The sequence below is a fragment of the Paenibacillus diazotrophicus genome (assembly GCF_042610465.1).
On the sequence record NZ_JBGJZN010000001.1, the window covers coordinates 2,191,517 to 2,249,187 of the forward strand.

Consider the following 57,671-nt stretch of genomic DNA (forward strand, 5'->3'; position numbering starts at 1 on the left):
CTAAAGCTTGCGATCAACCGGACGACCTACGATGGAGGGGCACGGATATACCCTCATGTCTTTAGAGGAGGTAATTTTCTTGTGGTGTACTGGATGGGCGGTGACAACGCGGAGCCTTTCCAATATGACAAGGCCATTAAGACAGCGCTAAGCAGCCTAGACAGTCACAAGGAGTAGGCCGTCTATCTAGGTCTTACACGGAGTGCGGACACCGGGAGTGATTTTTGTTATAATGTCGTAGAGTTAAGCAGTATCTATTCATATACCAGAAGGGGACGTTCACTTTGTCAAAAATTATTAAGACCCTAACCATTGCCGGAAGTGACTCCAGCGGAGGCGCCGGCATTCAGGCAGACCTCAAAACCTTTGAAGAATATGGCACCTACGGCTTCAGCGCTTTAACCACCATTGTCACAATGGACCCGGATAACGGCTGGCATCACAATGTCTACCCGATTGATGTAGCCATTGTCGCCGAGCAGCTGAAAACAATATTCGCAGGCGGTCCTGTCAACGCTATGAAGACCGGAATGCTGGGCAGTGTTGATATTGTGCAGGTCGCGGAAAAAGCGATCAAGGACAACCGTCAGACCAACGTAGTTATTGATCCGGTTATGGTCTGCAAGGGCGAAGATGAAGTTCTTAACCCGGAAAGCGCCAATGCTATCCGAGATCTGCTGCTGCCTCTGGCTACGGTGGCAACACCCAATCTGTTCGAAGCCGGGGTTCTTTCGGGGCTGGGCAAGCTTACTTCTATCGACGAAATGAAAGAAGCGGCACGCCTGATTCACAGGCTCGGCACGAAGAATGTTGTCGTTAAGGGCGGCAAAGCACTCGGCGGCGATCTGGCAATCGATGTGTTCTTCGACGGCTCGGAATATACCGTACTGGAAACAGCCAAAATCGAACCGGCGTACAACCATGGTGCAGGCTGCACCTTTGCAGCTGCGATTACAGGCGGCTTGGCTAGCGGATTGTCTGTACACGATGCTGTCTCAAAAGCCAAGGATTTCGTCTCCGCAGCTATCCGGAACGGATATGCGTTCAATTCATATGTCGGCCCAGTCTTTCACGGGGGCTACCGGTTGGAGCATTAACATTAAGACAAGCTTTCACTATACAAGGAATGGCGGAACACAAGGGTATACCCTTAAAGTTCCGCCATTTTTTTGAGATAGGTCCAACCATTCTTGCCAGAGTCTGAATCGATTGGCTACTTCATTGATTACCCCTTGTTCACTGGAATCGGCAGACTTGGAGAGCATGCCATTGAATGAGGGTCCAAAGATCGAACCCCCAAAACCAAATATGAACATTCAGCAATAAAAAAGAGGATAGAATGTGTTCAAAGCTGATAGCGCAAGAATAACTATCTGTCTATCCTCGCTTTTCCCCGCTTATCTTCTTACTTGCCAGTGTTCTCGTCGACAATATGCTTCACGAATTGCAGGATCTTATCCTTTGGCTCATCTCCGCCCAGCACTCCAATTTCAATCGACTCAGTGTTATGGTTGATCGGCAGGGAAGACACAAACTTCGAGTCCGTTATATCCACGGCGTAGAGCTCGTCCACGGTACTCTCCCCTAATTTCTCCCATTTCAGACGGGGATCATCTTTGGCGATCTTGCCGTCTGCCAGAATCGGCTCCAGATTCTGAAAACCATCCTGGCCGCCGATCCATTGGAGCGTGGCTTCATCCAGAATCAGAATATCCGGTGAGTTCGCAGCCAGCTCAACGACCGCTTTTTGCATATAGTTCATATCCAGTGTATCTGAACCCTCACCAGTCTTGGGAAGGTATACAATGCTGGTGTCCACCCGTTTCCATTCGGGATACTCATCAATGATCGCCTGATTCAGAGCGTCCATCTTGCCGTCCTTGTCCTTCACACCAAAATTACCGATGAACATAATCTCCGCATCCACCGGCGGCAGGGAAGCCAGGTACTTTCGGTGCTGCCAATTGTTATACAGCGCGTTGCCGGCGACGATAAGCACAATTACAGCGACTATCGATATAATGACATGTGTTTTGTAGAGCCGCATAAAGCGTTCCCATTTCCGCGCTCCGCCAGCAAGACTGCCGTATTTGGCCAGCCGCTGATCTTCAGCCTCCTGAATCTCCTGCTGGTCTCTCGAATCAAGAATAAATTTGATGGCTTGAAATTCCTCTTCATACGCGGCAATTTCCGCGTCAGTGTTCAATGAGCGCCGCCGTCTAAGCAGCAGATCGAACCTTTTGTTCAATTCCTCTCTGGTTACGGTCTCAGGCAGCCCTAACCTTTCATAGGCTTGTTTCAGTTTCTCGTTCACAATCAAGTCTCCTTTGGGTTGATGCCGGTCCTGCATTTCGCCGCTGCCGGAACAGTCTGGAATAGCTGTATCTTCTACTTCTCTATTTTATCAGACATGCACCTACTTTCTCCAGTCGACATCCCTCCTCTTTAAAGTAGAGTAGTTATTTTGTTAACTCTCTAATTCACTAGATAACAAGCCATCAAAAAAAACCTTCCTGCGCGCTGCTCGGAGAACAGGCACAGAAAGGGAAATCTGCGAATCGTATTCTGCCATAAATCCATGATTAAGAAGTATAAGACCGTCCAAGCCCCAGTTCCGTTAACAGCTGGCGGTAAGCAATCGAGGTGCGGTCCGCTGGAATATGTGCTTCTACCTGCAGATCAAGCGGCAGATCCTCCGGAGTCTGTGACTCCACCATTTCAGCGTCTTCTGCGAAGACCTGCAGATTGAAGTTGATTGTATCCTGGACCGGTGCGCTTTTGTCGAAGTTTCTGGAGATCGGACAGAAGAGACGAGTATATCGTGCGGATACCGGGGAAGCACAATTTAGTATTTTGAGTCTGCCTTCATCTGGAAAATAGACGGTAAGCGAAGCCGCAAACGGGGCGAACACGCGGAATTCGCGCAGCCACATGAAGCCTTCCGGAGCCGGGTTTTCCTGGCCTTTCCCGTAATTGCTGACAGTACTCCAGTATTCTGCTACCAGTTCGTTGCTTTCGCGTCTAACCTTATACTGGGGAACCTCAGTATTGTTGCGGTCGCCGAAGGTTGCCGTATGCACATAAGCGAAATGCGAGACATCGAGGAATCCTTCCATCTGGCGGCCGGATGAACCGGCAATATCGAAGCTCGGCGGCAAAATATTAATATAGTCCGGGTCCTCCCAACCAGGGAAGGCCGGAATTTGCTCAGGTGCTGAGCCCAGACAGGTCCAGATCAAACCGTAGCGTTCAACAGCCGGATACACGATCAGCTTCAGCTTGGGTGAGATTTTGGAGCTGGGATGGGCTGGAACGGCGGTACACTTCCCTTCGCAGTTGTAACGGAATCCATGGTACGGGCAGACAATTTCACCATTCTCCACCCAGCCCTTGCTCAGAGGTGCCCCCCGGTGAAAACACAGGTCACGGGCAATCACCACCTTGCCTTCACTGCGGTAGCAGACCAGCTTCATATCCAGCAGCTTCACCGCCAGCGGTTTGTCCTGCACCTCATCTGCAATCGCGACCGGGTACCAATATTCAGCGAGTACACGCCAGTCCTCCGGGGAGAACGTGCAGTCACGGGGAAGTTCGAGTTCTTGGACCAGCTTCTTATTTTCCTCTATCATGTTCGTTCCACCTCTCCACTCCCAATAAACACCGTTAAGATAAAATATTATATGTTAGTTTATATAACTTATTGTGTATATTTTAATCTTTTTCCTCTAAAAAAATCAATTCTAAATCGTTCCTTTTTGTATTTTTGACTAAAAATAAGCTATACATGTTATGCATTATGACATTAAACATGTCTAATCAGCCTCAACACATGTTACTTTTCAAGAATTAACCCAAAAAAATCCTGCCAGCAGCGAAAGGAAATGAAGCGAATGGGCTCGATCCAATGGACTGTAGCTTCCGCACCACAGTGGTTTCCTTTCGTTCTTGCTGCCGTAGACGCATGTCTGATTCTGCTTGTATGGGCTGTGTTCAAGAAAACCGATTAGCAAACCCCGTTTTGTATGCGCCTACTTTTCGTAACATATTAGCTTTATTCAAAAGTTTTTGTCCTTTCCTTTCTTTTGGTTCATAGGATGCCTATAATTAAAGGAAACAAGGTCCATGAGGTGTGCAGATGAACGAAGACAGAGAAGACAAATACGACAATATCGATGAGCTGATGGCAGTATTTCAGCAGTTCTCCAAAATCAACTGGCAGAACAAGAACCCGACGATGCTGAAGCCCAGTGAAATCCGTGTACTGATCACGATCAAATTAGGAACCGAGAAATCCGGCAAGCCGGTACTTACCATCTCCGACATCAGTAAAATGCATAAGGTTACCTCCCCCACCATCACCCAAATGGTGAACAGCCTGCTGGCACAGGGATATGTAGTCCGTACCAGCGATGCTCAGGATAAACGGGTCAGCGGTATCGCTTTGACAGACAAAGGCGAACGTTGTGCTGATGCCGCTGTTGATAGAATCCGCGATACATTCAAGGGGATGATTGACTATCTCGGCAAGGAACGCAGCGAAACGCTTATCGAGCTTCTGAACGGGGTCTACCACTATTTTGAAGATATCCACGGACAGCTGTAAGACGGATGAATTATATTTTCGGCACACAAAAAAACAGCAAGTAAAGGGCAAGCCCTATACTTACTGTTCCGGGTTACTGCTGATCCGGCCGGTCCGGAAGCTGCAGCAGATAACTGTTCGACATGTTCAGGAGCCGCTCCGCAGCTTCGAACTGCGCTTCCGTGGAGCCGCCTTTGGTCACCGAATTATCGCTTAGATTGTAGTTGCTTCCATCCTCATAATCATTCCCCGTCAGATAAATACTTGTGTTATTCACGAAAGATCCTGTAGGCAGGAAATGTCTGAACGGGATCAGGTTGGAAGTAGAGTTCAGCAGATCTTCACCGAAATGCAGCTGATTCTGCAGCGGCACACCCAGCAAGTTAGACACTGTAGGCAGAATATCAATGTGTCCGCCTGTCCGGTCAATGACCTGAGGCAGTGAGCCGCTTGGGGAGTGGACAATGAACGGAATATTGAACATATCCGTATAACCATACTCATGCCCGATCATTTCTTTCATCAGATCCTTCTCATCATTGCCAAGCGTATACATCGGCACACCCTGATGATCCCCGTAGAATACAATCAGACTGTCATCCCACAATCCACTGGTCTTCAGCTCCTCCAGAAATTGCCCCATTGCATAGTCCGCATAATTCTGAGCCTGAATATAATCGCCAAGCAGCGTACCTTGATAGCGCTCCGGCAGCTTCATCTTGAACTTCTCTTCCGGGAGCCGGAATGGATGATGTGCACTCATAGAAATGACCATAGCATAGAAAGGCTGGTCCTTGGCATCTAATGCGACAAGCTCCGGTACTGTTTTGGCAAATAGCACTTCATCCGAAGACCCGAACGCGATATGGTCATCATCACCAAAGAACGACTGGTCATAATATTTGTCAAAGCCTATCGCTTTGTACAAGTCCTTGCGATTCCAGAAGTCCACACTGTTGGTATGGAAAGTAGCGGTAAAATAACCGTTCGCACTCAGCAGCTTCGGCAAGCTGGGCACGGATTTTCTCATATAAGGCGATGATGTTGCAGGTTCGTTCTTCGGCACATAAAATGAAGAGTTGACCACGAACTCGGCATCCGAGGTTGTACCCTGGCCTGCATTGGAGTAAAAATTATTAAAATACGTGTTGCTGTGTGCCAGCTTGTTGATGTTCGGAGTGATCTCCTGACCATCGATGGTCAGCCCGATCAGGAAGTTCTGGAACGATTCCATCTGTACTACAATCAGGTTTTTACCCTTATCGGCACCCTGGTATTTCGGGGACTGGGGAGTCTGGACGCCTTTGATCGCATCCACCGCCTGCTGGGTAATCTCCTTGCTGTCAATAAGTTCTTCCTTCTCCGTGCTGTCCGCAAACAGCGTATACACCTCGTAATTCAGAATCCCCATACTTTCCGCTTTTTTGATCTCATTCATGCTCGCATGGTTAGGCAAGATATTGAAGACACACAAGCCGAGCGATACAGCGGTCACGGTAAGCAGAACAGGACGACTGAGCCGGTACGCCCCTCTTTCCTTCCACTTGGCAATATATTTGGGACGGAACATAAAGAGCAGGAAGAAGACGATGTCCACAAAAATAAACAGATAATACGGCGTGATCAGTGAATAGGTGCTCTCTCCGACCTTCGTAACTTTGTCTGCTTGCTGCAGCGCATGGTAGGTGGCAATTACGCCATAATACTTGTAATACATCAGGACGGAAAAATAAATAACGGTAATAAATAAATTAGCTATCATATAATACAAGATCTTTCGTTTGGAAGACAGCCATTCAATCAGACTAAACACAATAATGAAAAAAGGAATTTCGGTGAAAACCATACTCCAGTTCGGACCGTCGCTGAACACGACAAACCAGGCCACGGCACTTTTAAGCAACAGCACGAAACTGAACAAAAGAATAGGCCGATTTAGAATGCTGTTCAATGATTTCTTCATGAAATAATTCATTTCCTTTCAAAAAAATTAATCGCCTTTGATCCGGTAATGGATAACCCGCTTTTGCAGTCTGCCGATAACAACTGCGTCCATAAAGCCTACGAAGATACGGTTAAAAGCACCATAACGGTACCCTCCGTCTTTTCCTCCTTGATGGCTCACCGACACCTCAATTACAGAATAGCCATTCATCTTCGCCAGTGTGGGTAAATACCGGTGCATCCCGCTGTATAAATGAAAGCTGTCCGCCACTTCGCGTCTCATCAGCTTCATGGGGCACTGTGCATCATACAGGCTGTCGCCAGTGAGGAAATTCCGCAGCCCGTTTACGAGCCGGAGCAGCGTCCTGTGAAGCAGCGGACCCTTGCGGTCCATCCGTTTGCCGTTCACGAAATCTACCCGCTCTATAAACGGCATTAACCGGAAAATGTCACGGGGATCGGTCTGCATATCCGCATCGAGCAGGGCGATCAGCTCTCCGCCGGACGCTTTCATTCCCGCCCAGATCGCTGCGGTCTGGCCGCAGTTTTTCTCGAAATGGATGACCTTCACTGCTGAATCGGACCGGGCGATCTCCTCCAGAATACCAACGCTGCGATCCCTGCTGCCATCGTTGACAAACACAATCTCATAGCTCTCCGTCCGGCTCTCCATGGCACTCTTAATGCTCTCGTAGAGCTGACGGATACTGTTCTCTTTATTATATAGTGCTGCGACTACAGATAGTCTGATCAAACCGAACCACCCCGGTATTTGAATCTTATTTTCCTTGACCACATTGACCTCTCCGCCGACTGTATCAATACCACTACTGCATTAAATCACAAAGTACTTAGGTTATCAACCTATTTTTGTATAGAGCGGGTGGCCTGCGTTAATCCAAGCTTTTTCACCAGCGGCTTGATCGACAGCCCTTGAACCAGCAATGAGAATAAGACCACACTGAACGTCAGTACTAATATATCCTGCCTGCCTTCAAAGGACATGGGCAGACTCAAGGCAAGCGCAATGGACAAGCTTCCCTTGAGTCCGCCCCAATTCAGCACACTTTTCCAGGAGCCCGGGAAATTCTTCATAAAAGCAAGGCTGGTGTACAGCGCTACCGTTCTACCCAACAGTACTATTACTATCGCAGCAAGAATAAGCCACCACTTATCGGAGAAGTTGATATTCTTGATCTCCAGACCAATCATCAGGAAGATCAGAGAATTCGCTACGAGGGTAATCACGTCCCAAAAGGAGTTAATGTTCGTCTTCGTAGTCTCGGACATGCCGACTCTCGCCCCATAATTGCCAAAGATCAGTCCGCTGACCGCTACAGCAATAACCCCCGATACATTAAAATGCTCAGAAATGAAGTAGCTTCCAAAAAACAGCAGCATGGAAAAGCCAATCTCCAGCGGGAAATCATCATAAAGGCGGATCAGCTGTGAGAATACATAACCCATAATCGCACCAACCAGAATGCCCCCCAGCGCAAACTTCAGAAAGAGCAGAATTCCGCTGCCAATCCCAGCCCAGCCCATCTCCATATAGGACAGCAGGTATACAGAGGAAATCTGGAACAGCACAACAGCAATACCGTCGTTAAATAATGACTCCCCTTCGATGATGGTCACGATATGCTTGGGAACGCCCAGTGATTTGAAAATGGATATCACACTTATGGGATCCGTTGCGCTCATCAACGCCGCAAAAGTGAAGGAGACGATCAAAGGAAGACCCAAGCCCCAATAAACTGCCAGACCGATTAACAGAAATGACAACAGAGTTCCGCCAAAAGCCAAAGCCAGCACCGGCTTGCGCTGTTCCATCAGATGGGAAAAGGGTAGCTTAAGGGTGGCATCTCCCAGGAGAATAGGCAAGAATAATGAGATAATAATCGCCTGAAACACATGAGACTGTGTAATAAAAACTTCTGCCTCCTCCAGTACTGGAACACGAACCAATCCCAGGAGAAGTCCTACCATAACCAGCGCAATGGAATACGGTTGATTGACCTTTTTCGCCACCGCTATAACGCCTATCGAAATGGCTAGCAGAATCAGGACCTGGATAAACGTTTCATCGAAGTGATTCATACGACACCCCATTTTTCAAAATGATGAGACTTAGGCTAAGTATCTAAGATTATACTTCTATTCTTCCTTAGTAGCATGCTGGCACTTATCCTCAGAGGTTGACTGCTTCGTCACGCCCTCCTCCAGTACCGGCTTCAGGTCATCAAGCACGCTTCCCTTCCATAAGGGCACACCGGACCGGTAGGCCGCCCGGCCATTCAGATGACCGGCTACGGGGGATGTGATGAAGACAAATACAATCGCCAGCAGCAGCTTGATACTGACTATATCTATATAGAAGAAAAAAAACAGAAAGGCTCCCAGGAGCACACATAATACACCTAACGTTGCGCTCTTGGTCGCGGCATGGGACCGTAGATAAACATCCGGCAGACGGACCAGCCCGAACGCCCCAAGCCCGCAAAATATAGCGCCGAGCAGCACCAGGATCGCAATCAGCAGCTCACCGGTCAAGTTCATCACCTCCCTGTTCGATAACTGCATCTCTTTCAATATACCTTGCTAATGCCGTAGTTCCAATAAAGGTCAGAATTCCGATCACAAGAACAATTTCGATATAATCCTCCGTCTTCTGCTGGATGCTCAGCACTGTGATCACCGCCAGCAGATTGATGCCGATCGTGTCGAGTGCAGTAATCCGGTCTGAGCGCGTAGGTCCCTGAATCAGCCGGTACAAACAGGCCAGCATGGCTAATGACAGGATAATTAGCGCAAGATTAAGCAGTACAGCAATCATAGCCGGGTCACCTCCATAATTGCCTTTTCAAAGGTTCCCTTGATCTGGAGGGAGAGCTGTCCGGCATCTTCAATATCCATTGCGTGAATATAGAGGGTCCGGCCGCTGCCCGAGACTTCCAGTGTAAGCGTCCCTGGTGTCAGACATATAAGGCATGACAGCAGAGTGACTTCAAAGTCGGAGTGAAGTGCAGTCTCATAAGCGAAGATCCCCGGGCGGATCGTCAGTCTTGGCCGGAGGATTTGCCCGATAACCACGAAGCTGGATAACACCAGTTCCCGCAAGAAAAGCACCAGCAGCTTCACAATGGACCACACCCGTTTCAAATAGAGCGGATCAGGCAGGAATTTATGCAGCACCATCAGAATTCCGCACCCCAGCAGATAACCAATGACAAAGCTTGAGCCTGACCCGTCACCCGTCAGCATCATCCACAGAAATGCAGTCATCAGGTTCAATAAGATTTGGATAGCCATCTTCATCTACTCCTTCAGTACAGCTTCAATATAAAGCCGTGGGGAACTAAGGACTTCCCCTGCCTGTGATACATACGTACTTACCCTCTCTGCTCCAAGGCCCATCATAATGACCAGAACCAGGAGTCCAGCGGCTACTGCCGTCCCGCCTTTAAGATTCACCTTAGGCAGTTCCTGGTCCGGGGGGTTACCCCAGAAAGCCAGCTTGAACACCTTGATCAGTGAATACAGCACAAGCAGACTGGAGGCAAGCCCGATTAAGCTTAACGTCAGCATTCCCGAATCCAGCCCTCCGCGGATGATCAGCACTTTGCCGGGAAACCCGCTGAAGGGAGGAATACCGGCAAGCGTCAAAGACAGCGCGAAAAAAATCCAGCCCATTACAGGGTAACGTTTGATCAGCCCCCCCATGCCCTTAAGCCGGTCTGTGCCCGCAGCAGCAATGATTAATCCTCCAAGAATGAACATGAGGCCTTTGCCCAACATATCATGCAGCAGATAAAAGATGGTTCCGTCGAGCGCATCCGGTGTTCCTGCAGATAGACCGAAGGCAACAAAGCCCACACTGATAATCACGTTGTAATTCAGGATGCGGGGAATGTCATTGTATGCAACAGCGCCTATCGCACCCAGAATCATCGTGGCCGCCGCCATCCAGGCGATCCAGCTGTGTGTGAAGTCAGGATCACCGGCAAAGACGAGCGTGAATGTCCGTATAATCGCGTATAGCCCCACTTTGGTCAAAAGCGCTCCGAACAAGGCACGAACCGCTGAAGGCGGTGCACTGTAAGAGCCGGGAAGCCAGAAGAAAAGGAATAGCCCGGCTTTGAGAGCGAAGACAGTCAGGAACAGCACAGCGATCACATTCAGGACGCCGCTTTGTCCTGTCTCGGCTATGCGCTGGGATAGATGGGCCATATTCAGTGTGCCCACTGCCGCATACAGATAGGCGACTGCCGCTACAAAGAGCGTTGAAGACACAATATTAATCAACAGATATTTTGATGTCTCCCTAAGCTGATGCTTCGTTCCTCCGAGTGAGATCAGCGCATAAGACGAGATGAGCATGACTTCAAAAAAGACAAACAAATTGAACATATCGCCTGTCAGAAAAGAACCGTATACGCCTACTAGAAGAAATTGAAAAAATGAATAATAATAGAACCTTTCACGAGCTGCACCAATGCTGGTGAATGAATAGAGCAGGATCCCCAGGCTCACGGCTGAAGCTGTCAGTACAAGCAGTGCTGCCAACATATCTCCAACCAGGACAATACCGTAAGGCGGAGCCCAGCCGCCCATATGCAAGGTCAGTATACCTTGCTCATGGATACGGGATACCAGCATCCAGGACAGTACAAGATTCAGAATGCCGCTGAATGTGCTTATGAACCGCTGCAGCAGCACCTGTTCTTTCAGAAACATCAAGATAACGGCGGTGCACAAGGGAATCAGGATCGGCATAACCAAGAGATTATTCATGACCCCTCCTCCTGGACAGAGTCCATATCATCCGTCCCGTGTGCCTGATAGGCACGATAGGCTAGGACGAAGAAGAACGCTGTAACCCCGAAGCTGATCACAATGGAGGTCAGAATCAGCGCCTGCGGTAATGGATCTACATAGGCATCCGCCTCACCGCCCAGTACAGGTGCAGCTCCTTTTTTTAGCCCGGCCATAGTTAGAAGAAGCAGATGGACGCCATGGGTAAGCAAGGAAGTACCGAGTACAATCCGCAGCAGGGTTCTAGATAAAATCAGATACACGCCGACCGTAAATAAAATACCGACTGCAACAGCCATCATCCATTCCATATCACTCATCCCCCCTTATGGTAAAAATAATATTCATCGTCAAGCCGATGACCGCCAGATAGACTCCGAGATCGAACAGTACAGCTGTCGCAAGCTCTGTATCTCCAAGCAGCGGCAGATCAAAATGGCCAAAGGAATGGCTCAGGAATGGCGCTCCAAAGGCAAAAGAACCGGCCGCTGTCAGAATAGCGATCAGCAGCCCCACCGCTGTGAGAATGCGGTAATTGACCGGAAGAAACTTACGGACAGGTTCGATTCCCAGAGAAATTGACATGAGAATCAAACCGGCAGATGTCATCAGAGCACCAATAAATCCGCCGCCCGGGTGATTATGTCCGGCAAAAAATAAATACAGTGAGAAGACAAGAATGATCAACACAATTCCCTTGGACATCGTCCGCAGAATCACATCATTGCTGCGCAGCGGGAACAAATAAGCTGCCGGTTTGCCTTTCTCCGCCGGTGTCAAAGTTCCTGGTTCCATTCTCAGATGGACGAGTCCATAAATTCCAAGAGATGCAATGCCAAGAACCATAATCTCGAACAGAGTGTCGAAACCTCTGAAATCTACCAGAATGACATTAACCACATTTTTGCCGCCGGCCTGGGAATAGCTTTCTTTCAGGAAAAATTCCGAGATTGGAGCAAAGGGGCTGCTTCCCATCGCGGCCAGTGCGATCAGTGTCATCGTTAAGCCAACTCCAACAGCGATGATGAGATTCAGCCATTTGAAAGAAGCTTTCTCCTTTTCTTGCTTCAGCTTCGGCAAATATTTGAAACACAGCAGGAACAGGATTACCGATACCGTTTCTATGATCATTTGGGTTAAAGCAAGATCAGGCGCACGGAAGATCACAAACAGTAAGGTCACCATATAGCCGACTGCACCTGTGAACAGAATGGCGTTGACTCTTGACTTGGCAAAAGGGACTGCGATGGCGGCAGCCAGCATGACTGCAACTACTGCTATTTCGTATATTGAGATCGGAGCATAATCTGACATTCCCAGGGTGATCCCCTGCGCTCCTATCAGTGTACTTCCGAGGGCAATAATGAAAAATCCGAAGATATACAGCAGATAATTCCGGTTGCTCCCGGTCATATATAGATTGGTGAAGCGGGCGGATCCGCCTTCCAGAGTGCGGAGTCCAAGATCATACATGCGGTTAAGCGAATCCCGCCCGTTCCACTCCCGATCCAGTATCCGCAATCTGCTGTAGCCTCTATACAAAAGCATACCGGCAGCAATTACACCCAGGGTCATGAAGATTTCCGGTGTCCAGCCATGCCAGAAATGAATAGGGACATGGAATCCCTCCTCCGTTGGCAAAATCCCGTATTGAATTGAAGCGGTTGCGGGTTCGATCAAGGATGAACTCAACAGGTCCGGGAAGATAGCAAAGATGACTGTCAAGGAAACAAGCAGTACCGGGGCGAACAAAAGCCCCGGCGGAGCTTCATGCGGCACTTTATCCAGCTTCTCCGGCTGCAGCTTGCCGGTGAATGTTCTGAAGACCAGGATCATGCTGTACACAAAAGTAAATACGCTCGCGATCCAGGCAATGACAGGAATAAGCACAAGCCAGGACGGAGTGCTCCATAGATCCAGCTCACGGATATTCACCACGGCGGTGAAGAACATCTCCTTACTCAGGAATCCGCTGAACGGCGGAAGCCCGGCCATGGAAAAGGCCCCGATAAGCGCCACAGAAAAGGTGACTGGCATGAGGGACATTAAGCCTCCCAGCTTGCGCAGATCCCTTGTATTCGTCTCATGGTCTACGATGCCAACCACCATAAACAAGGTTCCCTTGAACACGGCATGGTTGATCAGATGAAAGACAGCTGCCGCAGTAGCCATTGCATAGAATACCGATTCCTCTGTACCTGGGAAAAAGGCTGCGGCAGAGCCCAATCCCAGCAGGCACATGATTAAGCCCAGCTGGCTGACTGTAGAGAAGGCAAGCATCGCCTTCAGATCGGTTTGCTTGATCGCTTTGAACGAGCCATACAAAAGAGTAACAAGTCCACATATGGAGACCAGCCAGAACCATTCCGGCTGCCCGGCAAATACAGGCGTAAGCCGCGCTACCAGATACAGGCCTGCTTTGACCATTGTTGCCGAATGGAGATAGGCACTGACCGGAGTAGGTGCCTCCATCGCATCAGGAAGCCAGATATGAAACGGAAATTGAGCCGATTTGGTGAAAGCGCCCAGAAGAATCAGTGCCATGGCCGGAAGGAACATCGGTTCCACTGACAGCCGGCTGGCTTGCAGGATAATCTCCCGGATGCTGTAGGTTCCGCTCATCACATACAGCAGGTTGAACCCGGCAAACATCGCCAGTCCCCCGAACACGGTAATCAGCATCGACTTGAGCGCTCCATAGCGCGATCGTTCCCGGCGGTGCCAGAAAGCAATCAACAGGAAAGACGTAATACTGGTCAACTCCCAGAACCCGTAGAGCACCATCAGGTTGTCAGATAGGACTACGCCCAGCATCGCTCCCATGAACATCAGCAAATACATATAGAAGTTGCGGATAGATTCCATCCGGCTGTTCAGATAATAGATAGAATATAGAATTACAAGAGCCCCCATCCCTGTAATCAGCAGGGCGAACAGAAGACTTAGGCCATCGAGTACCAGGGTAATATCAATCCCGAGCGAAGGCATCCAGGATATCGTAGTAACCGTATTTTCACCAGCTTGAACATCCGGTATCTTCATCAGAAAGTATACAAAAAGAACCGTTGGAACAGGCATCACCGCCCACCCGGTATGAAGCCGCGGGATACGCTTAACGAGCGGGACCAGAACAGCCAGCAGAAATGGAATCAAGATAGCAGCATGCAGCACAGCTTAGCACTCCCCCTCTTTACATCAGTAATCTATTTGCCCGGCTTTACCCAGACTCCTTGCACAATCCGTAAATACTCCGCTTCGCCGTTCTCTATCTTTTTGAACAAGCCGGTATTGAAATCAGTGTCCAGTTCGCGAAAGAACACACCTTTCAAAAATTCTGTTTCTTCCCCATCAGGCTCTTCCGCAAGCTCATACGTTTCGCCCTGTTTCACCAAATAAGCGTTAAAGCCTTGTTCATGGGACTGTTCCAAGAGATCGGGATAGCGCTGTACAGCTACAATATGGAGATCAATGGGGCCAACCAGCTCAACCAGGTCATTGATAAAATTCCCCCGTGTAATCTCCTGCCATAACGTCTGGCCGGACTTCCCAATAATAATCTGTGTAACTCCCCGCTCCCGGGCAGTGCTCACAATGACTTCAGCTGGTTTCTTCCCCAGGCATTTCCGGACCAGAAATTCTCCCCCGGCTTCCTTGGTAAGCTTCTCCCACCCGGAGAGATATTGTTCTTTCTCATGGTTGTACTCATTATCCTTGGACGAATCCACAGTGAGTACACATAGGGGAGCGCCGAGCAGCTTGGATAACTGGCTTCCTCTTTGAATCAGCCGCTGTCCGTGCGGACCGTAATGGACACACACCATAATACTTTCGCCGTTCTGTCTAAGGGTCATATGCAATGCCTCCTGCCTTAAATTTCCATAAAAGAACGCAAAAAGAGCCCGCTGTTGGCAGGCTCCTCCGGGTACATCTATATACAATTAAATTGATTATATAGGTTACCGGGTTGATTGTAAAGGAACAAGCGGGGCAGCTCCCAGCTTTGCGATCAGAATTCGCTGTGTATCCACTCCAATAATATCCCCCTTTCCCGGAAAATTATGACTTCCCCTACAGCCCTCATTTCCCCCTTGTCCATGAGCGGTAGGCTGCAGGAGTCTGCTGCTCATGTTTTTTGAAGATTTTGATGAAATATCCGGCATCGCAAAAGCTGAGATGATCACTGATCTGATTAATAGACAGCTCTGTTGTCTCCAGAAGCTGCTTGGCCCACATGATTTTGAGCCGGGAGACATAGACTGAGAAGTTCTCTCCGCTCTCTTTTACGAATAAACGGCTGAAATAACTGGGGCTAATATGGCAGAGCTGTGCCATTGACTCCAGCGTGAAATTCTCGTGCTTGTGGCTGTAAATATAATCAAAGGCCGGCTGCAAGGCTTTATTGGAACAGCTGACCAAAGGTTCGGCTGAAGCAGGTGGTAATATATCTCCACTTTCGATCGGTGCACGTACACCTGTCAGCTCCCTATGCCCCGCTTGAACGTTTGAATACATCGAATCTGCCAGCACCTTACTGGGCATAATATCAACCGTCGGTGCTGCCAGTGACTGCTGGTACAAATCCATAATTTCATTTTTGCGGCTGGCTTCTTCAACTATATAATTGCACAGATGGGACAACATATCAGCAATCAGCTTCACTTGTGCATATGACATAACGGGCAGCTGCTCATATTCCGGTCTTAAATCTGCGAACGTGCTTGCGCTCTCGGGGGTACCCGGGCGGGATACAATCTGCTCCAGACGTGAATGATTGCTCTCCGCAAGCCTGACCTGCCCCGCCATCACAGCTCCAACATACTGATTGTCAACCGTTATGGGAATGGCTATATCAAGAATGTTGAAATGACATAAATACACATAAGGCTCGTTCAGCCGGACCGCTTCGAGGCCACCGCGCGCATCACATTTCTGGCAGTAAGAGGATAGCTCTGCATCCTGTCGCACCGTTTGACAGAAGGATTGGCAACGGCTGTGCCGGGTCACTGGAACCCCTTTATAATCGACTGTGATTATTGCCATTTGTGTAACAAGAGACAATGAATCCTGTAGCGCATGCCACTTTTCAAGATCAATAATCGACTTCAGGTCATATTTCGACTGTAACATCATCCGGTCTCCATCTCTGGCAGAATAACGCCTGTTCTATTCTTGAATTATATCGAACTCTGGCATCATAGAACAAGATAATTATATTTTCATCAAAAATAACAAGAATTTACGATCTGAAAACGCTTAAACTCGCTTGATTACTTCCATGCATCTGTCACGACCCGTGTCTATAATGAAGGTATATTAAGCGTACGCTTCCGGAGCCAGTTTTGTACGAAGCTGTTCAAGGATGCGTTGCTAACAAAACTTTAGGAGGAACAAGTCATGAGAAAAGTGTTCATCAGCCCCACCAAATATATCCAGGGTGAAGACGAGCTGCTTAACCTGGGGTATTTTGTAAAAACCTTCGGAGACTCGGCCCTGCTGATCGCTCACCCGGATGATGTGAAGCGTGTCCAAGCCAAGCTGGATGCCACCAGCAGCAAGTTCGGCATTACCCTGATCACGGGGAATTTCCATGGGGAGTGCTCCCGTCAGGAAGTGGCCAGATTGCAGGCGCTTGCCCGTGAACATGCTTGTTCCTGTACCATTGGCCTCGGCGGAGGCAAAGCGATTGATACGGCAAAATGCGTAGCCGAAGGGGATGCCTTAATCATCGTTCCCACCATTGCCGCAACTGACGCTCCTACCAGCCATTCGGCTGTCCTGTATACGCCGGAAGGCGCTTTTGATGACTATGCATATTTCAAACAAAGTCCTTCCGTGGTCATGATCGATACAACCATTATCGCACAGGCCCCTTCGAGATTCCTGGTATCAGGGATGGGAGACGCTTTATCCACATATTTTGAAGCCAGAGCTACTTCGAGATCCTTCTCCAACGTCAATGCCGGCCTTCCCTGCGGTGTACGTGAAGGTGTGAGCACAGAGGCCAAAGGAACCAAAGCCGCGCTCGCGCTGGCCCGTGTATGCTATGAAACTCTGCTGGAGGACGGTGTCCAGGCTAAGCTTGCTTGTGATCAGAACGTGGTTACCCCTGCCCTGGAAAATATTATCGAGACCAATATCCTGCTGTCCGGCCTAGGCTTTGAGAGCAGCGGCCTTGCGGCAGCGCATGCTATCCACAATGGTCTGACGGTGCTGGAAGGCAGTCATCATTATTACCATGGTGAGAAAGTAGCCTTCAGTACATTGGCCCAATTAGTGCTGGAGAATGCAGAGAGCTCCGAAATCCAGGAAGTACTCGGATTCTGCGTTTCAGTAGGTCTTCCTGTATGCCTTGCCGACATCGGCGTGGAATCCATTACTAAGGAAGAACTGCTGGAAGTAGCCCGCAAGGCTTGTATCCCAGAAGAGTCGATCCACTCCATGCCATTCCCGGTCACACCGGAAGCGGTAGCGGCAGCGATCACCGTAGCCGATCAGTTAGGCCAGGCCTTCAAGAAAGGCAAGGTGTAAGCGCCACATGAAAAAGATAATCAATCAGCCGGAAACTTTAGTCCGCGAAATGGCAAATGGTTTGGTGATGGCCCATCCAGAGCTGGCTTTTGACAGCAAATATAAGATCATTGCCAAAAAATCGCTCAACGAACAGAAGGTCACCCTGATAAGCGGCGGCGGCAGCGGACATGAGCCTGCCCATGCGGGGTTTGTGGGTCAAGGCATGCTGGATGCCGCAGTCTGCGGGGATGTATTCGCCTCTCCGTCCCAGATCCAGGTATATCAAGCTATCCGCAATACTGCTGGCAGCAAAGGCACCCTCCTGATCATCAAAAATTACAGCGGCGATATTATGAACTTCAGGAATGCAGCACAGCTGGCGATTGAAGACGGGATTCAGGTCGACTACGTGAAGGTCGAAGATGACATTGCGGTGGAGGACAGCCTGTATACTGTTGGCAGAAGAGGTGTGGCAGGGACCGTGTTTGTGCATAAAATCGCGGGAGCCGCAGCGGAGGCCGGCCTGTCCCTGGAGGAAGTGAAGCGGACGGCCCAGCATGCAGCGGATCGGGTCCGCAGTATTGGATTTGCTTTTACCTCCTGTACTGTTCCAGCCAAAGGCACCCCTACCTTCCAACTGGCAGAGGATGAAATGGAATATGGTGTCGGCATCCATGGTGAACCGGGTATCCGCAAGGAAAAGGTCGTGAGCGCTGACGAGCTTGCCGGACGCATGGTCTCCTCTCTGCTGGCAAATCTGCAGCTTGAGGGTAAGACCGGCCAGGAAACCGCCGTTCTTATCAATGGCTTCGGAGCCACACCGCTGCAGGAATTGTACGTTCTGAACAACGCGGTAATGCGCGAACTGTCAGAACGCGGTATTGTTGTCCGCCGCACGCTCGTCGGCAACTTTATGACCAGCATTGATATGGCTGGCGCTTCTGTGACCCTGATGCATCTTGATGATGAGCTGAACCAGTGGCTGGCCGCAGCCTGTGATACACCGGCCTTAAGAATTACAGGCGCCTCTGAACCTGTTCTATATACAGATCCTCTGGAACGGCACACCGATGCCAGAGAAGTTAGCTATACCAATGAGACTAATCCTGAATATGCAGCCATTAAGGACGAACGCTTGTCACTGTCCAACGTCATCTATCTCATCGACCAGATGAGCGAGATCATTATCGAGAACGAGGTACCCTTCTGCGAATTGGATGCTCACGCAGGAGACGGCGATTTCGGTATGAGCGTGGCGAAGGGCTTCAAGCAGTTGAAGAAGGAGTGGCCGGATCTCCTGGAGAATCACTCCCAAGACATTGGCACCTTCCTTAAAGGCTGTTCCCTGATTATTATGGAACATTGCGGGGGTGCTTCCGGTCCGATCTGGGGCTCCGCGTTCCGTGCGGCAGGTAAATCTGCAGACAGCATGACCTCCTTGTCCATTCACGAAGTCGCTAAGATGCTCGCCGCTACGGTCCAGGGCATTCAGGATACGGGCGAACGTTCTTTCGGACGGGGAGCCGTCGTCGGCGACAAAACCCTGATTGACGCTCTGGTACCTTGCGCTGAATCGTGGCAGAGCAGCGCCGAGCAAGGTGATACGCTACATGCCGCTTTCACCAAAGCCGCCGCGGCCGCCGTTCAGGGCGCCAAGAGCACGGAGGCCATCGTGGCCCGGATGGGCAGAGCCGGCACCGTCGGTGAACGCAGCATCGGCTACCCGGATGCCGGGGCTTACGCACTAGGTGTAATCTTCACAGCACTGGCAGAAAGTATGAAATAAACCGCAGCCGTTATTAGCAAACAGCGCGGCCGTCCACTCGGGACGGCCGCGCTGTTGTTTTATTTTTATATATGATCGCTGTTCTGCAGGTTTTTATGAGAGACTCCGCTTTTGAACGCCGCTGCAGCAACGGCTTCGCGGATTCTTTCCACTACCCGCGGATCAAAGGCATCCGGGATAATATATTCCTCATGAAGATCCGCTGGATCTATCACCGAGGAAATCGCCTCAGCCGCCGCCAGCTTCATCTCGTCATTAATGTCGGTTGCTTCACAATCCAGCGCCCCTCTAAAAATACCCGGGAAGCATAGCACATTATTAATCTGATTCGGATAGTCCGAACGGCCTGTCGCCATTACTCTTACATGCGGCGCAGCGATAGCAGGATCAATCTCCGGCATGGGATTCGCCATCGCAAACACGATGGAATCTTCAGCCATATTCATCACATCTTCCAGCTTCAGCACATCCGGTGCCGAAACACCCACAAAGACATCCGCACCCTTTATTACATCCGACAGCTGGCCGCTCTCCAGGTTCGGATTCGTCAGCTGGGCGAATTCGCTCCAATGTGCACGGTTATATTGAACGGTCCGGTTGATGGCCCCTTCCCGGTCCACACCGATCAGATTCACGGCTCCGGCCTGCAGCAGCATTTTGGATACGGAGATACCGGCTGCGCCAATACCGTTTACCACAATTTTGACATCCTTGATCTGCTTCCCGCATACCTTCAGCGCATTCAGCAACCCGGCAAGCACAACAATGGCCGTACCGTGCTGGTCATCATGAAACACAGGGATATCCAGCTCATTTCGCAGTCTCTGTTCGATCTCAAAACAACGGGGTGAGGATATATCCTCAAGATTAATGCCGCCGAAGGTAGGGGCAAGTGCTTTTACAATAGTAATAATCTCTTCCGTATCTTTCGAATCCAGGCAGATGGGGACGGCATCCACATTGGCGAACTGCTTGAACAGCGCCGCTTTGCCCTCCATAACGGGCATGGCCGCTCGCGGGCCTATATCTCCAAGACCGAGCACTGCGGTTCCATCGGATATCACGGCTACAGTGTTTTTCTTCGTCGTCAGTTTATACGCCTGGGCCTGATCCGCAGCAATTGCCTGACAAACCTTTGCTACTCCTGGTGTATATACTTTGGATAAGTCCTCTTTCGTCAGGATCGGATTCTTTAAGGTTGTTTCGAGTTTGCCGCCTTTGTGCAGGAACATGATTTCTTCCAATAATTCCACAATATCTCCCCCTTCGACTGATCCACTGCTTGTTCAGACTATTTATGAGCCTCTGTATGTATACCAAATAGTATCGGTAATACTCGCCAGATTCGCAAGATAATCGCTCTAATCATATGAGTGTTAACAGCTTAACTTCTTAACTCTACAACGCTCACTCGTTCTTTTCGCTGAAGTAGATCACACTCTTAGCCACTTTCGCTTTTTTTCGACAAAAAGACTGTGAACACTTCAAGCTTCGTTAACGTCTGGCAAATTCTCTTTGAACGGATACCCGTAAAAAGTTTGAAATCCCCTATTTTTTTTCACAAGCCAAAGGAAGTATCCCGGAATGTCCAAAAACGCGAACAGCGATTCTCCATTATCTGAAGAATCGCTGCTAGGACTGGCTATTCATGGAATATACAGCTTTAGTGTTTCATGCCAAAACGCCGGTACCTCATGACTTTTCTGTACATGGATTTATCCTTCAACTGATTGAAGATATAAGGGTCCGGATTCATGTTCACTTCAATAATCCATGGCGTCAGGGAGCGGTCCAGCCCGACATCCACACCGATATGGCGGATACGGGGATAGGTTTTCTGCATATGAGCGGCCATACGGGTTCCCAGTCTATTCAATTCGTCTGTCAGTTGTCCGAGCCGGTTAGAAGTCATATGAGTGGAGAGCAGCGTTTCGATCGCCATCGGTTTGCCTCCGCTGTGATAGTTGGTAACAATTTTGTGCGGATGCCCCAGTCTTCCAATGATTCCGGTAGCTTCCCAGACCCCCTTAGGACTAAGCTGCACCATTACCCGGATATCGAAACGGCGCCGGTTATGCTTCAGCAGATGAATGCCTTTTTGAATCAAATAGCTTCTTCCGCCTGTCTTCTTCGCCAGACTCTTGTGAAAAGCTTCAAAGGTATCAAAATGACGAATCTTCTCCTCATACTGGTACGTGAAGCCCTGCCGCTCCCCGCGCTCCGCCCGGATGACCCCATTCCCATAGGTTCCCCGTTCCGGCTTCACATAGATCATGCCGTAGCTGTAAATCATCTGCTCCAGATTACTTCTATTAAATCTTCGTGTATCGGGGATAAAAGGCTTGATCGAAGCATTGCGGAGCAGCAATTTGGTCTTAATCCATTTGCTCTGTACTGCGTTCACCGGTTTTGCCTTCACACTCGCACTCTCCTGTCTGAGAGAGAGGATTCTCCCTCGCTGATTTGCATGGTCACTGCATTGTATGCAGGATCAGCACTAGCTGAATGAAGCAAATATCCCGTACGGGAAGATTAACTTTACAGTGTTCTTTGCCCGGTCATGCAGTGCATATGGAGCATACCTTAATTCAGACGCCCTTAGTGTCAATACGTGCACGGAGATGAACCTATGTCAGCAATTACAGGCTTAAAGACCAGCGGTCCCGCGATCGATGTCCTTATCCCAGCCATTGAAAAAGATCTGGCGACCCTTCCCTATGTGATCGACAGTCTTCGCCGCTATGTACGCCATCCTATCAGCCATATCTACATTGTCTCGCCGAACAGCAACAGGATCAGAAGTCTGTGTGCCCGCAAAAACTGTATTTTTGTCGATGAGACCACCGTTCTGCCTTTTACCAAAAAGGATATTCATTATTCCTCCTCCCGCTGGAACCGTTCCGGCTGGCTGTATCAGCAGCTGCTGAAGATGAACGGAGATCATATCTGCAGGGAGAACTTTTTTCTGGTTATTGATGCCGACACGGTGTTAATCCGTCCCCACCGTTTCCGTTCCGGGGGTAAAAGCATCTTTTACTGCCGCAGCTGGAGCCAGCCGGAATATTTCCGCACTTACCGGAAGCTGCTGGGTGTTCCCGCACCCTCTCCCAAATCCTTCGTGACCCATTACATGCTGTTTGAGAGGGCAAAGCTGGCGGGACTTAAAAGAAAAATCGAAGCCAGACATGGGTTATCCTGGCATACCGCCATTCTCCGCAGCATCGACAGGAAGAAGCAGTTCGGCTTCTCCGAATTCGAAACCTATGCCAATTATGTATACGGCATGGACAGCAGCTCCGTACTGCTCAAGAAGGCCAATAATAAATCCCTGACAACAGCTGTGGCCGATCTGGGCAACGCCCGGCTCCAGAACCTGGCCCGAACCTTCCGCTCGCTTTCCTTCCATCAGCGAAAGGGGTATTCCATTCCAGCCAAACGCTAAGGAGGCAGACAGTCTTGCATACCATTTTTTTGTGCGGAGGCTCCGGACAGCGGCTGTGGCCCCTGTCCGGCCGCATCCGTTCCAAGATGTTTCTGGATCTGCTCCCTGCTCCGGATGGAGGTACAGAGTCCATGATCGGGCGGGTATGCCGACAGCTTGAGCAAGCCGGACTGGGGCAATCAGCCTTGTTCGTGACGCATAAAGATCAGCTTGCTCTGACGCAGCGGCATACCCGGGGGAGATACCCGGTAATTGGGGAGCCGTATAAGCGCGGTACATTCACGGCTGCCGCGCTGGGGGCCCTCTATTTATATTCCACAGGAAAAGCTAAACCGGAAGACACCCTGTGTGTGGCTCCGGCCGATATGTATGCAGATGACGGATTCTTCCGGCTATTTCATCAATTTACCGATATCTTGGCTGAATCCCAGGCTGAACTTGTGTTGCTTGGGACAAGACCCGCCCATCCCTCAGACCAGTATGGCTATATTGTCCCGGGGAAGGCTGTGGCCAAGCGGTATTCTCCGGTGGTCTCTTTTGAAGAAAAGCCGGATACCTCCGTAGCTAAGGAGCTGATCCGGCACAATGCCCTATGGAACTGTGGTATTTTTGCTTTTCAGTTAGGCTTCATGTTATCCCATTTGCAGCAGATGGGGCTGCCCACGGAACCGGCTGCATTTACAGACCTCTATCCCGGACTCCCTGTCCGCAGCTTTGACAAGGAGATAGCTGAGCACAGCAATAAATCCGTTGTACTCAAGCATGAAGGGGAATGGCTTGATCTGGGGAGCTGGGGATCGCTCAGCGGACAACTGGCTCAGACGGTTATTGGAGCGGGCGGAATGTGGGGGGAATGCCGGAATACGCATATTGTTAACGAACTGGACATTCCGTTGCATGTAATCGGCGTATCCGGAGTTGTTGCTGTCAGTGGTCCCGAGGGGATTCTGATCGCCCGGAAAGAGGAAGCAAACGCAATAAAGGAGATCATCCAGGATGTTACAGCTGAATCCAGATATGGCGAAACCGAATGGGGAAGCTATACCGTACTCGACCGCACCCCATGCGGTAAAGGCCTGGTTATCACACTAAAGCTATCCCTTCTGCCAGGCCAGACGATGTCCGAACAGCTCTGCGGCCATTCCGGCACATGCTGGCTGATCCTCTCCGGTGAAGGAGAATTCCTCCTGAATGGTTTGGCTACAGAAGCACAGCCGGGCGGAATATTGACAATTTCCAGGGGAGACAGCTATGGAATCACAGCTTTTACCGCCATGAAGCTGATGGAGATACGGACTGTGGAAGAAAACGATGACCCGGATTCCAATAAATAGCCGATCACATAAAATAAGCGGTCCAATGGGATTTTGCGCTTAACCGCCTTCTCATGGATCGCTTGTTCATTTAATTAAGCTCAGTCCCGATCCCTTTCTCTCTAGCCCGCTTCACGTAATATACGGCTGTAGCAATATCGAAGACGGCCATGCCCATCGGGCAGAAAAGAATCGGTTCATCTGCGGAGAACTCCGTCAGGCAGCGCTTAGAGACAACCTCAGTAATCGTCCGGATACCGTCACGAGTCAGCCCCTGCTCCAGATGGAGGCGCTCGATGTCCGTATTCTCGCGGCACACTTCATCCCAATCGTCCACGATGATGGCTTTTACTGTAGTCAGTGCCTCCGGCTTATAATCCCGCAGTGAAACATTCAGCAGAAGACTGCCTTTGGCAGGGGGAATATCAATGTACCGGTGATCTGACACCGTACAGGTGATGAAGATATTGGAATGCCGGTAAACATCCGCCCAAGTCTTAGCCACTTCTATCTTATCCCTATATTGAGGGGGGATTCCTGATAAATCTGCGCCCCTTATATCATAGATGCGTATAGATTCGATCCGGTCCCCATACAGAGCAGTAGCCATTTGACAATGATACTGTCCAATCGGTCCCCAACCGATAATGCCAAGATGAATCCGTTCCTGCGGGCGCACCTCCATAAAGTAGCGAATCATCAGAGCGCTGACCGTTGCTGTTCTGACAATGCTCGGGAGCGGCGAGTTCAGAATGGCTGACGGTTCGCCCGTATCAGGATCATTCAATACGATCATGCTATGCGCGCGGGGAAGACCCGCTTTTATGTTACCGGGGAAGCTCGAAATCCACTTGATCCCGGCTGCACTCACCTCTCCGCCTACGTATGCGGGCATGGCAATAATCCGGTTCTGCGGATGGTTATACCTTAGGTAAGGCTTTATCGGCTGCGCATAGTCACCGGAATCGATAATGCGTACCGCAGCTTCCATCCTATTCACAAGGACAGGCCAATCCAGGCCAACTTCCCGAAGGTCCTGGTCGTTTAAATACAGCATGCAGCTTCCTCCTAAACCTATACTTTATATCCCCTGTTATGTTCAGTCTTTAGCGGTAAGTTCCCGGCCGAATTGGGTCAGAATCCAAGAGTCCGAATATACAGTATCGAGGTAACGTTCTCCCTTATCATGCAGAATGACCGTACAGACCGATCCCGGAGCCAATTCCTGCTCCATCTTCTTAACAGCGGCAATGATCCCCCCGGAGGATGCACCTGCCAGAACTGATTCGCTCCGGGCGAGTGCCCGGCAGCCTTGAACGATATCCAAGTCCGTGACATGGATGATACGGTCGATCAGATCTGTTCTGCAGAAGGGCGGTACGATACCGGCACCGAGTCCCGGAAACCTCCGCTGCCCCTTATTTCCGCCAAAAATAGCACTTCCCTCCGCATCCACAGCCACGATTTTGGTCCTAAGCGCATGATCCTTTGCATATTCCGCAAGTCCCCGGATCGTGCCGCAGGTACTTACGCTGCAGAACAAGTAATCCACACGGCCCAGCTCTGCCACAATCTCCTTCATTGTCGTATGGTAGTGAGACAGATAATTATGGGGGTTCGCATACTGATTCGGCCAATAACTGCCGGGTATCTCTGCCAACAGCTGCTGCACACGGTTTAGCCTGGCAGGCAGAAATTCGCCTGTTGCGGGGTCGGGTTCGGAGACCAAGTCTATTGTTGCACCCAAAGACTTCAGAATTTGCAGATTAGTATCTGTGGTTCTGGGATCGACCACACTGATAAAACGCATCCCCACAACCTTGCAAATCATTGCCAGGCTGATCGCCATATTTCCCGAACTCGATTCAATGATGTCTGTTCCTGGCCCGATGATGCCCTCATTCCAGGCTTCCTGGATCATCCGCAGAGCCGGACGGTCTTTTGCACTTCCCCCTGGATTCAGAAGCTCCATCTTGGCGTAGACCTCAAATCCGCTATTCCGGAACAGGTTGTTCAGCTTGATTAAAGGCGTGTGCCCAATGGCTGACAAAATCCCGACATTCAGGTCCATTCCGGCATTATCCTTGCCTGTCCGGTAATACAGCTTTTTGTTCTTCACCTGTCTGCTCTCCAGCGGTTCATCATCCCCTGCCAGAATGACCTCAATAACATCAAGCAGATGGTTTCGAATCATCATACCGATTTCCGGGATGCATTCTCCGATTTCCTCCTGAATAGCGGGGATCATGGAGCTTTTCGCAGATTTGCTGTGAATGTATACACCAAGCGTGTTGTTCTCTACTCTTACGCGGATGATCGCATCCGCGAGATGACGGTATACAACCCGTTCGATATCGTACAGGCTGATTTTCTCCCCGTGCTTCAGTTCCCGCCCTACTCTTTTGACGATAGATGCGAAGCTCTGCTTCTCTACACCGCCTACATTCACAGTCCTGAAGTCCCTTACCACGTCATAGGTCACAAAACGGATCGCAGGCAGCATCTTGCGGACGCTCGAGGTAAGTACCAGGATACTTTCACCGGTAGCCAGCGGCCTCAAATCCTCGCCTAACTCCTGCGTCCCGATCCCCTCCCCGTATATGCCCTCGGCCAGAATATACCGGCCAAGATCATGGGAGTAATAAGCAATCGTCCCGATTTCAATGGAACCGTACGTATCGATGATGTCACGCGGCTCAAGACCGAACAGACGGGCCATATTCCGCTGCCACTCGGGTGTGGCGATCTCTCCGACCAGAATGATCTTGCGGATGCCGAAGGCGAGCGGATTGTCTGCGGCGTGTACAATATGGTCGAGGATCGAAGGCATCGTGTACAGAAGGTCAGGCTGAAAAGCTTCAAGCTGTTCAATGTGCTGCTGAATCGGCAGTTCAAAAGGAATGGACCTGCACTCCAGACCCAGCCGTTCAAATATGGTTAGGGCGGTGTTTGCTGCGTGTCCTGTACCCATGTCTGCCAACGCTCGGCTGCATCCGCTGCCTGCGATAAGTTCACCGAACAGCTTTGTTTTGATATCTACATAGTAGTTGTCATCTTCCTCAGAGTAGAGGATCGCTTTCCGCCGGCCTGTGCTAGTACCCGACGTCCGGTATACAGCAAGAGAAGGGTCGTTCTGCTCTGTGTAATAATGGGTTTCGAGGATTCCCGCAGTCATCAGAGGAAGGTTCTGAAGGCTATAATTCGTCTTCCTCCCACCGATCAGCCCCTCGTACCAGGGGAATATCTCCATAACTTCTTGCACCTTAACCTGCAATTTGTCCAGCAGCATCATCGCCGCCTCCCGCTCTGCTGCAGCTGCAGCCTCTTTAGTTCACACCTGCAATAATCATATGTAGCACGCGTTGGGTGTGTTCTTTTATCGTCTGCTGCCCAGTCAAAAGCGGAGTCATCTCCGTAAGATAGCCCATAGGCTTATTGTGACGGAGGGACATAATGAAGGGACAAATCACACGTATATCCAACAAGCTGACAAAGACCAGGGTACTGGCTGGAAACCAAGAGTTAAAGAGGCATATACCGTTAACCAAAAGAATGACTCGGAGTGTGCTGAAAAAGATGCTGCTCAAATATCACATGGTGTACATTAAGCCGTGCTGCGGATCTATGGGGCAGGGCGTGATCCGGGTAGAGAAGATTTCCGCCAGGGGTAGAGAAAACAACTCCGGAGAACAGGTACATTACCGATATCAGGCAGGTACGCAAGTGCATAGTTTCTCCGACTACGACACCGCCTATCTCGCAATCTGCAGGGAAACCAAAGGGCGATCCTATTTAGTACAGAAGGGAATCCGGCTGATTACCTATGATCAGCGGCCCTTCGATATCCGGGTAATGGTACAGAGGAATCCTAAGGGGAAGTGGGTGGCTACAGGGGTAGCAGGACGGGTGGCGCATCCCGGCAAAGTGGTTACAAACGGCAGCCAAGGGGGGAGCATTTATCCGGTTGCGAGTTTGTTGGAAGCTTACACAAGTATAGAAAAGCGGGCAGCATTGATCGCGGCTATGAAGAAAATTGGAGTGAAGTCTGCCCATCAGTTAGGCTCTGCTTTTCCCAGCCTTCGGGAAATCGGTGTGGACATTGCCCTGGATCGGCGCTTGAAGTTATGGATCCTGGAAGTGAATACAGTTCCCGATCCCTGTCCGTTCACCAAGCTGAAAGATCGCAGCATGATCCGCCGAATCATCAGATACGGGAAGACCTACGGGCGGACTTACAATCTGAAGTGTATGAAGGCGAAGCAGGGAGTGGTATGAGGTAACGATTTTATTAAGCGCACAAAACAACGGCAATGGAGAATATAACCGCTCACCACTGCCGTTTCACCTATCATCTCAATTAAATTCCCAGCAACTCAAACTCAGATTACCGTACTGGTAGCTACGGTGAAGAAGCTTCGCATTACGGCTCAAGTCACCTGTTCCCATGGCAAGAAGCAGCGGAATAAAGTGTTCACTGGTCGGTACGGTCTGCTCGGCATAGGGAGCGAGCTCCCGGTATTGGAACAGGGCTTCCGTGTCCCATAGCTCCAGCTTATTTTGGATCCAATTGTCGAATTGTTCCGCCCAACCGTCAACCCCATCGGACTGCCAGTTCAATTGTCTTAGATTATGAACAGTCCCTCCGCTCCCGATGATAAGCACATCCTGCTCACGAAGCTCTGCAAGTGCCTTGCCGATTAGATACTGCTGATCATTAGACAGAGAACGATTTACGGATAGCGCTACAACCGGGATATCTGCATCTGGATACAGCAGTTTTAGAACAGCCCATGCCCCGTGGTCCAAGCCCCTTTTCTCATCCCGGACGTTCTCCACACCAACCTTCGTGAACAGGTTTTGAATCTGATCTACTAACGACCGGTCACTTTGGGCCGGATACGTCATCTGGTACAGTTCATCCTGGAACCCGCCAAAATCATAAATGGTCTCATACGTTGCGGCGGCGCCAACCGACTGTACCCCCTCTTCCCAATGAGCGGAGAATAGAACGATCGCTTTGGGCTTTGGCGTGTGGTCTTTAAACTGCTTAAGCAGCTTAGTATATTCGTTATCCTCAAGTACAAGGGATGGTGCACCATGGGCAAAAAAATAGGATGGTATCATATATTCTCACTCCTTATTCAACTTGGATTCGGCATCATTCTCAAGCCACTTCAACACATCGAGCTGGTTCTCTTCAGTTACCCCGTGGTCTGCCTCATATAGCTTGAACGTTAAGCGTTCTGTTAATCCTTGTAGATAGCTGACTGTCTCATGCCCGATACGAACCGGAAATACGGAGTCATATTCGCCATGAGAGACAAAGACGGATACATCCTTAATACTCCGAAGTGAATACTCTCTTTTCACAAAGTCAGGAATATAGCCGTTCAGCGCTACGATCCCCCGTAACTGATCTCCCATGGTAAGCGCAAGCGTCATGGACAGAATTGCACCTTGGCTAAAGCCGAGCAAATAACGCTTGTCTGGATCGACCGGATACTTCTCTGTCGCATAATGAATGAATGCTTCGAGATCTTTAACCGCCTGGTCAAACATCTCCCGAATCGGGTTGCCAAGACTTTTCAGATCATAATACTGGTATCCCGCACCCAGCGGCATATTCCCGCGAATTCCGATGATGATGAAATCTGCAGCGAGTGGAGCGACCAGACCGTACATATTTTGTTCATTCGACCCTTTCCCGTGAAGTGTAAAAATCACCGGATACTTCTTGCCCTGCTCCGGATGAACCGGCAGGTGAATATCATATTGATAATTCGGATTCATCATGGTTACCTCCATGCTCTAAGTTATCTACTACGCTTGCTAATCATTACATGGTCAACAGAGAATGGCGTCCGATCCGCAACTAGCAGATATAACGAAATCAAGATGTATGCAAGGTCCAACTCATAACCAGCCATCTGGCCGTTACCCAGAAGTCCCACAGATAATTTGGCAGTAAAAATGGCACCGACGAGTACAATCACAAACACTCCTGATACATAACGGGTAAACAACCCCAAGATCAGCATAATCCCACCGACAAGCTCAATCACTGCAACAACATAAGCTACAAATCCTGGAATGCCTAATGAGCTGAACCATGCTTCTACATTGCCAAGGCCCATTTGAAACTTATCTACAGCATGAAATACAAAAATGATGCCCAGCACCACTCGCATAATAATGGATACAACAGTTGTTCTAGTCATTCGTTTCTCTCCTCCAAAATATTAGTAATAAAAATATATTTTCTATATGTGTAATTAAACGCGCTTTACATTGACTTGTCAACCTAAAAATTGATAATATAAAATTAAGTTTTGTATTACAAATATTCCTAAGGTGTGATCATATGGATATAGGTTCAACTATAAGGGCAATCCGAAAGCGGAAAAACATCACCATTGCTCAAATCTGTGAAACCACCGGCCTGTCCCAAGGCTTTATGAGTCAGGTTGAAACGAACAAGACCTCCCCATCCATCTCAACCCTGGAGAACATTGCCCAAGCCCTGAAAGTGCCGCTAGCCTACTTGCTATTGAAGAAAGAAGAACGAATGCAAATTGTTCGTAAAGACGAACGGACGATCACAACAAGCGGTTCCGATCATATAAAAGTGGAACATCTGAGCTCAACTAAGAATGTACGAATGATGATCACGGAGTTTCCTCCGGGTGCAACAACAGGGGATACCCCTCATGCGCATGAAGGCGAAGAGGTACATGTGGTCATTAAAGGGAGAATATACGCGGAACAAGGGGAAGATGGAGCTGAGTTTGTCGAAGGGGATTCCTTTAGCTGGAATGCCTGCACACCCCATTTAGTCAGAAATATCGGTGAAGATACGGCTATCGTGCTGATCTCCATCTATACCGAGAATGAGAACGGACAGGATCTCCTCTAAGCCAAAAGCCCACCATCGAGCCGGATCGGCCGAGTGCGGGCTTTTGTTACGCTGCTGGATTGTCGGGGGGTCAGTTCACCTTAGGTAATGAGATAAAGATTAAGGAACCTATTAGAAACAACGGAATAATAGCTAATATGCTAAAGCTGGCGTCGCCCGTTAGAGTAGTTGTCAGTGACATCAGCGCAGGGCCGAGAATTGCCGCGAACTTGCCAAAGATATTATAGAACCCAAAAAATTCATTGGAATTCTCCTTCGGAATAATCTTCGCAAAGTAAGACCGGCTTAGCGCCTGGATTCCGCCCTGGGCCGAACCAATCAACGCACCCAGAATAAAAATATGCCAGACCGATGTAATGAAAAAAGCCGCAATACAGGAAACAATATAGGTGAAAATCCCGACTATAATCATGGTCCGTGCGGAGTACTTTTTTGCCAGATTCCCATAGAGGATCGCGCACGGAAACGCAATGATCTGGATGATAAGCAGAATCCCCAGCAGCGTGAACGTGTCCAGGGCGTCCGAACCCAGCACCGAAGTGGCATACGGCACAACCATTTTAATAATGGTATCTACCCCATCAATGTAGAAGAAATACCCGATCAGGAATACAAACACAATTTTGTGCTGGCTGATATTCCTGAAAGTGACTGCCAGTCTTTTAAAACTATTCGCAATCGGCCTGGGTTCAGGCTCAATATAGTACTTCTGTTTCACATCTCTGATGATCGGCACCGTCAACAGCCCCCACCAGAGCGCTGTAATGATGAACCCGATCTGGTAGCCAATTGCCTTGTCCATCCCCATCATGAAAATGAGCAGCAGGCTGATCCCAAAAGGAATACAGCTGAAGATATACCCGAAAGCGAACCCTCTCGTAGAGACCTTATCCATCCTCCCGTCCTCCGTAACATCTACCAGGAAGGAGTCATAGAAAATATTAGAACCGGCAAATCCAATCGCTGATAAAATATAAAATACAATCAACAGCTGCCACTGCCCGCTCTCCGGTGAAATAAATGCCAGCGAAGCCGTAGCCAATACGCCGACTGCAGCGAAAAATACGAAGAAGCGCTTTTTCCGGTCCTTGTAATCCGCAATGGTCCCTAAGATAGGACTAAGGACCGCCACCAGAATACTGGCAATGGAATTAAAATACCCCAAATCCATACTGCTTCCCACATTCGTGAACATGCCGAAGATAATAGGCAACAGCGCCGTAGTCACCGCCATCGAATAAGCAGAATTCCCGCAGTCATACAGAATCCATGATTTCTCCTCTTTGCTCAGCTTCATCCAACCTTCTCCTCTTATATCCGATTGTTACAGTTATATCACGCGAAGATATGAAGCATATCAAAGGGATGTAAAATCAGATGAGGTATCCGTATTAGGCTCCATTCAATCTATTTCTCCCACAGCTCGACCAGTCGGCCATCAGGATCTTCAATCCAAATAAACGTTCCATATTCACTGCTCTCTTTTTCCTTTGCAAGAGATACACCCATATGTTCAAGATGTTTCATCATCTCGTTAAGATTATCCACTTGGAAATTCAACATCACCTGTTGTCCTGTTGGAAAATAACTGTCATTCTCAGTAAAGAAAGACAAAGTAGTCGTATTATCTGATTGAGGTTGTATCACAGTCCCATTCCAGCTTTCGAATTCAATCTGCAACACTTCACTGTACCATTTTTTCACAACTTCAAGATTACCCGTTCTCCAAAATATCCCTCCAAAACCTTTTATCATCGTAACCCACTCCTGTCTTTCGTTAAATTTTTAGCTATTCGATTACCTTAGATATTCTAGGTTGAAATTAAAGTTCCTTTCCTGCCATGCTGAAAAACAAGTTCATAGATGGTATAGTGAAATGGATAAAATAATTATCGAGTAACCAACTTTAGGAGGAATAAATCATGTCAACCCCACATAATGCCGCACAGAATGGCGAAATCGCCAAAACGGTATTAATGCCAGGAGATCCTTTAAGAGCGAAATATATCGCAGAAACCTATTTGGACAACTATACCCAATTCAATACGGTACGGAATATGTTCGGATATACAGGAACTTACAAAGGTACACAAGTATCTGTGATGGGTTCGGGAATGGGAATGCCAAGTATCGGTATTTACTCTTATGAGCTGTACAATCACTATGGTGTGGAAAATATTATTCGTATTGGTAGTGCAGGAGCTTATACAGACACATTAAATTTATTTGACGTGGTACTGGCAGACAGTGCGTGGAGTGAATCTACATATGCCTATGTGCAAAGTGGTGTAGAAGGAAATATACAGCTTCCAAGTAAAGCCTTGAATGATATCATTGAAGCTGCGGCTAAACGCATCAGCAAGCCTCTTTTGACTGCAAGAATTCATTCAAGCGATGTGTTCTATCATGAAGACAATGTTCCTGGAGTCAATGAATTTTACAATGAACATGGCTGTGTTTGTGTAGAAATGGAGAGCTATGCGTTGTTCCATAATGCTAAAGTATTAGGCAAACAAGCAGCGTGTATTCTTACCATCTCGGATTCCTTGGTTACCCATGCCGTGACTACTGCAGAAGAAAGACAGAATTCTTTCAACAGCATGATGGAAGTAGCTTTAGAAGCAGCCATTTCGATTGAAAAATAAAGGTTCAGATTCAATGAATAATGGAGTAGGAGGGGGCGGTAAGCCCCCGTCCTCTCACACCACCGTACATGCGGGTCCGCATACGGCGGTTCCAAAAGGTTAACAAAGTACCAGATAACGTGAAAGCAAACTTTTCAGCCCTCAGGGCTTCCCAGTAGGAAGCCCTGAGGGTATTATTCGTGTTCCGGGACATTCCCCATGCGCCTCGCCTCGAGTTGGCCATTGTAAAATAAGCCCACTCTGGGACCCCAAGTGCCCGGAGTTCTCGAATTCGTGTTCGCACTCGTTTCCATGGCTTCCATAGACACATTCGGAGTCTTCTCCGAATCCATTGGTCCCATGGCTTACCGATTCCATGACACGCTCGCCTGCTCGTTTACTCCCCACAAAGATATTACAGTCGTCCGCGTAGCGTACGAATCGCAATCCTCACCCGGTCAGTTTCTTGTCCAGATCATCCAATAGAATGTTTGCTAGAAGCGGACTAAGCGGACCGCCTTGTGGCATCCCCTCCCGGCTACTCTCCCATTTTCCATCCACTATAACTCCGGCGTTTAAGTAAGCGCAGATTAGGTCCACAACCTATCTTAGGCCACTTTGGATATATCTTTGAGCTTGTTTAACAGCGTCATGCGGGCTCTTTCCCGGCCGAAAGCCGTAGCTGTACCAAGAAAATTGCGCATCAAAGATCGGATTCATCACTTGCCTAGATCACATGACATTAATAATTTAATTAATAAATATTAAGGAGGTTTGAGATGAATATAAAAAAACTAATAACATCCACCATTATATCCATGATGATATTCGGAATCGTAACTGGTTGTACCAATCTTACTTCCCAATCAGATAAAATCGCTGCCACAAGTCTTTCGCCAGAAAAAATAAAGGAACTTCGTAAAGAGTATCCATTATCTACAGGTTCACCAAAAAATGTTGATCTAAGAGATCTAACGTTTAAAGAGGTGTTGGATTATGCCGACTCGGTCATTATCGCTGAGGTTATTCAGCAAATGCCAGATTTTAGTGTAGATCTAATAACAGAGCCTGGAACTGCAGAAGGTAATTTTACCGAGAAAACAAAAGAATCCGGTTTACAACCATACAAACCCGAGTTCACATCTTATCAAGTCAATGTAGAAGAAGTAGTTACAGGTGAAGAGGTTGGAAGTTCTATTAACTTAATCTACAACTCTGAATTCAAGGGCGTAGAACCAGATCTCAAACCCGGGATGAAGATCGTTGTCGCAATAAAAAAAGGAGTGGGGGAACAGCAAGAAGGAAGCTACTCCTTTACCCGTTATGGAACGTATTATGTGGTAGATGGGGATTACGTTCTATCAGCATTTGAGGGACAAAGCAAAGAAATGAAATCCTTCTCACAGGAAATTAATGGAAGAACATCGGAAAATCTCATCTCTGAAATCAAAAGTTTGAAAGAAAATTGACTATAGGTATTGTAAATTGGTGTTTGACTAATTTTCAACTAAGGAACCAAAGCTAACGACGCTTCACCAATCCTATGCATTAATTGTTTTAGCTTTTATATATTGGAATGATTAAAATCATTGCATAAAATAGGCACATATAAAAAAGAACACGGCAACATAATGAAGCATGCTGCCGTGTACTAGATGTAGTTTTGTTGTATTTTCATTCACTTAAGTGTATAAATTCATTTCATCATTCTAAATGAAACATTTATCTCACTTAAAATGAAACAATTCTAATTTAAAATGAAAAATCAAAATCTTTGTGGTGGATCACCAAAGCAGAAAAAACAATGTATGAAAGCCTTATTTCATTAGCATAGTCTCTCACGAAAGATGATAAAAAGATTCCGGTTTGAACAATACTACCTATATGGGATCATAGAAATCGACAAATCCTCAATATCTGAAAATCGGCTTATATACATTTTATTCACTATAATACAGTAAGTATTTATAGTAATGTATATTTCGCATAAAAGTCTACAAAAGGTGCAACATATATTCTTAAAGTTTTTGCTTGATTTAAAGGATCCACTCAGTTATTCGTTGCCATTAAACTTTAAATTCAAAATCTTCTCTCCGTCAACTTATATCCCAAAATACTTATTTATCTTCTATATGTTGGTTATTCGACACTTTATTTTATAAATATGTGACTCATACTTTTTGATTCTTTTATGATATTAACAACATTATAGTTAACAAATATAGCCTAAATACAACAGACTTTAAAGTCTATTTAATATCATTGAGTAATAAGAAGGATACTTATTGATAATAGCACGCGCTCGTACTTGTTGTCTTTTCAAACTCCGACGTACTAAGCTTTTGGATAAATTTTGTGGAGGAGTAATAGCTCTGCTTAAATCTTGTGAAATTACTCTATCTGAAAAACCAATCTCATAAATGTGAATTTCAAACATAGTAGATACCCCGTATTTTAATCTTTTTTGAAGTATTTGAAGTTGGTGTATTAATTCTTCACTATCTTCAAAGGAATTTATAAGAATAATTTCAATGATTGCTCCGATGATAAGAGTAACTTCATAAGATATTCCATTATCACATATATCAACAATATTTTCTAAAGTGGGGAGCCTCCTTTGTGTTTTATAAATGAACCTAATATCACTATCTAATAAATTTTGAAAGAGAATCTGATAGGATAGCCCTTGAACCCAGCCCTTGAGCATATCCAACATAGCATCAAGATTTTCACATTTACGAATTATCGTATGAGAAACATTATCTCTGATAATAGGCCATAAGAGTTGAAGTAAAGCTTGATGATTTGTTGAAACAGAACTTAATGCATTTAAATTTACATTAACCCAATTAACAAATATGAGAGTTTTATCAACACCAAACAAAGTTTTTCCATATATTTTTTTAATTGTATCGTCAGGAATTTTTTCGTTAATTCTTTCATAAAGCTTTCCGAAAATTAGAGTTAACAGTTCACGTTCTTCTATTTCAGCTAGATGATACGCAAATGTTCCGGAAACCAAATCTTCAATCTGTGATTCATCAGTTATATATGTCATTAGAAAGCTTTCAATTGCAGCAAGAATATTTAATTTATTATTAAGTTGATAAATCAACGAATCATAATTAAATTCAACGCTAGGATATCTACTTAATATTATCTCCAGATAATACTCTTCAATAGTTGTTTGATTAAATAATATCTCTTCTATAAAGTTAAGAGGATCAAAAGGATAAAAATCATTCTTTTCCTTTAAAGGTTCTAAAAGTGATAATAAAGTACTTCTACATGGTTCAGAATCTAAAGGATTTAGTAATTTTTTAATGGATCTCCAGCGTCCACGACCGCCAATCATATTGAAATCTCTTCTATTATCGTAAAGTTCTGTATCTGCAAATATAATGCTTCCCTCAGTATGCATTCCTGAACGTCCCACTCTACCTATTAAGTTATGGAAATCACGAACTTTTATTTTTTCCTGACCTTGATAAATACTACTAACTATTAAATAGCGAATTGGTATGTTAACTCCTTGGGCCAAAGTAGATGTACAAATAACAAATTTTGCTTTACCCTCTTTCATAGCAAATTCGACTGCTAATCTAACTCCTTGAGGAAGGCTTCCATGGTGCGTTAATATTCCTAACCGAGCACATATAGTTTCTTCATAATCTGTACCGAAATGTTCGGAGTATAGGTAATGAATTCTTGAGATTTCCTCTTCATTCGAATATAGGTTTGGCATAGGGAAAGTTGGATTTCTCAAAAATAGGTCTGTTAATTGTTTACACATAGAAACTACGGTGGTTTTTTTACCACAAAATACTGCTACACCACCATTTCGCACAAGTTTTAAACCTAAGTATAACGCTGTAGATTGCACATCGTTTTTTTCAGGAAAGAATCTAGGTTTTCTTTCCCTAGGTTTTTTCGACAATTCTTGTTGCTCAATTATTCTAGGTACAAAAAATTCATTGATTTCAGGATCGTCTTTAGAGACAAATTGTAATCGTCCTAAAGTATCAGTCCAACTAGAGAAAGCGATTGTCTTAAATGTTGGAGACAAATCAGAGCCATTCACGGAAATATTACTTTCACCATTCAACCAAACTCCGACCGAATCTGCATTGCTAATAACAGCAGAAATGAGCACCTTTTGCGTATGTGCCCCTATCATTCTGTTTAATGAAGTTAACAAGAGTTCAAAAGTTACTCCCCGTAATCCGCTATCAAATTGATGGCCTTCATCATAAATAAGTACACCGATATTATCAGCTAACTCGGGTGTTTGCCTCAGGACATAAAGAAACTTTTCTGGAGTTAACACTAATATTTGCTTGCCTTCAATAATTCTTTCTATATCGAAATCTACTTGAATCGCATCTGATATATCATCAACATTGACGTCTTCATCCTTAAAAGCATGTAAAAGTGTACTTTTAATTTCTTGGCAAAGTGCCCTAAAAGGTGCAACAATAATTGCTAGATTCGTCCGTTGTGAAAGAAAGGCACTTCGGATAATTATTTCTGCTGCCCTCGTTTTTCCAGCACTTGTAGGAATCTGTATTACAGAAGATTCACCTCGAAAAATGCCTTTATTTCCGATTAAATGCTGTGCTGGCCAAAATTCTTTGAGGAAAGTATCCTTTTGTAAAATTTCATACCAGTGTCCAATAGATAGGCCTGTATATATAGGCAAACAATTCCAAGATGAATTATTTATTTTTTCAATGATAATAGCACCGACAGTGTCAATAAAAAGTAATTCACGTGCACTCCCAAATGCATATACTTTTCTCCTTAAAATCGCCAAACTTTCTTCAATAAGCTCTCTACTTTCTCCTGCCTCATAATAGCGAACCACTAAAGAAGCGATCGTTTGTAGATCTTCTGAATAAACTTTTTCAAAATTGAAATTTGTAGAATAATCTCCAGAAAGCATCCATAAAAGAAATTTATCTAATTCCTGTACTTCTAGATCTAAATTAGCCTCAGTGACTTTTTTGGCTAGCACAACAGAGCTGCCTGGATAATTACTTAGATAATACGCAGCTGATCCTAAAAGGAAAAAATATAAATCTAGATCGTCATTAATATGAGTCTGAATATATGCATCAAAAAAACGAGCAGAAAAACCAAGGGAATTACGAAGCTCGCTTATAACTGAATCCTCTGCCTTATTGTTAATAGCTGCTGCCAAGTCTCCCAGTACTCCAATAGTAAGAGAGAAGAGATTTGATGGGTCTTTAAAGATTTGAATATGTGATTCTTCAGGAACATCAAATTCGAACATTTTAGCTTTTGAACGTGTAATACTTAATAATTGTTGTGAATTCTGTTCAGGCCTCATTTGCCGCTCTCCTATATAATTCATGTACAAGATCCATTAGTCTATCGCCATGTATCACTAGCAAAGTTAGCTTTTGGGGGAAAGGATGTTTCTGCACGCTTGTTGATTTAATAATATCATTGTCAACAAAAGGTGTGTTAATAAGAGCCACAGCCCCATAATTTTCAGTAAATGGTTTATCCTCTGGGTTTTGAAATCTTTGAATGCGGCGGGCATCATCTATCATTTGTTTGTCTAAAAATCGTTGTTTTATTGCATTAAGTGATTCTGCTTTCCTTGCTTGATCTTTGGCTGATCCATCTACTGCTTTTTGTAATCGTGCATCATCTGAGCCTGTAAACTTTGCTTTGACTTCAAAAATAGTTAAAATATCTTCTAACGAGTCCATTGGTGGATTATTAATATGAAACCCAAGTAGATCTGACCCTTTGGTAGACTCATTTCTTACTGTTTTATTATTATAACGAGTTCTAGGAACCCAATAGTTCATAATATATTCTAGATAATCTGCAACTAAAATTTCACCGAAATCCCCAGCTCGAATGCTAGGACCTGGCGCAAGTCGTGGATCTGGAAATTTAATGGAGTCTAAATATTGACTTCGAGTGAGTCCAGTTCCCTCTAGGAGAAAGTCAATTTCAGAATCCAGACAATACTGATTTCTAAAGTGTGTTGCCCACATCGATAAAACGGTGTCATCATCTTCATGTTGTAAATGCCATAATTCAACTTCGCCACCATCAATTAGGGTGATTTTTCTACCTGTATTATAGAGCCAACGTGTATGCTCCGGTGGAGGTACCATAGTTTCATCCCCATATATAAAATTAATTAAGTTAATAATCCTTGTAACAATTTTTTACAATCTAATTGTATAACTTTTTTGTCTAAAGAGAAAGAACAATGTCAAACAAAAGCTCTTTTAATATTGGGAGATGATATGTTCTAGAGGTGGTTAAAAGTTTGTCTATGAAGTTGAAATGATGGTAACAAATCAAAGGAGCCTAAGCTGGAACATTCCAGATCAGGCTCCTTATTTGGTTGACTAAATATGATTTCCTAGGTGCATTTTCCAAAAACATAGCCACTCTTCAATCTTATTATCGACGAGTGTTTTATGCAATAAAATGAATAAACATTAAGTTCTCATTTTACATGAGCTGGTTTTCTCAGTATTCATCGTCCTTTTTGCAGCTTTCATGATCCATCACACTTTGTGATTTTTTCACCTAAGCTCTTAATCTTAACCACACCGGCTATATCCGCAATTGCTGCAGGTTTTGCAGCCCTCGATATTAACCAGCGAGGCGCTGCCGCAGGATGGGCAGAGGTCGCGGGATGCGGTGGTGTGGCTGTGTGCTCCGTGACCGCCGTGACCATCGTCCGTGGAAGCTGCCGCTGGCACGCTTGAATTCAATTCTGCATTCAAAGCTTCATTGAAATCAAGCTCCAGGGTAGCCGCGATTGGAGCGGGCACATGGTCGTCAAGGGCATTGTTCTGCACATGAGTCTCCAGAGCTTTGGCTACCGCGTCAGCGATGGATTCAACGCGGTTCGCTCCGAAGCCAATGGCACCCGAGCCGCCGATGCCCTTGAGATGCTTAATCAGCAGCTCAACCTTCTCGCCGTGGTCTCCGTAACGGAGGAACAGCGAGCAGACACGGCCCAGTGCTTCGGCCATAGCGAAGACGTCGGAGCCTGCTTTGCCGACATTCAGGAAGATTTCGGCCGGAATGCCATCCAGGTCGTTGATAGTGATATAAGCCATGCCGAATGGCGTGTTAATCTTATAGGTAGCGCCGCGCAGAACTTGCGGGCGTTTTTTGTATTGTTTGTCTCCGCTGCCTGCGGTGCTGGCTTGCGGTGCCGGAGATGCTGCTACAACTGCGCTGGCTGTTACAGCCTGTGCTGCCTGTTCCACTGCCGGAGCTGCGGCTTCTGCTACTGGAGCTTCCTTTTTGTCTTCCTTCTTCGCCGTTTCCAGGATCTGTACGTCACGGCTGCCATCACGGTAGATCGTTACGCCTTTGCAGCCCAGATCGAAGGCCATTTCGTACAGCTCTGCCGTTTCCTCAACGGTGAAGTCGGACGGGCAGTTCGCTGTCTTAGAGATCGAACTGTCTACCCAGCGCTGAATTGCGGCCTGTGCACGAATATGATCCTTCGCAGACAGATCCATCGAAGTTACGAAGTAGTCCGGAAGGTCTTCACCCGGATGAGCTTCCAGCCATTCCTGGGCAATCGGTACGAACTGTTCGTCGTATCCCAGACGGCTCTGACGGAAATATTTGAAGGCGAAATACGGCTCAATACCAGTCGATGTGCCAACCATGGTTCCAGTGCTGCCTGTAGGTGCCTGAGTGATCACGGTAACATTGCGCATACCGTGCTTGCGGATCGATTCACCGACTTCAGGGTAGGCTTCAGTGATATTCTTCATGAATCCGCTGAGCAGATATTTTTCTGTATCAAAGGCCTGGAACGAACCCTTCTCACCAGCAATACCGGATGAGGCCAGGTACGCTTCGCGTGCCATGAAACCGTAGAGCTTGTCCAGGAACTCCAGGGATTCCGGGCTTCCGTAACGGATGTTTAGCTTGATCATCAGCTCGGCCAGACCCATGGTGCCCAGACCTACGCGGCGTTCCAGCTTCTGGTTCGCTTCATTCTCAGGGAAGTGGTAAGGCGTTTTGTCGATAACATTGTCCAGGAAACGTACGGAATAGCGGGTGGTTGTTGCCAGATCCGCCCAATCTACATCATGATTCTCCGCATCATAGAACTTGGAGAGGTTGATGGCCGACAGATTGCATACACCCCAGCCCGGCAGACCTTGCTCACCGCATGGATTGGTGCAGATAATCGGATTGAAGTACCAGCTGTTGGACATCTGGTTGTAGTATTCCATGAATACGACACCCGGCTCCGCCGATTTCCAGGCCGATTCAATAATGGTGTGCCATACCTCGCGCGCCTTGACTGTACGGTAAGGAATCACGGCCCGGCCATCGGCCTTCCATTTATCCAGATCCCCATCCCAGACAGTATCGTAATCCGGATCAGTCGTATCCGGGAACACTAGCTCCCAGTCCAGATCTTCCTTTACTGCTTTCATAAAAGAGTTGCTCACGCATACCGACAGGTTGGCGTTGGTCACCTGGCCCATCGTCTGCTTCACGGTGATGAAATCGACCACATCCGGGTGCCAGTCATTAATCATCAGCATCAGCGCACCGCGGCGGCTTCCGCCCTGTTCGATTAATCCAGTCGTGTAGCTGAACAGTCCGCCCCAGGATACAGAACCGCTCGATGAGCCATTAACGCCTCTAACGATAGCACGGCGCGGACGAAGCGAGGACAGGTTGATGCCGACACCGCCGCCACGGGCCATGATCTCAGTCATTTCGGACAACGTCTGCATGATGCCTCCGCGGCTGTCTTTTGGCGAAGGAACGACATAACAGTTGAACAGGGTCAGTTCTTCACTTGCCCCGGCACCTGCGGCAATACGTCCGCCCGGAACGAGCTTCCAGTCATCCAGAATGGAGCGGAATTTGCCTGTCCATTCTTCCTGAAGCTCAGGGGTTTTCTCTACCGAAGCCATGGCTGAAGCGAGCCGGTCCCACATTTCCTCAGGAGTCTTCTCTATGTTAAGTGTTAATTTTTCCACATCCGACTGTACAAGTTCGCCGCTGCGCGTCTTTACGGTTACCACACGGCCGCTACGTTCAACAATCTCCCCGACTTCCTTGGTTGGGAACTTCGGATCGTCTTTGGTCAGCACGAGCACAACGTCGCCTACCTTGGCATTGTTGTTGTCCGCATCCTTCCAGGCATAACGGTCCAAAAATATTTTTTCACTCAGACCTTCAAGACGCTGTTTGCGTTCCACTGTACTCAATAGAAAAACCTCCCGGATATTGTGATATGTAAAACTCTCCAAGTGGAAACGGCTTCGCCATCCTTTTGCGGGACGGAATCCGTTTCAGCGAGAAATATAAGGATGATGTATAGCGTGAACCATATAAATCCTTATATTTCAACCCGAACTTCGGCGGATGGACTGCACCAGACTTGCACGCAGCAACTTTCCCTTGTCAATAAAAAATAACCGAAAAACGCCCGGATTAATCAAACTTTCAAGCATTTGTAACAATATATTGTGTCAATCAGCTTTTCAACTATACCACATATTGTGTAGAAGGTCTTTTTCGAAAATAGGAGCCTCTCAGCGAAATATCGGCAAAAGATGGCACATTTACTCCCGCTTGCTCGCTATTTTACAGCATCGGACCGAAAATAGCAGGTTATGAATTCTCTCTTTTAAGAGCATACTACTGCTACACATTTCGCTATGAACCAAGCACCGGAGGAGGCTGCAACATGACGCAATTATTCCGTAACCCGTTACCCGAAAAGGATCTGGCCCACGAAACGCTGCTGCCTGTCCCTCTGTCATTCGACCGGAACTGGCTGGATGATCTGGAGTCGAGGCTGGAGAAAGGCGGACCTTGGGGAAATTGGAGGCTGTCCCGGTTAGCCATTCAAGGTGAAAAATCAGGGCTTGTAACCAGCTTTGATGAGCTGCAGTGCATGAAGCATCTGTCCGGTCTGTCCCCTCTCCCCCACCAGCTCGATACCGCTCATAAAGTACTGTTCCAAATGTCCGGACGCGCCATTCTCGCCGATGAGGTCGGACTTGGCAAGACCATTGAAGCAGGGCTCGTGCTGAAGGAATATCTGGTTCGGGGACTTGTGACCAAGGTCCTCATTCTTGTACCAGCTTCACTGGTGCTTCAATGGGTGCGTGAGTTGAATACCAAATTCGGTATATCTGCTATTGCCCAAAAAAAGACCTACTCCTGGGACAACCATATCGTTGTCGCCTCTATGGATACCGCCAAGCGGGACCCGCACAAGGAACTGCTGCTGAATCAAGAATACGACATGCTCATTATCGATGAAGCCCATAAACTCAAGAACAAGAAATCAACCAATTATCTCTTCGTCCAGCAGCTGCGCAAAAAATACTGCCTTCTGCTCACTGCCACACCGGTACAGAATGATCTCGGCGAGCTGTTCAATCTGATCACACTGCTAAAGCCGGGCCAGCTTGGTAATCAGGGGGATTTTGCCACCAATTTCGTGGTAGACAAGCGCCAGCCGAAGAACGAGGTTCAACTGCGGGGCGAGCTATCCAAAGTCATGATCCGCAACCGCCGCGGCGAAGGCCCGGTGACTTTCACGAAGCGAAAAGTAAAGAATATACCGCTCACGCTCTCACCGGAGGAAAAAGTATTATATGACGGAGTTACGGCCTTTGTCAAAGACCAGTATCAGGAATCGGGCGGCAATCTCAGCAGCATGCTCTCTCTGGTTACGCTGCAGCGCGAGGTGTGCAGCAGCCGGGATGCTGTTTTTATAACCCTGGTCAACCTGATCAAGAAGCTCCCGGCCGACTCGCCAAAACGCGAGCGGATGATGGAGCTGCTCCAGATCCTCCGCACCGTCAAAACGAATACAAAAGCGGAGAAAACCATGGAGCTGATCCGGGAAATGAACGAGAAGGTGATCGTCTTCACTGAATACCGGGCTACTCAGGAGTACCTGCTTCAATACTTCCGGGATCACGGTCTCCAGTGTGTAACTTACTCCGGCGGCATGAACCGGGGCAAAAAAGACTGGATGATGGACTTATTCCGCGGCCGCGCCCAGGTGATGATTGCCACCGAAGCCGGCGGCGAGGGCATCAACCTGCAGTTCTGCCACCATATGATCAATTTCGATCTGCCCTGGAACCCGATGCGGGTGGAGCAGCGGATTGGCCGGGTGCACCGGCTGGGGCAGGAGAATGATGTGGTGATCTACAATCTTTCAACTGAAGGCACCATTGAGGAGCATATTCTCCATCTGCTGCATGAGAAGATCAATATGTTCGAGATGGTCATCGGAGGACTGGACGTCATTCTGGAACGCTTCGAGAAGAAGGAATCACTGGAAAAAAGCCTGTATAAGATCATGCTCGAAGCCCGCAGCGACGAGGAGCTGCGCAGCGGGCTGGACCATATCGGTGAATCGCTAAGCGAGCTGACCCATGGGGTTCAAGGCGAAAGCGAGGCCGGGGCATGACACTCACGCCACAGGAAGTGCGCAAGCAAGTCATGGATTATCTGGAGGCTACAGAGTGCTCAATGATCGAAGTGTCACCCTTGCATGTGACGGTGAAGCTCTCACCTCGCGCGGACCGCATGCTCACGGAGCGGCCTTATTATTGGGGGTTCGTCGAGCGGACGGGCGCCCCGCCGGAAACACTGTCGTTCACTTTCGTCTTCGATCCGGAGAAGTACGATCATCTGGCGGCAGCCGCGCAGGCAGCACCGCCAGTAAGACAGCCGCGCGGAGCGGGAGACCGCACAGCCGCGGCGGGACTGCCGGCCGGAGCGGGCGCGGCCGGGATAGAAGCCGGCGCGGAGCTAAGCGCCGGCTCAGGGATCGGCCCGGCGGCTGGAGCACCGCCGGGGGGTACAGCTGATCCGCAGGACAGCATCCTTTCCCGCTTCTTCGGGTTCGTTCCGCCGCTCCCCCGGATCGGCCCGGGGATGATCAGGCGCGAGGACGTCACCTACGGCAGCAAGCGCCTGGGACAGATCTGGTCAGCTGCCCGGGAGGAAGGCAAATGCCTGCAGCTGTTTGAGGATCCCGGTGGCAGGCAGCGCTTAACCTTGCTCTCGGCTGCCTATGAACCGTGGCTCGCCGTCTGCTACAAGGTGGAGATGAGCTGTGATTTGAAGCGCGAGGAGCTGCATTTCATTGGTGTCTCGCTCACCTCGGGGCTTATTGTCCCTGATTTCGAGGCCAAGCTGGGATCACGTGAATTAACGCCGCGCTTGCCGGAGAATATTCACATTCAACCATCTGAGCTGAACATTGCTGCTGGGGCAGACCGGCTGGAGGGTTATCTGACTTCAAAGCTGGCGCTGCTGGATTACACCTGGGCCGAAGAAGCACGTGAACGGCTGCAGTTGGAACTAAGTATAGTGGATATCTATTACGAGGAGCTGCTCAAGGAGCTGGATGAAGAGAAACGGCTGGCGATCCTTGAGCAGTACAACCGCCGGCGTAAGGAGACCACCTGGCAGTATGAGCCGCAGATTGCAGTATCTGCCGTGACCTATGGCCTGTTCCATCTGCGCAGCACATAAGATGCGACCCTGCTCGCTAAAAGCAGGCAAAAAAACAGTGGAATTCCCGCACACCAGAGCGACAGCAAGCAACAGCCTTTTCAGAGCTTGTCCTCTACAATAAATTCAGTACATCAGTGAAGAAAGGTGAACGCCAAATGAAGATAAAAGCTAGGCAGAAGGACGCTCCCGGACACCGCGGGCGCCTTCTCCTCTGCCTGTGCCTGGGGATAATGCTGTTCTCGGCCAGCTCTGCATTCCCTTCGGAGCTGTCAGCCACAGGAACCCAGGTAACTGTCACGCAAGCAGTCTCCACAACCAATTGGCCTTTAGTTGCGATGAAACCCGTTACCTCACCGGAATCCCTGCAGGATTTCGCAAGTACGACTATTCGAAAGCTGTCCGCCGATCCTCCCTTCACCAGCTGGAGCAACGCCGGGACTGAGTATTTCCCCCTTGGACCGGGAACCCATAGCTGGCTGGTTAACGTGATGAGTGGAGAGCAGCGAATCGGTTATTTGATTATCACCGCTGCAGAACAAGGCGGTTACATGCTCAGCGAATATGGAGCCGGCAGCTACGGCCTCCCCTACAGCTTGCAGGATCTGCGCCAGTATCTGGTGCAGCAGGAACTTATCCCAGTCCATTATTCCGGAAAGATTGAACTCACTGCGCTCTACGCCCCCCTGCTGCCCGTATGGAAATTAACAATAGACAGTAAGATCATGTATATTAATGCATCCTTGTTACAGGTTCTGCCTTGGAGTTCCAGCCATGCAGATGCTGTTCTACATGGCAATACTGCCGGAAGCAGAACAATATCCAGCCTGGATATTGACCGTTCTCCTCTTCCTGTCTACCGGACCGAAGGGCAGGATGATCCGTATGCTGACTTATTATGGCTGTCGGCACCACCACTACCTACACTTGGCGTGGACCAGCTCACTCTGACTCTGGCCTCAGGCAGCAGTCTTGCCTTCCAGTCCCGGGGCCGGAATGACGTATATGGGGCTCCCTTTATGGTTACCGGCTTTCAGCGCTGGCGACCTGCCGCCGGGAGCAATCCGGCTAACGGAAGCTCTGGCATTCTATACGCCGCTTCCGGCCCGGACGGCAAACGGTATCTCCCCCTTGACATGCTTCAGCACAGCGGAACCTTGCACAAGCTTCCCTCTTCGGGAAGTGCTGCACTAGGGGTCGCCTCTGTTGCAGCACAAGCAGTTCCGGCCTCTAAATAAGTTTAGTGCCGCGATGCACTGCAAAGAACCTTCCCTTGTCTGGAATAGGCATAGGAAGGTTCTTTGCTTTAACGTATGTTATATAAGGCTGAAACGTATTTTCCTTCAGTGTCTCTTAGTGTTGAATCCATTTCAGTGAATAAAGCCGCGCCTGGCTTTATTTCCTGCTGCTGCGCGTCCACTTGCTGCGCCACATGGACCAGCCAAGCGGGAGCATACCGAACCATTTTTCCGCCCAGGGCTGTTTCTCAGCCTTTCTGCGTTCCCTGCTGGCCCGCGGATCTTCCATATAGACGACTACCTTCTCCGTAATATACTTCACCAGATCATCACCCCCGGAAGCCATACGGTTCACCTCCTGTTTCCCTGAACCGGGAATTCCTATGTCTCTGCCACAAGCTCCATGCTGCTAGTCTGCTCCAAAAGGCCCTGTGTTAAACCTTTTGTACGTTTTTCCGTATAGCCTTGACTGCTGTGGCACAATCTATCAAAGTATCCATCCCCATGACCCGTCCCGGATAAGGAGGTTATTCCCTTGAGAAGCTCATATCACTTGAAAATTCTGCCGAGAACAGGCGACTATCTGACACAGACACGGCGTGTATGGCTGCTTTTGACGTATGCCGGTCTACTGATGTCACTATTTACAGGAACGGCTGCGGGAGCGCGACCGGCCCTAATAGAACCTTCACAGGTCGGCGGGAAGCCGGAACGTCATCAAATGCTGGGCCACGACCAGCGGATCATTCTAATTGACGCGGGACACGGGGGGATTGATGGCGGCACCTCGCATGGCAACATTCTGGAAAAGGATATTACGCTGGCGATATCCCGCCGTCTGTTCCTGCTGCTGCGCAGTGATGGCTTTGACGCCATTCTGAACCGGACCGGAGATTATGCGCCCAGTGACGAGAACCGCTGGCTGCGCAGCTCCTCCCGGCATTTGCGTGATCTGGCGCAGCGCAAAGAGCTGGCCGAGACCCTGCCGGCAAACGTAGTCGTCAGTATTCACATCAACTGGGCTCCATCTCCGGCGAAGCAAGGCCCGCTGGTGCTGTATCGCCAGGAAGGCCGCAGCTTCCTGCTCGCAAGATCCATTCAAGACCATTTGAACCAGCTTTACGATGTTAAGAAAGCGCCTAGGGCCGGCAGACCCTTTTATCTGCTCAACAAAATAACCGCCACAACGGTTATCGTTGAGGCGGGATTCATTAGTAATGCAGACGACAGGGCCAAGCTGTGCAGCCCGAAAGGACAGGAGGACATTGCCGAAGCCATCGCTGGCGGCATTGCCGCCTATCTTATGGAAGTGTGAGACTGGAATTCCATTTCCACTGGTCCTTGACCAGATCGGAGATGCCTACAAATTCAACACTATCTTTCAGTTCAGCAATGCCGCTGCGGATGCCTGCAGCGGTTTCTTTTCCCTGAATGCCGACATGTCCGATGGTGACACAATACTTTTGATTCACTGCCCTTTCCTGCACCAGCCGCATTTGCTTGGCCACATGTTCAGAGGTATGAACATCATCCAGAAAAATGTGATTTTCTACCGGTGGAAGCCCCATCTCCCTGGCCATTCTCCCGGCAATCGAACGGTAGTTGGTATGGCTGTCGACAAAGAACAGCCCCCGCTCCTTGCATACACTCAGGATAATGCCCATCACCCGCTCATCACCGGTCACTTTGGAGCCCATGTGGTTATTCACCCCGATGGCAAATGGAACATTATCCAGTGCTGCCTCTACCCGCTGGCGGACCTCCGTATCACTCATCCGTGTCAGTACGGCTCCCGGCCCCAGCCATTCCGGCTTGCCTTTGTTCGGTTCCATGGGCAAATGCACTAACACATCGAGACCCCGGTCATGGGCACGCCTCGCGTCCCTCTCTGATGTCGGAAGAAACGGCATAACCGCCACTGTAAACTTAACCGGAAGCTTGAACATTTCGTCCGTCCCCCGCAACCCGTTGCCAAAATCATCAATAATGATCGCTACACGGCTATGCCCAGAAACATTCTCTGCCGGCTGAGCATGTGTATTTCCGGCACCACTAGGTGGAACGGGATTCGTCAGCAGAAAGCTTGAGCGTTCCTGCCCCCTGTACTGGTCTTGGACGGCTTCCTTGCCGTGAGCAAGCGGCACATCGAAGCACTGGCCAGTTAGTATCACTACAGAAGCAATAAGACATATCATAGTGCCTTTAACCAAACGATAGCCTTTATTCATCAGGAAATCCTCCTTCGAGTTCTACAACCATTGTTCTCATTGTTTGGAACCCGGAGGATAAATATGTACAGAACAGCTACGCAATTATTAACAATCCCCAGCCAGGGCTTGCTGTCCACGCCGATCTGCTGCAAAAATAGCATTCAGTACCTGCTGCGTAGTCACAGTAAAAGGCATATTGCCCATCGGTCCGTCTTCTGCACAGCTGGCTTCAGCAGCATTCATAAGCCGCTCCCTCGTTATACCGGACAACCCCAGTTGACTTAGGGTTAAGGGCAGGCCCGCCATCCGGCAAAATGAGATTACCTCAAGAACCTCTTCTTCCGGTGCCTCCTCAAGCATCAGCTGCACGAGCGTTGTGAACGCAACCTTCTCCCCATGCAGCACATGCCGGCATTCCTCCAGTATCGTAAGCCCATTATGGATAGCATGCGCTGCAGCTAATCCGCCGCTCTCAAAACCGATGCCGCTGAGATAAATATTGGCTTCCACAATGAATCCAAGAGCCTCAGAGCCGATACCTTCCCGGCAATCCCGAAGCGCTTCTGCCCCATAGGCCAGCAGAGTATCACGGCAAGCACCCGCCAGAGCGAAGGCAGCAATGGTGCCTTTTCCTCCCGCCTCAGTAACCGCGCCTGAGCGCCGGCAGGCTCTGGCTTCATAATAAGTCGACAGAGCATCGCCCATACCTGCAGCGAGCAGCCTGGCCGGAGCCTTGGCGATGATATCCACATCGGCAACCACCACATCCGGACTGCGCCGCAAGTGCAGATAATGGTCCAATTGCCCATCCTCCGAATACAGTACAGACAAGGCGCTGCAGGGCGCATCCGTGGAGGCAACTGTTGGCACGAGGACCATAGGCAATCCAGCATAGTGGCTGACCGCTTTTGCCGTATCCAGAGTTTTCCCGCCACCGATGCCGACAATCACACTAATGCCCGCATCAAGTCCGGCTATAATCTGATTAACTTGCGCCATGGAACACTCTCCCCGGAATTCACGCTGGACCAAAGGGAGCTGAGCCCGATCGAAACCGTCTGCAATCTCCTGCCCGTATACAGAAAGAATATAGGGATCTATGATCGCATAAGCCCCTTTGGCTTCCAGCTGTAAGCAATGGAGTCCAAGCTGCGCGAGTTCGCCTTTCCCCTGAATATATTTTGACGGAGAACAAACCAGTTGTGTCATAAGTAACTCCTCCCATAAACGTAATCATACTCATTCCTATCATTCTAAGCAGACTGTCCGAATCCGGCAATGAAAAAAGCCCCAACCTGTGGGCTGGAGCCTGCTGCATATTATCGTATGGTCCTGCGCACAGGCATTTTCTTCTGATCTCCGGTCAATTCACATTCCTGCGGCCCAAGAAAATCCTGGTCCATTTTGCTGTCAATCAGATCTACAATCTGTTGCAAGGATGCGATCTGATCCAATATTTTCTGCTTATGATTCCGTATCATTGCATGCAATTCCGGGTATTCAGACAAATTGGAATCCAGTGACAGGTCCAGGTAAGGACGCATATCATCCAGTGACATCCCTGTTTTTTTGAGGCATGTGATCAGCTTCATGGTCTCAATATCGTTGTCGCTGTAGATACGGTGGCTGTTTCCCTTACGCTGCGCCCGGGGCAGCAATCCAATTTTCTCGTAATACCGTATTGTATCCTCCGTAATCCCTGTAAGCTCCGAGGTTTGTTTAATGGAATAACTTTGCAGTAGATCTACGCTGGAGTTCGCACCAGATTCGCTCATAGGATCACCTTCCACGGTTATTTTTCACTGTGTCTCTTCATTGTATAACCTGGAGTCAGCTCCAAGTCAACCTTGGTTTTGCGTGAAATCCCCTGCTTGACTTGGAGTCGGCTCCAAGTTATACACTAAGCGCATGAACCGCCAGACCTGCAACTCCGTTACGCAGACTGGGACTAACATCAAAGGAGAATGACAAATGACTACAGGACAACAGTATCGCGGAACAGCGCTTATCACAGGTGCGAACAACGGCATTGGACTTGAATTGACCCGCAAAATGCTGGGTGAAGGCTGGCAGATCATCGCCTTGATCCGTTCAAATTATCCAACGGACGATACATTAATCAGCAGGGCAGTGAAATGCGGACAGCTTCGGATCTACAAAGCCGACCTGAGTGATTTCACCGCACTGAGACATGCCTTGAATGAGATCAAAGCTAGAGAGCAGAAGATCGATCTGCTGTTCAACAATGCGGGCGGCAGCTTTCCCGAGCTAAGTAACTCCAGACAAGGGCGTGAAATGCATTTCGATCTCCAGACTGTGGCGCCGTATTTGATTACGATGGAGCTCAAAGAGCTTCTACAAAAAGGACAAATAAAAACTGTAGTCAACACTTCATCTAATGCGTTTATGACCATGAAGCAATTTGACCCGGATATGCTAGAGCATCCCACTGCATTTAAAAAGCTATTCGGTCCGTATGCAACCTCCAAGCTGGCCCTCTCGCTCTGGACCCGGGAGCTTGCGCCCCAGCTCGCAGCAGAAGGCATCCTGATCCGCAGCGCAGATCCGGGAGGGAATAATACCATTAGAAGCGGCAAAAAATCAGGCTTGCCCTTCTGGCTGAAGCCGATCATGAAGCTCTTCTTCCACCATCCCAGCCATGGCGCCGGACTGCTATACAATGCAGCCTTAGGCCAGCACAGCAAACTGGCGGGAGTATTTCTTATCAAGGACCAGATCACCGAGCTGAAGTTCGCTGCCCACAGCGCTGCCGTTCTAGCGAAGGTCCAGACCATATATGAGCAGGAATTCGCCGAATCAGGCAGTGTCCCTTCTTCGTGAGGAGGGACAGAGGAGCTGTCGTTAATGTTACTAGTACGGCGGATAGCGCGGCATAACCGCACCTTTTTCGGCCATACTGCGTCTAACAACGGCATTTCTACCGTTATTGTAACCAATTTCGTGCATGGTGCGGTTAACAACGGCATTTCTGCCGTTGTTGGTGCTACTTTCGCGCACGGTGCGGTTAACAACGGTATTTCTGCCGTTGTTGGTGCTACTTTCGCGCACGGTGCGGTTAACAACGGCATTTCTGCCGTTGTTGGAGCCGCTTCCGTGCATGGAGCGGTTAACATATAGTCACTGCCGCAGAAGGTCCGTTGTCATCCAGATATTAGATGACAATCACCCTCTTCTCCACATTCACTCTGTTCTTCTGCTAAAAACGTCCAAACGAGCGCAGCAGTAGCATATTCTCAATCACGATATGCGTCTTCCACCAGTTTTCACTGATGGCGAACTCCCGCTCGAAGGCGCCCCAGCTCCAGGTCAAATTCCAGATACCTTCCTCATTTCTTGTCTGAAGAAGATAGTCCAGCTCCTCATGAAGAAGAGCGGCATTGCCAGCATAACCCGGGCTTTCCGGTGATTTGATAAACACCGAGGGTCTGCAGCTGTAGCCGCTCCACTCTCCCGCTTCCCGCTTAATTAATACTGTGATTTGCTCCAATACAGCTTCCTGAAGCTGAGTATAGGGCAATTGTTCCTGCAACCCCGCCTCCGAGATACACTCGAGGAGTGTAACGACACATTTAAGCGGATGCATCTCTAGACCAGAGTCCATAAGGAAATTTGTACTCAATTCCCTGGCAATATCCATCCCTTGATGATAAAGCCTGCTGCTTCTGTCCGCATACTTCAGGATGAATCCGGCCAAAATGGCTGTTGGATTGAACATACTGTGGGCCGTACTATTCGAGATTGTATGCCACCATGGCGCATGCGGATAATGGTTGTTGGACTCAACCACATTCCTCCACGTATTCCCCTCCATCTCAGCTCCACTATCCAGATAACGTAGAATACCTTGAATCACTGGATGCGATCCATCCTCATAATGAATCTCCAGCAGTTTCTCCACGGCATTAGCTGTCTGAATCGGCGTGGAGCATGGGTTCCACGAATCTGCCTCCAGTGCATGAGCGAACCCGCCATCCTCATTCTGATAAGCCGATAACGCAACAAGCACAGCGTCTGCAGTCCCTTCCTCGAAGTGAAACTTCCATCTTGCCAGGTCAACCAGCCGGGCATTGCGGTACACCCAGTTACGGATCTTTTTGAAATCCGGTTCCATTAAATTCATCCTCATTCTCCTTTGGCTCAAGCTCTTCACATGAACATCTTCTGCACCTGCCTGTATTTAACCCGACTATACTTTTAAATACTATGATATCCTTCATTACGGGGATCAAAAATTAAAAATAGAATACTCTGGGAAAATATCAGGATTCCGGTTTTAGGATAAACTGAACGTTCTCTCCCGCCTCACCTGCTGATTCCAGGCCGGGAAGTTGAGTTAAATATATGCGATAAGCATATTATAGGATAAGCAGAGGAGGGACTTATGAAGAACACTACCGCCGGAAGAGCCTTTTCCTTTTCCAAACAGCTGTATCAAAAGATAAAACTAGATGATGTTCAGGGGATTAGCGCACAACTTACTTACTATTTAATCCTATCCTTCTTCCCTTTTCTGATCTTCATTATGACGCTGATTGGGTATGCCCATATCTCGGTGGAGGACAAAATCCGTGATCTGGAACAGATCATGCCTGCCGAGGCGATCTCTATTATTGAGGAAATTCTAAAGGATGTAGCCGATGGCCGAAGCCAAGCCTTGTTGTCCTTTGGGATGCTGGCCACCTTATGGGCCGCATCCAAGGGGATCAACGCGATTATTAAAGGCCTTAACCGCGCTTATGATATTGAGGAGAGCAGGGTATTCTGGGAAGTGCGCGGTATTGCCTTTCTGGCCACGCTATTTATCGGGTTTGTGGTGCTGCTCAGCATTTTGCTGCTGGTACTTGGCTCCTGGCTCAAAACACAGGTCTTCCTGCTGGTCGATCTGCCTTACGGCTTTCAGAAAATATGGGACTTGCTGCAATATGCCGTTCCACTGTTCATCATGTTCATTGTCTTCACCCTGCTATACTGGATTGCCCCCAGCCGCAGGCTCACACTGAAAGAGGTTATGCCCGGCGCGATGTTTGCCACCATCGGCTGGATCATAACCTCTACCCTCTTCTCCATCTATGTCAACCAGTTCAGCAGTTTCACTGAGACCTATGGCAGCCTCGGTGGAGTCATGGTTCTGCTGATCTGGCTGTACATCAGCTCCATCATCATCCTGGCTGGCGGTGAGATCAACGCCATTCTAATGAACCGCAAGCTCAAGCGATCCATCAAGTGAACTTATCCTTAATGGTAAAGAGCCCCGCCGCTGTCTCCTATACTCTTGATTGTCGCCGCTCCAGTCGCCTTATCTTCTGCTTCCGTGAGCGGCAGATACGCCCCTTCCTCCCTTAACCGTCTGCGGAGGGAAACCGTGTCTACAGTATGGACGTCAGGCAGGGGTTGCAAAGAAGCCATGGCAGCAGCAATCCCGGCAGCCTCACCCATTGCCAGACAGACAGGCATGACTCTAACGCTGCCCTGCACTTCGCGTACGCACGAAATGGAGCGTCCGGCTACCAGCACATTTTTGAGCGAACGGGGGGTCAGACACCGGTAGGGAATCCCATGGGACTCCCCGGGACCATATCGCTTAATCACTTCCTGCTTGCCTCCGGCCTGTTTCTCCTCCTTCTCGGTTCCGTGAATATCAATGAAATAGCTGTTACGGCATATTTCATCGGCGAAGCTGCGGCGGTTGACGTAATCATCCACACTAAGTACATAATCTCCGGTAATTCTCCGTGTCTCCCTCACGCCCATCAATGATCCCGTATTAGCTACGTATGAGTTCCCGAAGGAGGCTGGCTGATATTCAGCAAGGGCATCCCTGTAGGCTGCAGCCAGCTTACGTCCCTGCATCAGTGCCTCCGATATGGACATAACATCTGTATTGTCCACGTCCCACAAATGTCCTGCATTGAAACCAACCGTTCGGGGTGCAATGATATTGTTACAGATATGCGCATCCGGGATCAGCGGATATTGGCCAGAGCTGAGGATATCATAAATCGGACTGGTTTTGTTATTGTTATGGAGCATCGGTCCATGGAGGTACGCATACTCATCCACATTGCCCAGTGTGAAGCAGTGTGTAGCTGGCATCAGCTCACCAGTATCCGTATCCCCTTTCAAATACTCCGCTCCCGCCCATGCGGCAACATCCGCATCACCTGTACAGTCAATATACACCTTGGCCTTCAAGGCCTGAAGTCCGCTTTTGCTGGCTGTAATCAGAGCTGTAACATTGCCATCCTCATCTGTATCTACCGCTCCCAGCTGTGTCATGAACTGAACTGTTGCCCCCGCCCCTTGGACCAGCTCATCGTAGACAACCTTCAGCTTCTCAGGCTCAATAGGCACCCAATCCATGGCATCCTTATTTACATGCGGCATCTTCGCCTTCAACGTTTCAAATACTTTCATCGCAAGGCCTCTATAGATGATCGATTCCATGTCAGAGAATGGACACCACGCCGGCACAAGTCCCGAGGTTCCCATTCCCCCAAGGCTGCTAGTGGCTTCAATCAACAGTGTCTTCGCCCCTTCACGCGCCGCAGCCGCAGCCGCAGTACAACCGGATGGACCTCCGCCGACAACAATGACATCCCAGGAATCCTGGAGCGGAATTTCGTTATTCCGCATTCTGTAGCTGTTCATGCGCTTCCCTCCTGACTATTTCTTCACGGATGCATACCACTCATTGACTTCCTTGGCACTGGCTTCTCCGCCGGCGGCATTGTATTTCTCTACGAATGCGGCCACTGCATCGGCAGATTCCTCACCAACTATTACTTTTACAGCAAAATCATTGATCATCTGATTCAGAGATGCGTTGTTCTTGGAATACTCCGGCAAGGACGGAGCCATTGCCAGCGGATCAGAGATCCGGAATTCCGCAGGAATTTCCTTGTTCAGGAAGGTGAAGCCTGCGAACAAACGCGGGTCTTTCTGCACACGGGCCTGCCAGTAGACGGGATACAGCTTTTCATCAATTCCGGTCAGAAAATTGCTCGCCAGTCCGCGTTCATCCGTAAACAGCGGCAGAATCGGGCTATACACCCCATCTTTGTAAGTGAAATGCTTGCCTTCCTCGCCAATCGCGATCAGCTTGAAGGTATCTTTGTCCAGCTTGGCATTGATCCACTTGATGGCGTCCTCCGGGTGCTTCGAGGATTTCGGAATAAAGGTCAGCCGGTCAAAGCCGCCACTCATCCCTATACCCGCTTGCCCATCCTTCCCCTTCAACGCCGGAACATAAGCATATTTGGCATCCGGAAAGTTCTTGGTCAGGGCATCTGCAATGCCCGGAATGTCATACCAGGCAAGCGGGATCACGCCGACCCGGCCGCTGGTGAACTTTTCCTTCAGCGTAGCGTCTTTATTCACTGCAAATTCTTTGTCCAGCAGTCCTTGCTTATACAGGTCAGCCATATAGCTCAGATAGTCTTTAAACCCCGGATGCACGGGTGTCGCAACCAGTTTACCATCTACTACATTCCAGCTCGTGGCGATGCCGAAAGCTCCGGTCACATTAACCATCGTAGCCATTGCGCCGTCAATGGAGAGCGGAGCGCCTTTATCACCGTTGCCCCCCGGATCTTTGTCCTTAAAAGCCTTCAGGACGGAGGTTAATTCATCCAGGGTTGTAGGCATTTTGAGGCCGAGCTTATCCAGCCAATCTGTGCGGATCATCAGACTGCTGCCGGCAAACTCGGAGGCCCGGTTCGGAATGGCATATATTTTACCGTCCA

The 57,671-nt window shown here is 48.6% G+C and carries 51 protein-coding genes and 2 pseudogenes (2 of these 53 running past the window's edge); 19 read left to right on the forward strand and 34 right to left on the reverse strand.

Going from position 1 to position 57,671, the window contains the following annotated elements; genetic code table 11:
* Together ACAN54_RS10050 and thiD are read left to right on the forward strand one after the other, a co-directional pair.
* Positions 1-177, forward strand: the 3' end of a protein-coding gene (locus ACAN54_RS10050; RefSeq protein WP_379153590.1) for a DUF4850 domain-containing protein. The gene continues 1,263 nt to the left of window position 1, outside the view; only the last 177 of its 1,440 coding nucleotides appear in the window; the start codon falls outside the window, past its left edge; it ends in the stop codon at positions 175-177.
* Positions 178-284: 107 nt separating this feature from the next.
* Positions 285-1,097, forward strand: a complete 813-nt coding sequence (gene thiD, locus ACAN54_RS10055; protein WP_379153592.1) for a bifunctional hydroxymethylpyrimidine kinase/phosphomethylpyrimidine kinase — start codon at positions 285-287, stop codon at positions 1,095-1,097.
* Between the two features lie 76 nt (positions 1,098-1,173).
* Here the strand turns inward: thiD and ACAN54_RS10060 are convergent.
* The 3 genes and pseudogenes from ACAN54_RS10060 to ACAN54_RS10070 form a co-directional block, all read right to left on the reverse strand.
* Positions 1,174-1,367, reverse strand: a pseudogene (locus ACAN54_RS10060) (MFS transporter); the annotation flags it as partial.
* A gap of 38 nt (positions 1,368-1,405) precedes the next feature.
* Positions 1,406-2,314 carry a hypothetical protein gene (locus ACAN54_RS10065; RefSeq protein ID WP_379153594.1) on the reverse strand — a complete coding sequence of 303 codons (909 nt, stop codon included), beginning with the start codon at positions 2,312-2,314 and terminating at the stop codon, positions 1,406-1,408.
* A 268-nt stretch (positions 2,315-2,582) separates the two neighbouring features.
* Positions 2,583-3,629, reverse strand: coding sequence for a Rieske 2Fe-2S domain-containing protein (locus tag ACAN54_RS10070; protein WP_379153597.1), 1,047 nt, complete (start codon positions 3,627-3,629; stop codon positions 2,583-2,585).
* 252 nt (positions 3,630-3,881) lie between these two features.
* Between ACAN54_RS10070 and ACAN54_RS10075 the strand changes: the two genes are divergently transcribed.
* Positions 3,882-4,007, forward strand: a complete 126-nt coding sequence (locus ACAN54_RS10075) for a hypothetical protein (protein WP_379153599.1) — start codon at positions 3,882-3,884, stop codon at positions 4,005-4,007.
* A gap of 128 nt (positions 4,008-4,135) precedes the next feature.
* Positions 4,136-4,603: a MarR family winged helix-turn-helix transcriptional regulator gene (locus ACAN54_RS10080; RefSeq protein WP_379153601.1), complete on the forward strand. Its 468-nt coding sequence runs from the start codon at positions 4,136-4,138 to the stop codon at positions 4,601-4,603.
* Between the two features lie 73 nt (positions 4,604-4,676).
* Here the strand turns inward: ACAN54_RS10080 and ACAN54_RS10085 are convergent, their stop codons facing one another.
* The 11 genes from ACAN54_RS10085 to ACAN54_RS10135 form a co-directional block, all read right to left on the reverse strand.
* Positions 4,677-6,545, reverse strand: a complete 1,869-nt coding sequence (locus tag ACAN54_RS10085; protein WP_379153603.1) for an LTA synthase family protein — start codon at positions 6,543-6,545, stop codon at positions 4,677-4,679.
* A 27-nt stretch (positions 6,546-6,572) separates the two neighbouring features.
* Entirely contained in the window at positions 6,573-7,280 is a 708-nt protein-coding gene (locus tag ACAN54_RS10090) for a glycosyltransferase family 2 protein (RefSeq protein ID WP_379153605.1), read from the reverse strand.
* 110 nt (positions 7,281-7,390) lie between these two features.
* Positions 7,391-8,626, reverse strand: a complete 1,236-nt coding sequence (locus ACAN54_RS10095) for a cation:proton antiporter (RefSeq protein WP_379153607.1) — start codon at positions 8,624-8,626, stop codon at positions 7,391-7,393.
* 57 nt (positions 8,627-8,683) lie between these two features.
* Positions 8,684-9,085 (reverse strand): monovalent cation/H(+) antiporter subunit G, encoded by a 402-nt coding sequence (gene mnhG, locus ACAN54_RS10100; protein ID WP_379153610.1) that lies wholly within the window; start codon positions 9,083-9,085, stop codon positions 8,684-8,686.
* Positions 9,069-9,362, reverse strand: coding sequence for a Na(+)/H(+) antiporter subunit F1 (locus ACAN54_RS10105; RefSeq protein WP_379153612.1), 294 nt, complete (start codon positions 9,360-9,362; stop codon positions 9,069-9,071). The genes mnhG and ACAN54_RS10105 overlap by 17 nt, the downstream gene beginning before the upstream one ends.
* The gene (locus tag ACAN54_RS10110; RefSeq protein WP_379153614.1) at positions 9,359-9,838 is read right to left on the reverse strand and encodes a Na+/H+ antiporter subunit E; all 480 of its coding nucleotides are present in this window, start codon (positions 9,836-9,838) and stop codon (positions 9,359-9,361) included. Before ACAN54_RS10110 ends, ACAN54_RS10105 begins: the two co-directional genes overlap by 4 nt.
* 6 nt (positions 9,839-9,844) lie before the next feature.
* Positions 9,845-11,320: a Na+/H+ antiporter subunit D gene (locus tag ACAN54_RS10115; RefSeq protein WP_379153616.1), complete on the reverse strand. Its 1,476-nt coding sequence runs from the start codon at positions 11,318-11,320 to the stop codon at positions 9,845-9,847.
* Positions 11,317-11,652: a Na(+)/H(+) antiporter subunit C gene (locus ACAN54_RS10120; protein WP_379153618.1), complete on the reverse strand. Its 336-nt coding sequence runs from the start codon at positions 11,650-11,652 to the stop codon at positions 11,317-11,319. Before ACAN54_RS10120 ends, ACAN54_RS10115 begins: the two co-directional genes overlap by 4 nt.
* 1 nt (position 11,653) lies before the next feature.
* Complete coding sequence (locus tag ACAN54_RS10125) at positions 11,654-14,512, reverse strand: Na+/H+ antiporter subunit A (protein WP_379153620.1); 2,859 nt, start codon at positions 14,510-14,512, stop codon at positions 11,654-11,656.
* A gap of 32 nt (positions 14,513-14,544) precedes the next feature.
* A complete protein-coding gene (locus tag ACAN54_RS10130; RefSeq protein ID WP_379153622.1) occupies positions 14,545-15,192 on the reverse strand; it encodes a universal stress protein in 648 nt (215 codons plus the stop codon).
* 226 nt (positions 15,193-15,418) lie between these two features.
* Positions 15,419-16,468 carry a PocR ligand-binding domain-containing protein gene (locus ACAN54_RS10135; protein ID WP_379153624.1) on the reverse strand — a complete coding sequence of 350 codons (1,050 nt, stop codon included), beginning with the start codon at positions 16,466-16,468 and terminating at the stop codon, positions 15,419-15,421.
* Between the two features lie 267 nt (positions 16,469-16,735).
* Between ACAN54_RS10135 and ACAN54_RS10140 the strand changes: the two genes are divergently transcribed.
* Together ACAN54_RS10140 and dhaK are read left to right on the forward strand one after the other, a co-directional pair.
* Complete coding sequence (locus ACAN54_RS10140) at positions 16,736-17,869, forward strand: glycerol dehydrogenase (RefSeq protein ID WP_379153626.1); 1,134 nt, start codon at positions 16,736-16,738, stop codon at positions 17,867-17,869.
* Positions 17,870-17,876: 7 nt separating this feature from the next.
* Positions 17,877-19,637, forward strand: coding sequence for a dihydroxyacetone kinase subunit DhaK (gene dhaK / locus ACAN54_RS10145; RefSeq protein ID WP_379153628.1), 1,761 nt, complete (start codon positions 17,877-17,879; stop codon positions 19,635-19,637).
* A gap of 65 nt (positions 19,638-19,702) precedes the next feature.
* Here the strand turns inward: dhaK and ACAN54_RS10150 are convergent, their stop codons facing one another.
* A complete protein-coding gene (locus tag ACAN54_RS10150) occupies positions 19,703-20,869 on the reverse strand; it encodes an NAD(P)-dependent malic enzyme (RefSeq protein WP_379154203.1) in 1,167 nt (388 codons plus the stop codon).
* A 431-nt stretch (positions 20,870-21,300) separates the two neighbouring features.
* A complete protein-coding gene (locus ACAN54_RS10155) occupies positions 21,301-22,056 on the reverse strand; it encodes a YheC/YheD family protein (protein WP_379153630.1) in 756 nt (251 codons plus the stop codon).
* A gap of 210 nt (positions 22,057-22,266) precedes the next feature.
* Here ACAN54_RS10155 and ACAN54_RS10160 point away from each other — a divergent pair, with 210 nt between their 5' ends.
* Together ACAN54_RS10160 and ACAN54_RS10165 are read left to right on the forward strand one after the other, a co-directional pair.
* Positions 22,267-23,079 carry a DUF6492 family protein gene (locus ACAN54_RS10160; protein ID WP_379153632.1) on the forward strand — a complete coding sequence of 271 codons (813 nt, stop codon included), beginning with the start codon at positions 22,267-22,269 and terminating at the stop codon, positions 23,077-23,079.
* 14 nt (positions 23,080-23,093) lie between these two features.
* Positions 23,094-24,413: a sugar phosphate nucleotidyltransferase gene (locus tag ACAN54_RS10165; protein ID WP_379153634.1), complete on the forward strand. Its 1,320-nt coding sequence runs from the start codon at positions 23,094-23,096 to the stop codon at positions 24,411-24,413.
* Positions 24,414-24,483: 70 nt separating this feature from the next.
* Here the strand turns inward: ACAN54_RS10165 and ACAN54_RS10170 are convergent, their stop codons facing one another.
* Together ACAN54_RS10170 and sbnA are read right to left on the reverse strand one after the other, a co-directional pair.
* Positions 24,484-25,449 carry a 2,3-diaminopropionate biosynthesis protein SbnB gene (locus ACAN54_RS10170; protein ID WP_379153636.1) on the reverse strand — a complete coding sequence of 322 codons (966 nt, stop codon included), beginning with the start codon at positions 25,447-25,449 and terminating at the stop codon, positions 24,484-24,486.
* A gap of 42 nt (positions 25,450-25,491) precedes the next feature.
* On the reverse strand, positions 25,492-27,681 hold the full coding sequence (gene sbnA, locus ACAN54_RS10175) for a 2,3-diaminopropionate biosynthesis protein SbnA (RefSeq protein ID WP_379153638.1): 2,190 nt from the start codon (positions 27,679-27,681) through the stop codon (positions 25,492-25,494).
* Positions 27,682-27,845: 164 nt separating this feature from the next.
* Here sbnA and ACAN54_RS10180 point away from each other — a divergent pair, with 164 nt between their 5' ends.
* The gene (locus ACAN54_RS10180; RefSeq protein ID WP_379153640.1) at positions 27,846-28,667 is read left to right on the forward strand and encodes a YheC/YheD family protein; all 822 of its coding nucleotides are present in this window, start codon (positions 27,846-27,848) and stop codon (positions 28,665-28,667) included.
* A gap of 78 nt (positions 28,668-28,745) precedes the next feature.
* Here ACAN54_RS10180 and ACAN54_RS10185 read toward each other — a convergent pair whose 3' ends face one another.
* Genes ACAN54_RS10185 through ACAN54_RS10195 form a run of 3 tightly spaced genes read right to left on the reverse strand, consistent with a single transcriptional unit; the run spans position 28,746 to position 30,610 of the window.
* Complete coding sequence (locus ACAN54_RS10185; protein WP_379153642.1) at positions 28,746-29,516, reverse strand: DODA-type extradiol aromatic ring-opening family dioxygenase; 771 nt, start codon at positions 29,514-29,516, stop codon at positions 28,746-28,748.
* Between the two features lie 6 nt (positions 29,517-29,522).
* Entirely contained in the window at positions 29,523-30,182 is a 660-nt protein-coding gene (locus ACAN54_RS10190) for an alpha/beta hydrolase (protein WP_379153644.1), read from the reverse strand.
* Positions 30,183-30,205: 23 nt separating this feature from the next.
* Complete coding sequence (locus ACAN54_RS10195; protein ID WP_379153646.1) at positions 30,206-30,610, reverse strand: DoxX family protein; 405 nt, start codon at positions 30,608-30,610, stop codon at positions 30,206-30,208.
* Between the two features lie 143 nt (positions 30,611-30,753).
* On the opposite strand from ACAN54_RS10195, the gene ACAN54_RS10200 reads away from it, so the two are divergent.
* The gene (locus tag ACAN54_RS10200) at positions 30,754-31,305 is read left to right on the forward strand and encodes a helix-turn-helix domain-containing protein (RefSeq protein WP_379153648.1); all 552 of its coding nucleotides are present in this window, start codon (positions 30,754-30,756) and stop codon (positions 31,303-31,305) included.
* A 70-nt stretch (positions 31,306-31,375) separates the two neighbouring features.
* Here ACAN54_RS10200 and ACAN54_RS10205 read toward each other — a convergent pair whose 3' ends face one another.
* Positions 31,376-32,602: an MFS transporter gene (locus ACAN54_RS10205; protein ID WP_379153650.1), complete on the reverse strand. Its 1,227-nt coding sequence runs from the start codon at positions 32,600-32,602 to the stop codon at positions 31,376-31,378.
* A 110-nt stretch (positions 32,603-32,712) separates the two neighbouring features.
* Entirely contained in the window at positions 32,713-33,060 is a 348-nt protein-coding gene (locus ACAN54_RS10210; protein ID WP_379153652.1) for a VOC family protein, read from the reverse strand.
* 167 nt (positions 33,061-33,227) lie between these two features.
* Here ACAN54_RS10210 and deoD point away from each other — a divergent pair, with 167 nt between their 5' ends.
* On the forward strand, positions 33,228-33,950 hold the full coding sequence (gene deoD, locus ACAN54_RS10215) for a purine-nucleoside phosphorylase (protein ID WP_379153654.1): 723 nt from the start codon (positions 33,228-33,230) through the stop codon (positions 33,948-33,950).
* 99 nt (positions 33,951-34,049) lie between these two features.
* Here the strand turns inward: deoD and ACAN54_RS10220 are convergent.
* Positions 34,050-34,655: pseudogene (locus tag ACAN54_RS10220) on the reverse strand (reverse transcriptase domain-containing protein); the annotation flags it as partial.
* 53 nt (positions 34,656-34,708) lie between these two features.
* Here ACAN54_RS10220 and ACAN54_RS10225 point away from each other — a divergent pair.
* Positions 34,709-35,398, forward strand: a complete 690-nt coding sequence (locus tag ACAN54_RS10225) for a hypothetical protein (protein WP_379153656.1) — start codon at positions 34,709-34,711, stop codon at positions 35,396-35,398.
* A 773-nt stretch (positions 35,399-36,171) separates the two neighbouring features.
* Here the strand turns inward: ACAN54_RS10225 and ACAN54_RS10230 are convergent.
* The 3 genes from ACAN54_RS10230 to ACAN54_RS10240 form a co-directional block, all read right to left on the reverse strand.
* Positions 36,172-39,279: a DEAD/DEAH box helicase gene (locus ACAN54_RS10230; protein WP_379153658.1), complete on the reverse strand. Its 3,108-nt coding sequence runs from the start codon at positions 39,277-39,279 to the stop codon at positions 36,172-36,174.
* Positions 39,269-40,084, reverse strand: coding sequence for a Hachiman antiphage defense system protein HamA (locus ACAN54_RS10235; RefSeq protein ID WP_379153660.1), 816 nt, complete (start codon positions 40,082-40,084; stop codon positions 39,269-39,271). Before ACAN54_RS10235 ends, ACAN54_RS10230 begins: the two co-directional genes overlap by 11 nt.
* 438 nt (positions 40,085-40,522) lie before the next feature.
* Complete coding sequence (locus ACAN54_RS10240; RefSeq protein ID WP_379153663.1) at positions 40,523-43,180, reverse strand: adenosylcobalamin-dependent ribonucleoside-diphosphate reductase; 2,658 nt, start codon at positions 43,178-43,180, stop codon at positions 40,523-40,525.
* A gap of 482 nt (positions 43,181-43,662) precedes the next feature.
* On the opposite strand from ACAN54_RS10240, the gene ACAN54_RS10245 reads away from it, so the two are divergent.
* The 3 genes from ACAN54_RS10245 to ACAN54_RS10255 all read left to right on the forward strand — a co-directional run bounded on the left by ACAN54_RS10245 (position 43,663) and on the right by ACAN54_RS10255 (position 47,698).
* Entirely contained in the window at positions 43,663-45,408 is a 1,746-nt protein-coding gene (locus tag ACAN54_RS10245) for a DEAD/DEAH box helicase (RefSeq protein ID WP_379153665.1), read from the forward strand.
* Positions 45,405-46,481 carry a YqhG family protein gene (locus ACAN54_RS10250; protein ID WP_379153667.1) on the forward strand — a complete coding sequence of 359 codons (1,077 nt, stop codon included), beginning with the start codon at positions 45,405-45,407 and terminating at the stop codon, positions 46,479-46,481. Before ACAN54_RS10245 ends, ACAN54_RS10250 begins: the two co-directional genes overlap by 4 nt.
* A 137-nt stretch (positions 46,482-46,618) precedes the next feature.
* Positions 46,619-47,698: a hypothetical protein gene (locus ACAN54_RS10255; RefSeq protein ID WP_379153669.1), complete on the forward strand. Its 1,080-nt coding sequence runs from the start codon at positions 46,619-46,621 to the stop codon at positions 47,696-47,698.
* A gap of 157 nt (positions 47,699-47,855) precedes the next feature.
* Here ACAN54_RS10255 and ACAN54_RS10260 read toward each other — a convergent pair whose 3' ends face one another.
* The gene (locus ACAN54_RS10260; protein WP_379153671.1) at positions 47,856-48,044 is read right to left on the reverse strand and encodes a YqzE family protein; all 189 of its coding nucleotides are present in this window, start codon (positions 48,042-48,044) and stop codon (positions 47,856-47,858) included.
* Positions 48,045-48,233: 189 nt separating this feature from the next.
* Between ACAN54_RS10260 and ACAN54_RS10265 the strand changes: the two genes are divergently transcribed.
* Positions 48,234-49,013: an N-acetylmuramoyl-L-alanine amidase gene (locus ACAN54_RS10265; RefSeq protein ID WP_379153673.1), complete on the forward strand. Its 780-nt coding sequence runs from the start codon at positions 48,234-48,236 to the stop codon at positions 49,011-49,013.
* Here ACAN54_RS10265 and ACAN54_RS10270 read toward each other — a convergent pair.
* From ACAN54_RS10270 to ACAN54_RS10280, 3 genes are all read right to left on the reverse strand, one after another.
* Positions 49,000-49,926: a divergent polysaccharide deacetylase family protein gene (locus ACAN54_RS10270; RefSeq protein WP_379153675.1), complete on the reverse strand. Its 927-nt coding sequence runs from the start codon at positions 49,924-49,926 to the stop codon at positions 49,000-49,002. The genes ACAN54_RS10265 and ACAN54_RS10270 overlap by 14 nt on opposite strands.
* An 87-nt stretch (positions 49,927-50,013) precedes the next feature.
* Positions 50,014-51,117: a glycerol dehydrogenase gene (locus ACAN54_RS10275; RefSeq protein ID WP_379153677.1), complete on the reverse strand. Its 1,104-nt coding sequence runs from the start codon at positions 51,115-51,117 to the stop codon at positions 50,014-50,016.
* Between the two features lie 110 nt (positions 51,118-51,227).
* Positions 51,228-51,683: a MerR family transcriptional regulator gene (locus tag ACAN54_RS10280; protein ID WP_379153680.1), complete on the reverse strand. Its 456-nt coding sequence runs from the start codon at positions 51,681-51,683 to the stop codon at positions 51,228-51,230.
* A 196-nt stretch (positions 51,684-51,879) separates the two neighbouring features.
* On the opposite strand from ACAN54_RS10280, the gene ACAN54_RS10285 reads away from it, so the two are divergent.
* Positions 51,880-52,749: an SDR family NAD(P)-dependent oxidoreductase gene (locus ACAN54_RS10285; RefSeq protein WP_379153682.1), complete on the forward strand. Its 870-nt coding sequence runs from the start codon at positions 51,880-51,882 to the stop codon at positions 52,747-52,749.
* Between the two features lie 24 nt (positions 52,750-52,773).
* On the forward strand, positions 52,774-53,046 hold the full coding sequence (locus ACAN54_RS10290; protein ID WP_379153684.1) for a hypothetical protein: 273 nt from the start codon (positions 52,774-52,776) through the stop codon (positions 53,044-53,046).
* A gap of 79 nt (positions 53,047-53,125) precedes the next feature.
* Here ACAN54_RS10290 and ACAN54_RS10295 read toward each other — a convergent pair whose 3' ends face one another.
* Complete coding sequence (locus tag ACAN54_RS10295; RefSeq protein ID WP_379153686.1) at positions 53,126-54,049, reverse strand: hypothetical protein; 924 nt, start codon at positions 54,047-54,049, stop codon at positions 53,126-53,128.
* A 261-nt stretch (positions 54,050-54,310) separates the two neighbouring features.
* Here ACAN54_RS10295 and ACAN54_RS10300 point away from each other — a divergent pair, with 261 nt between their 5' ends.
* Positions 54,311-55,156 carry a YihY/virulence factor BrkB family protein gene (locus ACAN54_RS10300; protein ID WP_379153688.1) on the forward strand — a complete coding sequence of 282 codons (846 nt, stop codon included), beginning with the start codon at positions 54,311-54,313 and terminating at the stop codon, positions 55,154-55,156.
* An 8-nt stretch (positions 55,157-55,164) separates the two neighbouring features.
* Here the strand turns inward: ACAN54_RS10300 and ACAN54_RS10305 are convergent, their stop codons facing one another.
* Together ACAN54_RS10305 and ACAN54_RS10310 are read right to left on the reverse strand one after the other, a co-directional pair.
* Complete coding sequence (locus tag ACAN54_RS10305; protein ID WP_379153690.1) at positions 55,165-56,577, reverse strand: FAD-dependent oxidoreductase; 1,413 nt, start codon at positions 56,575-56,577, stop codon at positions 55,165-55,167.
* Between the two features lie 15 nt (positions 56,578-56,592).
* Positions 56,593-57,671, reverse strand: the 3' portion of a protein-coding gene (locus ACAN54_RS10310; RefSeq protein WP_379153692.1) for an extracellular solute-binding protein. 463 nt of this gene lie beyond the right edge of the window; only the last 1,079 of its 1,542 coding nucleotides appear in the window; its start codon lies off the right edge, out of view; it ends in the stop codon at positions 56,593-56,595.

Excerpts from the sequence above, each read along its gene's own strand:
- ACAN54_RS10070 (WP_379153597.1), bottom strand. The coding sequence starts at position 3,629 with ATGATAGAGGAAAATAAGAAGCTGGTCCAAGAACTCGAACTTCCCCGT.
- ACAN54_RS10075 (WP_379153599.1), top strand. The coding sequence starts at position 3,882 with ATGAAGCGAATGGGCTCGATCCAATGGACTGTAGCTTCCGCACCACAG.
- ACAN54_RS10080 (WP_379153601.1), top strand. The coding sequence starts at position 4,136 with ATGAACGAAGACAGAGAAGACAAATACGACAATATCGATGAGCTGATG.
- ACAN54_RS10085 (WP_379153603.1), bottom strand. The coding sequence starts at position 6,545 with ATGAAGAAATCATTGAACAGCATTCTAAATCGGCCTATTCTTTTGTTC.
- ACAN54_RS10095 (WP_379153607.1), bottom strand. The coding sequence starts at position 8,626 with ATGAATCACTTCGATGAAACGTTTATCCAGGTCCTGATTCTGCTAGCC.
- mnhG (WP_379153610.1), bottom strand. The coding sequence starts at position 9,085 with ATGAACTTGACCGGTGAGCTGCTGATTGCGATCCTGGTGCTGCTCGGC.
- ACAN54_RS10105 (WP_379153612.1), bottom strand. The coding sequence starts at position 9,362 with ATGATTGCTGTACTGCTTAATCTTGCGCTAATTATCCTGTCATTAGCC.
- ACAN54_RS10110 (WP_379153614.1), bottom strand. The coding sequence starts at position 9,838 with ATGGCTATCCAAATCTTATTGAACCTGATGACTGCATTTCTGTGGATG.
- ACAN54_RS10115 (WP_379153616.1), bottom strand. The coding sequence starts at position 11,320 with ATGAATAATCTCTTGGTTATGCCGATCCTGATTCCCTTGTGCACCGCC.
- ACAN54_RS10120 (WP_379153618.1), bottom strand. The coding sequence starts at position 11,652 with ATGGAATGGATGATGGCTGTTGCAGTCGGTATTTTATTTACGGTCGGC.
- ACAN54_RS10130 (WP_379153622.1), bottom strand. The coding sequence starts at position 15,192 with ATGACCCTTAGACAGAACGGCGAAAGTATTATGGTGTGTGTCCATTAC.
- ACAN54_RS10135 (WP_379153624.1), bottom strand. The coding sequence starts at position 16,468 with ATGTTACAGTCGAAATATGACCTGAAGTCGATTATTGATCTTGAAAAG.
- ACAN54_RS10140 (WP_379153626.1), top strand. The coding sequence starts at position 16,736 with ATGAGAAAAGTGTTCATCAGCCCCACCAAATATATCCAGGGTGAAGAC.
- dhaK (WP_379153628.1), top strand. The coding sequence starts at position 17,877 with ATGAAAAAGATAATCAATCAGCCGGAAACTTTAGTCCGCGAAATGGCA.
- ACAN54_RS10150 (WP_379154203.1), bottom strand. The coding sequence starts at position 20,869 with ATGTTCCTGCACAAAGGCGGCAAACTCGAAACAACCTTAAAGAATCCG.
- ACAN54_RS10160 (WP_379153632.1), top strand. The coding sequence starts at position 22,267 with ATGTCAGCAATTACAGGCTTAAAGACCAGCGGTCCCGCGATCGATGTC.
- ACAN54_RS10170 (WP_379153636.1), bottom strand. The coding sequence starts at position 25,449 with ATGCTGTATTTAAACGACCAGGACCTTCGGGAAGTTGGCCTGGATTGG.
- sbnA (WP_379153638.1), bottom strand. The coding sequence starts at position 27,681 with ATGCTGCTGGACAAATTGCAGGTTAAGGTGCAAGAAGTTATGGAGATA.
- ACAN54_RS10180 (WP_379153640.1), top strand. The coding sequence starts at position 27,846 with ATGAAGGGACAAATCACACGTATATCCAACAAGCTGACAAAGACCAGG.
- ACAN54_RS10185 (WP_379153642.1), bottom strand. The coding sequence starts at position 29,516 with ATGATACCATCCTATTTTTTTGCCCATGGTGCACCATCCCTTGTACTT.
- ACAN54_RS10190 (WP_379153644.1), bottom strand. The coding sequence starts at position 30,182 with ATGAATCCGAATTATCAATATGATATTCACCTGCCGGTTCATCCGGAG.
- ACAN54_RS10195 (WP_379153646.1), bottom strand. The coding sequence starts at position 30,610 with ATGACTAGAACAACTGTTGTATCCATTATTATGCGAGTGGTGCTGGGC.
- ACAN54_RS10200 (WP_379153648.1), top strand. The coding sequence starts at position 30,754 with ATGGATATAGGTTCAACTATAAGGGCAATCCGAAAGCGGAAAAACATC.
- ACAN54_RS10205 (WP_379153650.1), bottom strand. The coding sequence starts at position 32,602 with ATGAAGCTGAGCAAAGAGGAGAAATCATGGATTCTGTATGACTGCGGG.
- ACAN54_RS10210 (WP_379153652.1), bottom strand. The coding sequence starts at position 33,060 with ATGATAAAAGGTTTTGGAGGGATATTTTGGAGAACGGGTAATCTTGAA.
- deoD (WP_379153654.1), top strand. The coding sequence starts at position 33,228 with ATGTCAACCCCACATAATGCCGCACAGAATGGCGAAATCGCCAAAACG.
- ACAN54_RS10225 (WP_379153656.1), top strand. The coding sequence starts at position 34,709 with ATGAATATAAAAAAACTAATAACATCCACCATTATATCCATGATGATA.
- ACAN54_RS10230 (WP_379153658.1), bottom strand. The coding sequence starts at position 39,279 with ATGAGGCCTGAACAGAATTCACAACAATTATTAAGTATTACACGTTCA.
- ACAN54_RS10235 (WP_379153660.1), bottom strand. The coding sequence starts at position 40,084 with ATGGTACCTCCACCGGAGCATACACGTTGGCTCTATAATACAGGTAGA.
- ACAN54_RS10245 (WP_379153665.1), top strand. The coding sequence starts at position 43,663 with ATGACGCAATTATTCCGTAACCCGTTACCCGAAAAGGATCTGGCCCAC.
- ACAN54_RS10250 (WP_379153667.1), top strand. The coding sequence starts at position 45,405 with ATGACACTCACGCCACAGGAAGTGCGCAAGCAAGTCATGGATTATCTG.
- ACAN54_RS10255 (WP_379153669.1), top strand. The coding sequence starts at position 46,619 with ATGAAGATAAAAGCTAGGCAGAAGGACGCTCCCGGACACCGCGGGCGC.
- ACAN54_RS10260 (WP_379153671.1), bottom strand. The coding sequence starts at position 48,044 with ATGGCTTCCGGGGGTGATGATCTGGTGAAGTATATTACGGAGAAGGTA.
- ACAN54_RS10270 (WP_379153675.1), bottom strand. The coding sequence starts at position 49,926 with ATGAATAAAGGCTATCGTTTGGTTAAAGGCACTATGATATGTCTTATT.
- ACAN54_RS10275 (WP_379153677.1), bottom strand. The coding sequence starts at position 51,117 with ATGACACAACTGGTTTGTTCTCCGTCAAAATATATTCAGGGGAAAGGC.
- ACAN54_RS10280 (WP_379153680.1), bottom strand. The coding sequence starts at position 51,683 with ATGAGCGAATCTGGTGCGAACTCCAGCGTAGATCTACTGCAAAGTTAT.
- ACAN54_RS10285 (WP_379153682.1), top strand. The coding sequence starts at position 51,880 with ATGACTACAGGACAACAGTATCGCGGAACAGCGCTTATCACAGGTGCG.
- ACAN54_RS10290 (WP_379153684.1), top strand. The coding sequence starts at position 52,774 with ATGTTACTAGTACGGCGGATAGCGCGGCATAACCGCACCTTTTTCGGC.
- ACAN54_RS10295 (WP_379153686.1), bottom strand. The coding sequence starts at position 54,049 with ATGAATTTAATGGAACCGGATTTCAAAAAGATCCGTAACTGGGTGTAC.
- ACAN54_RS10300 (WP_379153688.1), top strand. The coding sequence starts at position 54,311 with ATGAAGAACACTACCGCCGGAAGAGCCTTTTCCTTTTCCAAACAGCTG.
- ACAN54_RS10305 (WP_379153690.1), bottom strand. The coding sequence starts at position 56,577 with ATGAACAGCTACAGAATGCGGAATAACGAAATTCCGCTCCAGGATTCC.